The organism is Enterobacter sp. PL_is379, assembly GCF_055817355.1.
Window position 1 is genome coordinate 398,058 of record NZ_JBVPGT010000032.1, and the last position, 57,671, is coordinate 455,728.

51 protein-coding genes (2 of these 51 cut by a window edge) are annotated in these 57,671 nt (G+C 54.6%); 25 read left to right on the forward strand and 26 right to left on the reverse strand.

What is annotated here, in order from left to right:
- From murG to mutT, 10 genes are all read left to right on the forward strand, one after another.
- Nucleotides 1-710: the 3' portion of an undecaprenyldiphospho-muramoylpentapeptide beta-N-acetylglucosaminyltransferase gene (murG, locus tag AC0TOY_RS20730; protein ID WP_061715969.1), read on the forward strand. 355 nt of this gene lie to the left of the window's left edge; only the last 710 of its 1,065 coding nucleotides appear in the window; its start codon lies off the left edge, out of view; its stop codon occupies nt 708-710.
- Nucleotides 711-766: 56 nt separating this feature from the next.
- The gene (gene murC / locus AC0TOY_RS20735) at nt 767-2,242 is read left to right on the forward strand and encodes a UDP-N-acetylmuramate--L-alanine ligase (protein WP_248272736.1); all 1,476 of its coding nucleotides are present in this window, start codon (nt 767-769) and stop codon (nt 2,240-2,242) included.
- A complete protein-coding gene (locus AC0TOY_RS20740) occupies nt 2,235-3,155 on the forward strand; it encodes a D-alanine--D-alanine ligase (protein ID WP_061715968.1) in 921 nt (306 codons plus the stop codon). The genes murC and AC0TOY_RS20740 overlap by 8 nt, the downstream gene beginning before the upstream one ends.
- Nucleotide 3,156: 1 nt before the next feature.
- Complete coding sequence (gene ftsQ, locus AC0TOY_RS20745; RefSeq protein WP_024907461.1) at nt 3,157-3,999, forward strand: cell division protein FtsQ; 843 nt, start codon at nt 3,157-3,159, stop codon at nt 3,997-3,999.
- Nucleotides 3,996-5,252 carry a cell division protein FtsA gene (gene ftsA, locus AC0TOY_RS20750; RefSeq protein ID WP_023334508.1) on the forward strand — a complete coding sequence of 419 codons (1,257 nt, stop codon included), beginning with the start codon at nt 3,996-3,998 and terminating at the stop codon, nt 5,250-5,252. Before ftsQ ends, ftsA begins: the two co-directional genes overlap by 4 nt.
- Nucleotides 5,253-5,315: 63 nt before the next feature.
- Nucleotides 5,316-6,467: a cell division protein FtsZ gene (gene ftsZ, locus AC0TOY_RS20755; RefSeq protein WP_008501978.1), complete on the forward strand. Its 1,152-nt coding sequence runs from the start codon at nt 5,316-5,318 to the stop codon at nt 6,465-6,467.
- A gap of 101 nt (nt 6,468-6,568) precedes the next feature.
- Complete coding sequence (lpxC, locus tag AC0TOY_RS20760; protein ID WP_008501977.1) at nt 6,569-7,486, forward strand: UDP-3-O-acyl-N-acetylglucosamine deacetylase; 918 nt, start codon at nt 6,569-6,571, stop codon at nt 7,484-7,486.
- Between the two features lie 279 nt (nt 7,487-7,765).
- Nucleotides 7,766-8,269 (forward strand): secA translation cis-regulator SecM, encoded by a 504-nt coding sequence (gene secM, locus AC0TOY_RS20765; protein ID WP_073961640.1) that lies wholly within the window; start codon nt 7,766-7,768, stop codon nt 8,267-8,269.
- 58 nt (nt 8,270-8,327) lie between these two features.
- Entirely contained in the window at nt 8,328-11,033 is a 2,706-nt protein-coding gene (gene secA / locus AC0TOY_RS20770) for a preprotein translocase subunit SecA (RefSeq protein WP_473722482.1), read from the forward strand.
- A gap of 56 nt (nt 11,034-11,089) precedes the next feature.
- On the forward strand, nt 11,090-11,482 hold the full coding sequence (gene mutT, locus AC0TOY_RS20775) for an 8-oxo-dGTP diphosphatase MutT (protein ID WP_024907464.1): 393 nt from the start codon (nt 11,090-11,092) through the stop codon (nt 11,480-11,482).
- Nucleotides 11,483-11,516: 34 nt separating this feature from the next.
- On the opposite strand, the gene yacG is transcribed toward mutT, so the two are convergent.
- From yacG to coaE, 3 genes are read right to left on the reverse strand one after another with little or no spacing between them, the layout of a single operon-like run.
- A complete protein-coding gene (yacG, locus tag AC0TOY_RS20780) occupies nt 11,517-11,711 on the reverse strand; it encodes a DNA gyrase inhibitor YacG (protein WP_024907465.1) in 195 nt (64 codons plus the stop codon).
- A gap of 9 nt (nt 11,712-11,720) precedes the next feature.
- Nucleotides 11,721-12,464 (reverse strand): cell division protein ZapD, encoded by a 744-nt coding sequence (zapD, locus tag AC0TOY_RS20785; RefSeq protein ID WP_024907466.1) that lies wholly within the window; start codon nt 12,462-12,464, stop codon nt 11,721-11,723.
- On the reverse strand, nt 12,464-13,084 hold the full coding sequence (gene coaE, locus AC0TOY_RS20790; RefSeq protein ID WP_061715966.1) for a dephospho-CoA kinase: 621 nt from the start codon (nt 13,082-13,084) through the stop codon (nt 12,464-12,466). The genes zapD and coaE overlap by 1 nt, the downstream gene beginning before the upstream one ends.
- Nucleotides 13,085-13,312: 228 nt before the next feature.
- On the opposite strand from coaE, the gene AC0TOY_RS20795 reads away from it, so the two are divergent.
- A complete protein-coding gene (locus AC0TOY_RS20795) occupies nt 13,313-14,356 on the forward strand; it encodes a GMP reductase (protein WP_024907468.1) in 1,044 nt (347 codons plus the stop codon).
- A gap of 43 nt (nt 14,357-14,399) precedes the next feature.
- Here the strand turns inward: AC0TOY_RS20795 and hofC are convergent, their stop codons facing one another.
- The 4 genes from hofC to nadC form a co-directional block, all read right to left on the reverse strand.
- Nucleotides 14,400-15,584 carry a protein transport protein HofC gene (hofC, locus tag AC0TOY_RS20800; RefSeq protein ID WP_157188601.1) on the reverse strand — a complete coding sequence of 395 codons (1,185 nt, stop codon included), beginning with the start codon at nt 15,582-15,584 and terminating at the stop codon, nt 14,400-14,402.
- Nucleotides 15,574-16,956: a type II secretion system protein GspE gene (gene gspE / locus AC0TOY_RS20805; RefSeq protein WP_473722484.1), complete on the reverse strand. Its 1,383-nt coding sequence runs from the start codon at nt 16,954-16,956 to the stop codon at nt 15,574-15,576. The genes hofC and gspE overlap by 11 nt, the downstream gene beginning before the upstream one ends.
- Nucleotides 16,957-16,966: 10 nt before the next feature.
- On the reverse strand, nt 16,967-17,404 hold the full coding sequence (gene ppdD / locus AC0TOY_RS20810; RefSeq protein WP_024907471.1) for a prepilin peptidase-dependent pilin: 438 nt from the start codon (nt 17,402-17,404) through the stop codon (nt 16,967-16,969).
- A gap of 174 nt (nt 17,405-17,578) precedes the next feature.
- Nucleotides 17,579-18,472: a carboxylating nicotinate-nucleotide diphosphorylase gene (nadC, locus tag AC0TOY_RS20815; RefSeq protein WP_021240514.1), complete on the reverse strand. Its 894-nt coding sequence runs from the start codon at nt 18,470-18,472 to the stop codon at nt 17,579-17,581.
- Between the two features lie 87 nt (nt 18,473-18,559).
- Between nadC and ampD the strand changes: the two genes are divergently transcribed.
- A complete protein-coding gene (gene ampD, locus AC0TOY_RS20820; RefSeq protein ID WP_353143690.1) occupies nt 18,560-19,111 on the forward strand; it encodes a 1,6-anhydro-N-acetylmuramyl-L-alanine amidase AmpD in 552 nt (183 codons plus the stop codon).
- Between the two features lie 9 nt (nt 19,112-19,120).
- On the forward strand, nt 19,121-19,975 hold the full coding sequence (gene ampE, locus AC0TOY_RS20825; protein WP_473722485.1) for a beta-lactamase regulator AmpE: 855 nt from the start codon (nt 19,121-19,123) through the stop codon (nt 19,973-19,975).
- An 18-nt stretch (nt 19,976-19,993) separates the two neighbouring features.
- Here ampE and AC0TOY_RS20830 read toward each other — a convergent pair whose 3' ends face one another.
- The 3 genes from AC0TOY_RS20830 to aroP all read right to left on the reverse strand — a co-directional run bounded on the left by AC0TOY_RS20830 (nt 19,994) and on the right by aroP (nt 23,887).
- Entirely contained in the window at nt 19,994-20,944 is a 951-nt protein-coding gene (locus AC0TOY_RS20830; RefSeq protein ID WP_473722486.1) for a glycoside hydrolase family 43 protein, read from the reverse strand.
- A 10-nt stretch (nt 20,945-20,954) separates the two neighbouring features.
- Complete coding sequence (locus AC0TOY_RS20835) at nt 20,955-22,352, reverse strand: glycoside-pentoside-hexuronide (GPH):cation symporter (protein WP_148769776.1); 1,398 nt, start codon at nt 22,350-22,352, stop codon at nt 20,955-20,957.
- Between the two features lie 164 nt (nt 22,353-22,516).
- Nucleotides 22,517-23,887, reverse strand: coding sequence for an aromatic amino acid transporter AroP (gene aroP, locus AC0TOY_RS20840; protein WP_024907477.1), 1,371 nt, complete (start codon nt 23,885-23,887; stop codon nt 22,517-22,519).
- Nucleotides 23,888-24,424: 537 nt separating this feature from the next.
- On the opposite strand from aroP, the gene pdhR reads away from it, so the two are divergent.
- The 4 genes from pdhR to lpdA all read left to right on the forward strand — a co-directional run bounded on the left by pdhR (nt 24,425) and on the right by lpdA (nt 31,486).
- On the forward strand, nt 24,425-25,189 hold the full coding sequence (gene pdhR / locus AC0TOY_RS20845) for a pyruvate dehydrogenase complex transcriptional repressor PdhR (protein WP_014882565.1): 765 nt from the start codon (nt 24,425-24,427) through the stop codon (nt 25,187-25,189).
- A 123-nt stretch (nt 25,190-25,312) separates the two neighbouring features.
- Entirely contained in the window at nt 25,313-27,976 is a 2,664-nt protein-coding gene (gene aceE, locus AC0TOY_RS20850) for a pyruvate dehydrogenase (acetyl-transferring), homodimeric type (protein ID WP_024907478.1), read from the forward strand.
- 14 nt (nt 27,977-27,990) lie between these two features.
- Nucleotides 27,991-29,886, forward strand: a complete 1,896-nt coding sequence (aceF, locus tag AC0TOY_RS20855) for a pyruvate dehydrogenase complex dihydrolipoyllysine-residue acetyltransferase (RefSeq protein WP_473722487.1) — start codon at nt 27,991-27,993, stop codon at nt 29,884-29,886.
- A 175-nt stretch (nt 29,887-30,061) separates the two neighbouring features.
- Nucleotides 30,062-31,486: a dihydrolipoyl dehydrogenase gene (gene lpdA, locus AC0TOY_RS20860; protein ID WP_003856313.1), complete on the forward strand. Its 1,425-nt coding sequence runs from the start codon at nt 30,062-30,064 to the stop codon at nt 31,484-31,486.
- A 52-nt stretch (nt 31,487-31,538) separates the two neighbouring features.
- On the opposite strand, the gene AC0TOY_RS20865 is transcribed toward lpdA, so the two are convergent.
- Together AC0TOY_RS20865 and AC0TOY_RS20870 are read right to left on the reverse strand one after the other, a co-directional pair.
- Complete coding sequence (locus tag AC0TOY_RS20865; RefSeq protein ID WP_157189906.1) at nt 31,539-32,330, reverse strand: DUF2950 family protein; 792 nt, start codon at nt 32,328-32,330, stop codon at nt 31,539-31,541.
- Between the two features lie 10 nt (nt 32,331-32,340).
- Nucleotides 32,341-33,897, reverse strand: coding sequence for a DUF3300 domain-containing protein (locus AC0TOY_RS20870; RefSeq protein WP_473722489.1), 1,557 nt, complete (start codon nt 33,895-33,897; stop codon nt 32,341-32,343).
- A gap of 891 nt (nt 33,898-34,788) precedes the next feature.
- On the opposite strand from AC0TOY_RS20870, the gene acnB reads away from it, so the two are divergent.
- Together acnB and yacL are read left to right on the forward strand one after the other, a co-directional pair.
- Nucleotides 34,789-37,386, forward strand: a complete 2,598-nt coding sequence (gene acnB, locus AC0TOY_RS20875) for a bifunctional aconitate hydratase 2/2-methylisocitrate dehydratase (protein ID WP_032645211.1) — start codon at nt 34,789-34,791, stop codon at nt 37,384-37,386.
- A 190-nt stretch (nt 37,387-37,576) separates the two neighbouring features.
- The gene (gene yacL, locus AC0TOY_RS20880; protein WP_024907483.1) at nt 37,577-37,939 is read left to right on the forward strand and encodes a protein YacL; all 363 of its coding nucleotides are present in this window, start codon (nt 37,577-37,579) and stop codon (nt 37,937-37,939) included.
- 31 nt (nt 37,940-37,970) lie between these two features.
- On the opposite strand, the gene speD is transcribed toward yacL, so the two are convergent.
- From speD to AC0TOY_RS20895, 3 genes are all read right to left on the reverse strand, one after another.
- Complete coding sequence (speD, locus tag AC0TOY_RS20885; RefSeq protein ID WP_023334531.1) at nt 37,971-38,765, reverse strand: adenosylmethionine decarboxylase; 795 nt, start codon at nt 38,763-38,765, stop codon at nt 37,971-37,973.
- Complete coding sequence (gene speE, locus AC0TOY_RS20890; RefSeq protein WP_023310424.1) at nt 38,766-39,635, reverse strand: polyamine aminopropyltransferase; 870 nt, start codon at nt 39,633-39,635, stop codon at nt 38,766-38,768.
- Nucleotides 39,636-39,748: 113 nt separating this feature from the next.
- The gene (locus AC0TOY_RS20895; RefSeq protein WP_014882582.1) at nt 39,749-40,096 is read right to left on the reverse strand and encodes a YacC family pilotin-like protein; all 348 of its coding nucleotides are present in this window, start codon (nt 40,094-40,096) and stop codon (nt 39,749-39,751) included.
- A gap of 145 nt (nt 40,097-40,241) precedes the next feature.
- Between AC0TOY_RS20895 and cueO the strand changes: the two genes are divergently transcribed.
- Nucleotides 40,242-41,810, forward strand: coding sequence for a multicopper oxidase CueO (gene cueO, locus AC0TOY_RS20900; RefSeq protein WP_473722490.1), 1,569 nt, complete (start codon nt 40,242-40,244; stop codon nt 41,808-41,810).
- Between the two features lie 85 nt (nt 41,811-41,895).
- Here cueO and AC0TOY_RS20905 read toward each other — a convergent pair whose 3' ends face one another.
- A complete protein-coding gene (locus AC0TOY_RS20905) occupies nt 41,896-44,286 on the reverse strand; it encodes a glucose/quinate/shikimate family membrane-bound PQQ-dependent dehydrogenase (protein ID WP_148769982.1) in 2,391 nt (796 codons plus the stop codon).
- A 208-nt stretch (nt 44,287-44,494) separates the two neighbouring features.
- Here AC0TOY_RS20905 and hpt point away from each other — a divergent pair, with 208 nt between their 5' ends.
- The gene (gene hpt / locus AC0TOY_RS20910) at nt 44,495-45,031 is read left to right on the forward strand and encodes a hypoxanthine phosphoribosyltransferase (protein WP_008501948.1); all 537 of its coding nucleotides are present in this window, start codon (nt 44,495-44,497) and stop codon (nt 45,029-45,031) included.
- 61 nt (nt 45,032-45,092) lie between these two features.
- On the opposite strand, the gene can is transcribed toward hpt, so the two are convergent.
- Nucleotides 45,093-45,755 carry a carbonate dehydratase gene (gene can / locus AC0TOY_RS20915; RefSeq protein ID WP_008501947.1) on the reverse strand — a complete coding sequence of 221 codons (663 nt, stop codon included), beginning with the start codon at nt 45,753-45,755 and terminating at the stop codon, nt 45,093-45,095.
- Nucleotides 45,756-45,862: 107 nt separating this feature from the next.
- On the opposite strand from can, the gene AC0TOY_RS20920 reads away from it, so the two are divergent.
- The 4 genes from AC0TOY_RS20920 to AC0TOY_RS20935 all read left to right on the forward strand — a co-directional run bounded on the left by AC0TOY_RS20920 (nt 45,863) and on the right by AC0TOY_RS20935 (nt 49,414).
- Nucleotides 45,863-46,789: an ABC transporter ATP-binding protein gene (locus AC0TOY_RS20920; RefSeq protein WP_008501946.1), complete on the forward strand. Its 927-nt coding sequence runs from the start codon at nt 45,863-45,865 to the stop codon at nt 46,787-46,789.
- Nucleotides 46,786-47,556, forward strand: coding sequence for an ABC transporter permease (locus AC0TOY_RS20925; RefSeq protein ID WP_023334536.1), 771 nt, complete (start codon nt 46,786-46,788; stop codon nt 47,554-47,556). Before AC0TOY_RS20920 ends, AC0TOY_RS20925 begins: the two co-directional genes overlap by 4 nt.
- A 104-nt stretch (nt 47,557-47,660) precedes the next feature.
- Nucleotides 47,661-48,101, forward strand: coding sequence for a PTS sugar transporter subunit IIA (locus tag AC0TOY_RS20930; RefSeq protein ID WP_267215236.1), 441 nt, complete (start codon nt 47,661-47,663; stop codon nt 48,099-48,101).
- A 65-nt stretch (nt 48,102-48,166) separates the two neighbouring features.
- Nucleotides 48,167-49,414, forward strand: a complete 1,248-nt coding sequence (locus tag AC0TOY_RS20935; RefSeq protein ID WP_267215235.1) for a polysaccharide deacetylase family protein — start codon at nt 48,167-48,169, stop codon at nt 49,412-49,414.
- Nucleotide 49,415: 1 nt separating this feature from the next.
- On the opposite strand, the gene AC0TOY_RS20940 is transcribed toward AC0TOY_RS20935, so the two are convergent.
- The 9 genes from AC0TOY_RS20940 to panC form a co-directional block, all read right to left on the reverse strand.
- Nucleotides 49,416-50,516 (reverse strand): fimbrial protein, encoded by a 1,101-nt coding sequence (locus AC0TOY_RS20940; RefSeq protein WP_048990218.1) that lies wholly within the window; start codon nt 50,514-50,516, stop codon nt 49,416-49,418.
- Between the two features lie 23 nt (nt 50,517-50,539).
- Complete coding sequence (locus AC0TOY_RS20945) at nt 50,540-51,142, reverse strand: fimbrial-like protein (protein WP_073961633.1); 603 nt, start codon at nt 51,140-51,142, stop codon at nt 50,540-50,542.
- A 23-nt stretch (nt 51,143-51,165) separates the two neighbouring features.
- The gene (locus AC0TOY_RS20950) at nt 51,166-51,732 is read right to left on the reverse strand and encodes a fimbrial protein (protein WP_290094478.1); all 567 of its coding nucleotides are present in this window, start codon (nt 51,730-51,732) and stop codon (nt 51,166-51,168) included.
- A gap of 18 nt (nt 51,733-51,750) precedes the next feature.
- Nucleotides 51,751-52,314: a fimbrial protein gene (locus tag AC0TOY_RS20955; protein WP_231103404.1), complete on the reverse strand. Its 564-nt coding sequence runs from the start codon at nt 52,312-52,314 to the stop codon at nt 51,751-51,753.
- A gap of 27 nt (nt 52,315-52,341) precedes the next feature.
- The gene (locus tag AC0TOY_RS20960) at nt 52,342-54,945 is read right to left on the reverse strand and encodes an outer membrane usher protein (RefSeq protein ID WP_473722491.1); all 2,604 of its coding nucleotides are present in this window, start codon (nt 54,943-54,945) and stop codon (nt 52,342-52,344) included.
- Between the two features lie 54 nt (nt 54,946-54,999).
- The gene (locus tag AC0TOY_RS20965) at nt 55,000-55,686 is read right to left on the reverse strand and encodes a fimbrial chaperone (RefSeq protein WP_370884260.1); all 687 of its coding nucleotides are present in this window, start codon (nt 55,684-55,686) and stop codon (nt 55,000-55,002) included.
- Between the two features lie 100 nt (nt 55,687-55,786).
- Complete coding sequence (locus AC0TOY_RS20970) at nt 55,787-56,371, reverse strand: fimbrial protein (RefSeq protein ID WP_048990228.1); 585 nt, start codon at nt 56,369-56,371, stop codon at nt 55,787-55,789.
- Nucleotides 56,372-56,771: 400 nt separating this feature from the next.
- Nucleotides 56,772-57,152: an aspartate 1-decarboxylase gene (panD, locus tag AC0TOY_RS20975; protein ID WP_003856284.1), complete on the reverse strand. Its 381-nt coding sequence runs from the start codon at nt 57,150-57,152 to the stop codon at nt 56,772-56,774.
- A gap of 31 nt (nt 57,153-57,183) precedes the next feature.
- Nucleotides 57,184-57,671: the 3' portion of a pantoate--beta-alanine ligase gene (panC, locus tag AC0TOY_RS20980; protein WP_024907496.1), read on the reverse strand. Its footprint extends 364 nt past the window's final position; the window shows 488 of its 852 coding nt (coding positions 365-852); its start codon lies beyond the right edge, outside the window; its stop codon occupies nt 57,184-57,186.

Sequence of the window (57,671 nt, forward strand, 5' to 3'; positions counted from 1 at the left end):
CCGTTGTGCTGCATGAGCAGAACGGTATTGCCGGTCTGACCAACAAGTGGCTGGCGAAAATCGCCACCAAAGTTATGCAGGCGTTTCCCGGCGCGTTCCCGAAAGCGGACGTCGTAGGTAACCCGGTGCGTGTGGACGTGCTGGCGCTGCCGCTGCCGGACGCTCGTCTGACGGGCCGTGAAGGGCCGGTGCGTGTACTGGTCGTCGGCGGCTCTCAGGGCGCGCGCATCCTAAACCAGACGATGCCGCAGGTTGCCGCAAAGCTGGGGGATGCCGTGACGATCTGGCACCAGAGCGGAAAAGGCGCTCAGCAGACCGTTGAGCAGGCTTACTCAGACGAAGGTCAGCCGCAGCATAAAGTCACAGAGTTTATCGACGACATGGCGGCAGCGTATGCCTGGGCCGATGTCGTGGTCTGTCGTTCAGGCGCCCTGACGGTGAGCGAGATCGCCGCCGCCGGTCTGCCTGCCCTGTTTGTGCCGTTCCAGCACAAAGACCGACAGCAGTACTGGAATGCGTTGCCGCTTGAGAAAGCCGGTGCCGCGAAGATATTTGAGCAGCCACAATTTACCGCCGACGCGGTCGCCACCACCCTGGCGGGCTGGAACAGAGACGCACTGCTGGAGATGGCGCAACGCGCGCGCGCGGCCGCTATCCCTGATGCGACGGAACGGGTGGCAAAAGAAGTGAGCCTGGCAGCCCAGGCTTAACCCTCGCAGCGCGTGAAGCGCGGCACGAATTTTAAGTAGTCGATGGCGTTTAGAGAATGAATACACAACAACTGGCAAAACTGCGTTCAATCGTGCCCGAGATGCGTCGCGTCCGGCACATTCACTTTGTTGGCATCGGTGGTGCTGGCATGGGCGGTATTGCCGAAGTGTTAGCTAACGAAGGCTATCAGATCAGCGGGTCTGACCTGGCGCCAAACCCTGTTACGCAGCAGCTGGCGTCGCTTGGGGCGACTATCTATTTCAACCATCGTCCGGAAAACGTGCGCGATGCGAGCGTGGTGGTGGTCTCAAGCGCCATCTCCTCTGACAATCCGGAAATCGTTGCCGCGCATGAAGCGCGCATTCCGGTGATCCGCCGTGCAGAAATGCTGGCGGAACTGATGCGTTTCCGTCACGGCATCGCTATTGCCGGGACCCACGGTAAAACCACGACCACGGCGATGGTCTCCAGTATTTATGCGGAAGCGGGTCTCGATCCGACCTTCGTCAACGGCGGTCTGGTCAAAGCCGCAGGCGTACATGCGCGTCTGGGCCACAGCCGTTATCTGATTGCCGAAGCGGATGAGAGCGACGCGTCGTTCCTGCACTTGCAGCCAATGGTGGCGATTGTCACCAACATCGAAGCTGACCATATGGATACCTACCAGGGCGACTTCGAAAACCTAAAGCAGACCTTCATCAACTTCCTGCACAACCTGCCGTTCTATGGACGCGCGGTGATGTGCGTAGACGATCCGGTGATCCGCGAGCTGCTGCCGCGCGTGGGTCGTCAAATCACCACTTACGGCTTCAGCGAAGACGCTGACGTTCGCGTGGAAGAGTACAAACAGATTGGTGCGCAGGGGCATTTCACGCTGGCGCGTCAGGACAAAGAACTGCTGCACGTCACGCTGAATGCGCCAGGTCGTCATAACGCCCTCAATGCCGCAGCGGCAGTGGCCGTCGCGACGGAAGAAGGCATTGATGATGATGCGATTCTGCGCGCGCTGGAAAGCTTCCAGGGCACCGGCCGTCGCTTCGACTTCCTCGGTGAATTCCCTCTGGACGCCGTGAACGGTAAAGTCGGCACAGCGATGCTGGTGGACGACTACGGCCACCATCCGACCGAAGTGGACGCCACCATCAAAGCCGCACGTGCAGGCTGGCCTGACAAGAATCTGGTGATGATCTTCCAGCCGCACCGCTTCACGCGTACGCGCGATCTGTACGACGATTTCGCCAGCGTCCTTTCACAGGTAGATACACTGTTAATGCTGGATGTTTATTCAGCGGGCGAAACTCCGATTCCGGGCGCAGACAGTCGTTCTTTATGTCGCACCATCCGTGGACGCGGTAAAGTTGACCCTATTCTGGTTTCTGACCCTGCACAGGTGGCGGAAATTCTGGCTCCGGTCCTGACAGGTAACGATTTGATTCTGATTCAGGGCGCGGGAAATATCGGCAAAATCGCCCGTACCTTAGCTGAAATCAAACTGAAGCCGCAAACTCAGGAGGATGAGCATCATGGCTGATAAGATTGCTGTCCTGTCTGGCGGCACCTCCGCCGAGCGTGAGGTTTCCCTGAATTCCGGCGCGGCTGTGCTCGCGGGCCTGCGTGAAGGGGGCGTCAATGCGCACCTGGTCGACCCAAAAGAGGTCGACGTGACGCAATTAAAAGCCATGGGTTTCGATAAAGTCTTTATCGCTTTGCATGGTCGCGGCGGTGAAGATGGCACCCTGCAGGGGCTTCTGGATTTGATCGGCATGCCGTACACCGGCAGCGGCGTGATGGCCTCCGCTATCTCTATGGATAAACTGCGCAGCAAACTCCTGTGGCAGGGCGCTGGGTTACCCGTTGCGCCATGGGTTGCACTGACGCGTCGCGAATTTGAATTGGGCCTGCCGGATAGCGTTAATACACGCATTGCTGAACTGGGCTTACCGGTTATTGTAAAGCCCAGCCGGGAAGGCTCCAGTGTGGGAATGTCCAAAGTCGACAAAGCTGAAGATTTTTCGTCCGCTTTAGCACTGGCATTTCAACATGATGAAGAAGTTCTGATTGAAAAATGGCTCAGCGGGCCAGAATTTACCGTCGCGATGCTTGGCGAAGAAATTTTACCGTCAATCCGTATCCAACCGGCCGGAACCTTCTATGATTATGAGGCGAAGTATCTCTCTGATGAGACGCAATATTTCTGCCCTTGTGGTCTTGAAGCCGAGCGTGAAGCAGATTTACAGTCCCTGGTGCTTAAAGCCTGGCATGTTCTGGGTTGCCGCGGCTGGGGACGCATCGACGTGATGCAGGACAGTGATGGGCAATTTTATTTGCTGGAAGCCAATACCTCTCCGGGAATGACCAGTCACAGCCTTGTGCCGATGGCTGCACGTCAGGCGGGGATGAGTTTCTCGCAGTTAGTCGTACGCATTCTGGACCAGGCGGGCTGATATGTCTCAGGCTGCATTGAACACGCGCAACCGCGATGACGAGGACGAATACACCTCTTCACGCCGCAGTAATGGAACGCGTCTTGCAGGCATCATTTTCCTGCTCGGGGTGTTGTGCACTGTGTTTATCAGCGGCTGGATGGTCCTGGGCTGGATGGAAGATGCGCAGCGGTTGCCGCTCTCTAAGCTGGTGGTCACCGGCGAGCGCCACTACACGCGTAACGACGATATTCGTCAGTCAATACTGGCACTGGGCTCGCCTGGCACCTTTATGACGCAGGACGTCAATATTATCCAGAGCCAGATAGAACGTCTGCCATGGATAAAACAGGCAAGCGTAAGAAAGCAATGGCCTGATGAATTGAAGATTCATCTGGTTGAATATGTGCCCATTGCGCGTTGGAATGATCAGCACATGGTTGACGTAGACGGAAATTCCTTCAGCGTCCCGACCGATCGTGTCAACAAGCAAAATTTACCGATGTTGTATGGCCCTGAAGGCAGCGAAAACGAAGTGTTACAGGGTTTTCGCGAGATGGGTCAGGTGCTGGCGAAGGACAGGTTTACGTTAAAAGATGCTGCCATGACGGCGCGCCGTTCCTGGCAGCTGACGTTAACGAACGGCATTAAGCTCAACCTGGGACGCGGAGACACAATGAAGCGTCTGGCGCGTTTTGTCGAACTTTACCCGGTTTTACAGCAGCAGGCACAGACTGACGGCAAACGGATAAGCTACGTTGATTTGCGCTATGACTCAGGCGCAGCAGTCGGTTGGGTACCGGCTCCGGTCGAGGAACCTAATCAGCAACAGAATCAGGCACAGGTACAGGCAGAACAACAATGATCAAGGCGACGGACAGAAAACTGGTAGTTGGACTGGAGATTGGCACCGCGAAGGTTGCCGCTTTAGTAGGGGAAGTTCTGCCCGACGGTATGGTCAATATCATTGGCGTAGGCAGTTGCCCGTCCCGTGGTATGGATAAAGGTGGGGTAAACGATCTTGAATCGGTGGTGAAATGCGTTCAGCGCGCCATCGATCAGGCTGAATTGATGGCAGATTGCCAGATTTCTTCTGTCTATCTGGCCCTTTCTGGTAAGCACATTAGCTGCCAGAACGAAATTGGTATGGTGCCGATTTCTGAGGAAGAAGTGACGCAGGAAGACGTTGAAAACGTCGTGCACACGGCGAAGTCCGTGCGCGTCCGCGATGAGCATCGCGTGCTGCATGTCATCCCGCAGGAATATGCGATTGACTACCAGGAAGGGATCAAGAACCCGGTCGGTCTTTCTGGCGTACGTATGCAGGCAAAAGTGCACCTGATCACATGTCACAACGATATGGCGAAGAACATTGTAAAAGCCGTTGAACGTTGTGGCCTGAAAGTTGACCAACTTATTTTCGCGGGTCTGGCGGCAAGTTATTCCGTGCTGACCGAAGATGAACGTGAACTGGGTGTCTGTGTGGTCGATATTGGTGGTGGTACAATGGATATCGCCGTATATACCGGCGGTGCGTTGCGCCACACCAAAGTGATCCCGTACGCAGGGAACGTCGTGACCAGCGATATTGCTTACGCTTTTGGTACGCCGCCGAGCGATGCAGAAGCGATTAAAGTGCGCCACGGCTGTGCGCTGGGGTCTATTGTTGGCAAAGATGAGAGCGTTGAAGTGCCGAGCGTTGGTGGTCGTCCACCGCGTAGCCTGCAGCGCCAGACGTTGGCAGAGGTGATTGAGCCGCGCTATACCGAGCTGCTCAACCTGGTCAACGAAGAGATTTTACAGTTACAGGAACAGCTTCGTCAGCAGGGCGTTAAACATCATCTTGCGGCGGGGATTGTATTAACCGGCGGCGCAGCGCAAATTGAAGGTCTTGCGGCCTGTGCACAGCGCGTGTTCCATACGCAGGTGCGTATTGGTGCGCCGCTGAATATCACCGGTTTAACGGATTATGCTCAGGAGCCGTATTATTCAACGGCTGTGGGCCTGCTCCACTACGGGAAGGAATCTCATCTCAGTGGTGAAGCGGAAGTGGAAAAACGCGTCTCAGTGGGGTCGTGGGTCAAACGACTGAACAACTGGTTGCGAAAAGAGTTTTAATTTTTTTAAGAGACCGGAGAGAATTAGCGGTCTCGGGCGACAGGCACAACGGAGAGAGAAATTATGTTTGAACCTATGGAACTGACCAACGACGCGGTGATTAAAGTCATCGGCGTCGGTGGCGGCGGCGGTAACGCCGTAGAGCATATGGTGCGTGAACGCATTGAGGGTGTTGAGTTCTTCGCAGTTAACACCGATGCACAGGCACTGCGTAAAACGGCTGTAGGCCAGACTATCCAGATCGGCGGTGGTATCACCAAAGGGCTGGGAGCAGGGGCTAACCCGGAAGTGGGTCGCAATGCGGCTGAAGAAGATCGTGAAGCCCTGCGCGCTGCACTGGAAGGTGCGGACATGGTCTTCATCGCAGCAGGTATGGGTGGCGGTACCGGTACCGGCGCAGCACCTGTTGTGGCTGAAGTGGCAAAAGATTTAGGTATCCTGACCGTTGCTGTCGTGACCAAGCCTTTCAACTTTGAAGGCAAGAAGCGTATGGCTTTCGCGGAGCAGGGTATCACCGAGCTGTCCAAGCATGTGGACTCGCTGATCACCATCCCGAACGATAAGCTGTTGAAAGTTCTGGGTCGCGGTATCTCCCTGCTGGACGCATTCGGTGCAGCAAACGACGTGCTGAAAGGTGCGGTTCAGGGTATCGCTGAACTGATTACCCGTCCTGGCCTGATGAACGTTGACTTTGCAGACGTTCGCACCGTGATGTCCGAAATGGGCTACGCGATGATGGGCTCTGGCGTGGCGAGCGGCGAAGACCGTGCAGAAGAAGCGGCTGAAATGGCTATCTCTTCTCCACTGCTGGAAGATATCGATCTGTCTGGTGCGCGCGGCGTGCTGGTCAACATTACCGCTGGCTTTGACCTGCGTCTGGATGAGTTCGAAACCGTGGGTAACACTATCCGTGCGTTCGCCTCTGACAACGCTACCGTGGTAATCGGTACTTCCCTTGACCCTGAAATGAACGACGAGCTGCGTGTTACCGTTGTTGCGACCGGTATCGGTATGGACAAACGTCCTGAGATCACCTTAGTGACCAACAAGCAGACTCAGCAACCGGTAATGGATCGTTACCAGCAGCACGGTATGTCTCCTCTGACTCAGGAGCAGAAACCGGCCGCGAAAGTGGTGAATGACCCAACGCCGCAAACGGCGAAAGAGCCAGATTATCTGGATATCCCGGCGTTCCTGCGTAAGCAAGCTGACTAAGAATTGGCTGGAATTAGGGGATTTGCGCTCTTTGTGCTAAACTGGCCCACCGTTAGTGATATACACTCTCGGTTGGATAGTTAATTTGGCGAGATTATACGATGATCAAACAAAGGACACTTAAACGTATCGTTCAGGCGACTGGTGTCGGTTTACATACCGGCAAGAAAGTCACGCTGACGTTACGCCCTGCGCCGGCCAATACCGGGGTCATCTATCGTCGCACCGACTTGAATCCACCGGTAGATTTTCCGGCCGATGCCAAATCTGTGCGTGATACTATGCTCTGTACTTGTCTGGTGAACGAGCATGACGTGCGGATTTCTACCGTAGAGCACCTGAACGCCGCCCTGGCGGGTCTGGGTATCGACAACATTATTGTTGAAGTCGATGCGCCAGAAATCCCGATTATGGATGGCAGTGCTGCACCGTTCGTCTATCTGTTGCTGGATGCCGGCATCGAAGAACTGAACTGCGCGAAGAAATTTGTACGCATCAAAGAGACCGTTCGCGTCGAAGATGGCGACAAGTGGGCTGAATTCAAACCGTACAATGGTTTCTCGTTGGACTTTACCATCGACTTTAACCATCCGGCGATTGACTCCAGCACCCAACGCTATGCGATGAACTTCTCTGCTGATGCGTTTATGCGCCAGATCAGCCGAGCCCGTACATTTGGCTTCATGCGTGATATCGAATATCTGCAGTCCCGCGGCCTGTGCCTGGGCGGCAGCTTCGATTGTGCCATCGTTGTTGACGATTATCGCGTACTGAACGAAGACGGCCTGCGTTTCGAAGATGAATTCGTTCGTCACAAAATGCTGGATGCTATCGGCGACCTGTTCATGTGTGGTCACAACATCATTGGTGCATTTACCGCGTTCAAATCCGGTCATGCGCTGAACAACAAACTGTTGCAGGCCGTCCTGGCAAAACAGGAAGCCTGGGAATATGTGACCTTCGAAGACGAAGCTGAACTGCCGCTGGCTTTCAAAGCACCAAGCATGGTTCTGGCGTAACGGTTCAAACCGTTTCGTAAAAAAATCGACTGGTTAACCTGGTACTCTCTCCGACCAGGAAGACCAGTCGTTTTTATTTTTATCCTTCTTCGTTTGCCCCGGCGTTATCTCTCGTTTGTCTTACGCAGAAAATGTGTGCGTTAGCTGCATTCTTGACCGTTTTTCCCCGCGGCGGCACCTCATTCCTGCTGATGTACATTAGCTTTAGTGGTACTATCTGGGCGCTAAAAAGAATAACTGAACTCAGCCTCTGCAAGGCTGGCTTATTGGGTGGAGCAGGTGAGCGGAATACTGACGCGCTGGCGACAATTTGGCAGACGTTACTTCTGGCCGCATCTCTTATTAGGGATGGTCGCGGCGAGTTTCGGCTTGCCTGCGCTCAGCAACAGTGCCGAAGCGGCGACGCCCGCGAAAACCTCTACCACCAAACACGATCTCAACACGCGGGTTAACTTTACAAACCTCGCGTGGCTTGAAGCCAGCCGCCGCCCGAATTTCTCCGTTGATTACTGGCACCAGCACGCTATCCGCACGGTTATCCGTCATCTCTCCTTCGCGATGGCACCACAGGCCATGCCTGTTGCGGAAGAGACGCTTCCGGTGCAGGCACAGCATCTTGCGCTGCTGGACACGCTCAACGCGCTGCTCACGCAGGACAGCCAGCCGCCGGTTATGGTTCGCCAGACGACGCAGCTCGCGCTCGTTCCGCCTGTCTCATTCTCTGTTTCAACCTGGATTAGCCAGACTCACGGCATTCGTGCCGGGCCGCAACGCCTCAGCTAAATTAACTTTTTCAATACCTTAATTTATCTGCCCACGATGGGGCGTTTGAGAATTTATTATGCTAATCAAATTGTTAACTAAAGTTTTTGGTAGTCGTAACGATCGTACCCTGCGCCGTATGCGCAAAGCTGTTGCCGTCATCAACGGTATGGAACCGGCGATGGAGAAGCTCTCTGATGATGAGCTGAAAGCGAAAACGGCGGAATTCCGTGCGCGTCTGGAAAAAGGCGAAACCTTAGAAAGCCTGATCCCGGAAGCGTTTGCTGTTGTGCGTGAAGCGAGTAAGCGCGTATTCGGCATGCGTCACTTCGACGTTCAGCTGCTGGGCGGTATGGTGCTTAACGAGCGCTGCATCGCGGAAATGCGTACCGGTGAAGGTAAAACCCTGACCGCAACGCTGCCGGCTTACCTGAACGCGCTGACCGGTAAAGGCGTTCACGTGGTAACCGTCAACGACTATCTGGCGCAGCGTGACGCCGAAAACAACCGTCCACTGTTCGAATTCCTCGGTATGACCGTCGGCATCAACATGTCCGGCCTGCCTGCGCCAGCCAAGCGTGAAGCGTATAACGCGGACATCACCTACGGCACCAACAACGAATACGGCTTCGACTACCTGCGTGACAACATGGCGTTCAGCCCGGAAGAACGCGTACAGCGTAAACTGCACTATGCGCTGGTGGATGAGGTGGACTCCATCCTGATCGATGAAGCGCGTACTCCGCTTATCATCTCCGGCCCGGCTGAAGACAGCTCCGAGATGTACCGTAAGGTCGACAAAATCATTCCACACCTGCTGCGTCAGGAGAAAGAGGACTCGGATACCTTCCAGGGTGAAGGCCACTTCTCCGTTGATGAAAAAGCGCGCCAGGTGAACCTGACCGAACGTGGTCTGGTGAAAATTGAAGAGCTGCTGGTCGCTGAAGGCATTATGGAAGAGGGCGAGTCTCTGTACTCCCCGAGCAACATTATGCTGATGCACCACGTGACCGCCGCGCTGCGTGCCCACGCGCTGTTCACCCGCGACGTCGACTACATCGTAAAAGACGGCGAAGTGATCATCGTCGATGAGCACACCGGCCGTACCATGCAGGGACGTCGCTGGTCTGACGGTCTGCACCAGGCTGTGGAAGCCAAAGAAGGCGTGGATATTCAGAATGAAAACCAGACGCTGGCGTCTATCACCTTCCAGAACTACTTCCGTCTGTACGAGAAGCTGGCGGGGATGACCGGTACTGCCGATACCGAAGCGTTTGAATTCAGCTCTATCTACAAGCTGGATACCGTGGTCGTTCCAACCAACCGTCCGATGATCCGTAAGGATATGCCGGACCTGGTGTACATGACCGAAGCGGAAAAAATTCAGGCGATCATCGAAGATATTCGCGACCGTACTGCCAATGGCCAGCCGGTTCTGGTGGGGACCATCTCCATCGAGAAATCCGAAGTGGTTTCGCACGAGCTGACGAAAGCGGGTATCCAACACAACGTTCTTAACGCCAAATTCCACGCCAAAGAAGCGGACATCGTTGCGCAGGCGGGTTATCCGGCTGCCGTAACCATCGCCACCAACATGGCGGGTCGTGGTACCGACATTATGCTGGGCGGTAGCTGGCAGGCTGAAGTGGCGGAGCTGGAAAACCCAACGCCAGAACAGATTGCCCAGATCAAAGCCGACTGGCAGGTTCGTCATGACGCCGTTCTGGCGTCCGGCGGTCTGCACATCATCGGTACAGAACGTCATGAATCCCGTCGTATCGATAACCAGCTGCGTGGTCGTGCGGGTCGTCAGGGTGATGCCGGTTCATCCCGGTTCTACCTGTCTATGGAAGATGCGCTGATGCGTATTTTTGCCTCCGACCGCGTGTCCGGCATGATGCGTAAGCTGGGGATGAAACCTGGCGAAGCTATTGAGCACCCGTGGGTCACCAAAGCGATCGCTAACGCACAGCGCAAAGTGGAAAGCCGTAACTTCGATGTTCGTAAGCAGCTGCTGGAATATGATGACGTGGCTAACGATCAGCGCCGTGCGATCTACACCCAGCGTAACGAACTGCTGGACGTGTCCGATGTGAGCGAAACCATCAACAGCATTCGTGAAGATGTGTTCAAAGCCACCATCGACGCGCATATTCCACCGCAGTCTCTGGAAGAGATGTGGGATATTGAAGGCCTGCAGGAACGTCTGAAAAATGACTTTGACCTCGAACTGCCAATCAAAGAGTGGCTGGACAAAGAGCCTGAGCTGCACGAAGAGACCCTGCGTGAACGTATCTTTGAAACCGCGCTGGACGTTTACAAGCGTAAGGAAGAGGTTGTTGGCGCTGAAATGATGCGTCACTTCGAAAAAGGCGTGATGCTGCAGACTCTGGACTCCCTGTGGAAAGAGCACCTGGCGGCGATGGACTACCTGCGTCAGGGTATCCACCTGCGTGGCTATGCGCAGAAAGATCCGAAGCAGGAATACAAGCGTGAATCCTTCTCCATGTTTGCGTCTATGCTGGAGTCACTGAAGTACGAAGTGATCAGCACCCTGAGCAAGGTTCAGGTGCGTATGCCGGAAGAAGTGGAAGCGATGGAGCAGCAGCGTCGTGAAGAAGCCGAGCGTCTGGCACAAATGCAACAGCTGAGTCATCAGACCGACGACAGCGAAGCCGCAGCGGCGATCGCCGCGCAGACCGGCGATCGTAAAGTGGGTCGTAACGATCCGTGCCCGTGTGGTTCCGGTAAAAAGTACAAGGCGTGCCACGGCCGTCTGAGCTAAGTTCATAAAAAACAAAAAGGCGCAGACATCTGCGCCTTTTTTATGGAAGTAACAATATGAAAATACTGCAAATTGCCGTCGGGATTATTCGCAACCCGCAAAACCAAATCTTCATCACCCAGCGTGCTGCCGACGCCCATATGGCGAACAAGTGGGAGTTTCCGGGCGGTAAAATCGAGTCAGGTGAAACACCGGAAGAGGCGCTGGTTCGGGAACTTCAGGAAGAGGTGGGGATCACTCCGCTTGGCGCTACGCTGTTTGATAAGCTTGAGTACCAGTTTCCGGACAGGCACATCACGCTGTGGTTCTGGCTAGTGGAAAACTGGGAAGGTGAACCCTGGGGAAAAGAGGGGCAGCCGGGTAACTGGGTGGCGCTTCAGGCAAGTGATGCCGAAAAATTCCCGCCAGCTAATGAACCTGTGATCCTGCGGTTAGTCGCACAACCGTAGGCCTGCTGAGCGACGCGCCAGCAGGCTTTACAGATTACTGCTGGGTTTCACTCCAGTCGTCGCTGTCGGAGAGATCGCCTTTACTCGGAATGCGTTTCTCTTCCGCCGCCCATTCGCCCAGGTCAATAAGCTGGCAGCGTTTGCAGCAGAATGGGCGGAACGGACTCACTTCGCCCCAGACAACGGTTTTGCCACAGGTAGGGCAGTTTACGGTGGTGACATCAGACATCGGCACTCCTTAACAACAGGCCAGTTCAAAATCGAGACGTTCCGGCACGGTGCCATTTTCACTGTCCAGCGGCATAAAGCGAATCGCAAAGCGGCTCTTATGCCCGGAAATCTGTGGGTAAAGCTGTTCGCCAAGAGACAGATTGAGACGCAGAAGATCGGCATCATCACCGTTATCCTGGAAGAAACCATTCAGGCTGGTTTGCTTGCGGAACGGTGCAGAGTTACGAATCAGATCGAGGATCAGCGACAGCGTCTGGTGCATCGGCTCCAGGCTTGCCAGCCAGCTGTTCACCTGCGCGTCACGCTGCGCCTGTGGCATATGTAGCCACATATGCAGCGTCGGCAGGTCGAAGCTACAGCAGCCGCCAGGGATGCTCAGACGCTGGCGGACCAGGCCAATCAGGCGGTCTTCACGCAAAAACTGCCCGACGCGCGGCGCGGCCATCAGGATGCTGCTGCTGGTTTTAAGCTGCTGACGAAGGGAATCGATACGGCTTACATCCACCCCCGGAACCTCAGCCCATGCCTGTAATTTACGCTGCTGGCGCTCCAGTTCTTTGAGTAATTCTGTGCGGACATCGCCGCGTTCAATCACATCCAGCAGATCGCCTACGTTGCGGAAGAAGTGCAGCGCCGTAGCGTGATCGTTAACCGGCAGATGTTGTGAAAGCTGCTGAATGAGAAATTCGATGCGCAGCCAGGTGCGCATTTTTTCGTTGAGCGGATGCTCAAAAAGGATGTGTGTCGACATTATGGTTTTTCCTGTGCAACGGCCTGCGCGGCAAACGTCAGATACTGCGCGTGCAGACGGGCAACATCCGATGCAATGGCATCTGGTGCGCCGTTATTATCAATGACATCATCCGCCACGGCAAGGCGCTGAGCGCGCGTAGCCTGAGCGGCAAGAATGTGTTCAGCATGCTCCCGCGAGACGCGATCTCGCGTCATGGTTCTCTGGATTTGCGTTTCGGGAGAGACATCAATCACCAGCACCCGATCGGCTTTCTTCTGCAACTGATTTTCAACCAGTAGCGGAACCACCCATAAGACATAGGGCGAGCGGGCCGCAGCGATCTGACGCTGAGTTTCCAGGTGGATGATGGGGTGGAGAAGGCTATTAAGCCAGGCTTTTTCCGCGGAATCGGAAAAAATGCATTCGCGAAGCTGACGGCGATTCAGTGTGCCATCGGCATTGATGATGGCCTGACCAAAATGTTCTGCGATGGCCTTTAGCGCGGGTGTATTGGGCTCTACCACCTGGCGGGCAATGATATCGGCATCGATAATCGTGATACCCAAACGAGAGAAAGCGTCCGCAACGGTACTTTTACCACTACCGATGCCGCCAGTTAATGCGACGATATACCCCATTAAATCAAATCCTGGGAATTATTCATTTTTAAAATCAGTTGATTAAAATTCTTACGTGCGCCAGCCACTGTTTAGCCCCGTTTACCGGCTTTTTACCAGGTAAATTTATAGGATTGTAGCGTAAAAAAAGAGAATTTCGCAGTCTTGCGGAGCAGGTATTAGTGCGTATGATAACGTCACTGGAGTTGTGCTTTTAACATATTTGCCTCTAACCCCAGGAATCCGCACATGCGTATCGAAGAAGATCTGAAGTTAGGTTTCAAAGACGTTCTTATCCGCCCTAAACGCTCTACACTGAAAAGTCGCTCAGACGTTGAACTCGAACGTCAATTCACCTTTAAGCATTCCGGTCAGACCTGGTCTGGCGTGCCGATCATCGCTGCCAACATGGATACTGTGGGAACCTTTGAGATGGCCACCGCCCTGGCACAGTTCGACATTCTCACCGCCGTGCACAAACATTACAGCCCTGAAGAGTGGAATGCGTTTGTTGCGTCCGCGTCTGCTGATGTGGTGAAGCATGTGATGGTCTCTACCGGCACCTCCGATGCGGATTTCGAGAAGACCAAACAGATCCTGAAGGCTAACCCGGCACTCAACTTCGTTTGCATTGATGTGGCGAATGGTTACTCCGAGCACTTCGTGCAGTTCGTCAGCAAGGCGCGCGAGGCCTGGCCGACGAAAACCATCATCGCGGGCAACGTGGTGACCGGTGAAATGTGTGAAGAGCTGATCCTCTCCGGTGCAGATATCGTGAAAGTAGGTATTGGCCCGGGCTCCGTGTGCACGACACGCGTCAAAACCGGCGTCGGTTATCCGCAGCTCTCCGCCGTCATTGAATGTGCCGACGCGGCGCACGGGCTCGGCGGCCAGATCATCAGCGACGGCGGTTGCACCATGCCGGGTGATGTTGCGAAAGCCTTCGGTGGCGGTGCGGACTTCGTGATGCTCGGCGGTATGCTGGCAGGCCACGAAGAGAGCGGTGGTACCGTGGTTGAAGAGAACGGCGAGAAATTTATGCTGTTCTACGGCATGAGCTCTGAATCCGCGATGACCCGTCACGTCGGTGGCGTGGCAAAATACCGTGCGGCAGAAGGCAAAACCGTGAAGCTGCCTCTGCGCGGCCCGGTTGAATACACCGCGCGCGATATCCTCGGCGGCCTGCGCTCGGCCTGCACCTACGTTGGGGCATCCCGCCTGAAAGAGCTGACGAAACGTACAACGTTTATTCGCGTTCAGGAACAGGAAAACCGCGTATTCAATAGCCTGTAATGGTTTTCGCTGGCGCATGCCCATGCGCCAGCACTGTTTTGCGCTAACCCGCGCTCATCGCATCCCCCAGATGGAAAATCGGCAGGTACATTGCCACCACCAGCGTGCCGATAATGACCCCCGTCACAATCAGAAGCACTGGCTCGAGAAGTGCCGCCAGGCTATCTGCCCGTTGAAAGGTCTGTTCCGTGTGATGTCGGGCGAGGTTTGCCAGCATGATGTCCAGCGCACCTGACATTTCGCCGGTTCGTAAAAGCTGAATGCACAGCGGGGTAAAGATGGCCGCTTTCTGAAAGGATGACCAGACGGGGAGGCCTTTTTCAATGTCCTCTCGCACGCCGCGAAGTATTCCCTGCCAGTACCGGCTCTCAACAGTTTCCTCTGCACTCGCCAGGCCCTGTAAAAAGGGGATGCCCGCCTGTTGCGTGAGTGACAGCACGGTAAAGATATGTCCCAGTTTTTGACCTTTTGCCAGTGCGCCCAACACGGGAGTTAGCATCAGGATGCGCTGCCAGCGAGGGTTCTGCCGCAGAGTCCAGGCGGTGGCTAAGGGCGCGAGTAACGCGGCGAACAACGCAAGGGCATATGACCGCATAAATGCGGCCATCCCCATGACCATTTGCGTCAGCAGCGGAAGCGGAGTGTTAAACGTTTTGTAGATCGCGGCAAACTCGGGCAAGACCAGGATGACCATCGCCAGCACCACGAGTACGGCCAGGGTCAGGACGATCGCCGGGTAGCGCAGCGCCTTTTTCACTTTCGCACTGAGCTGCTGCTGCGCTTTTTGCTGCTGCGCGAGCTGGCGACAGCACTCCTCCAGCTTCCCTGTGAGTTCACCGGTTTTCACCATCGAGACATGCAGTGGGCTAAAAACGGCTGGCCACTTTTTTAGCGACTCAGAAAAGGGGGCTCCCTCACTAAGCTCATCGGCAATGCTTTGCAGCAGCGCCTGCCACGGTTTTAACGGATGTTGTTCTGCCAGCATCTGCAGGCTGTGGGACAATGTCAGCCCGGCCTGCAGAAGCGTTGCGAGCTGGCGAAACATCTCGTAGCAGTGGTGTGGCCGCCAGCGGTGTCGCTGAGCGCATCGGGTCAGCGTCAGAGGATGGAGGCCGCTGTGCATCAGCCTGGTGAAGGCGGCATTGCGGTCTGTGGCCCAGAGAGTCCCGCTTCGGGGTTCTCCTTCCTGGGTGAGCGCTCGCCAGCGCCAGAGCTGATTAGCAGCCATCCGGCATGCCCAGGATGCGCACCAGCTCTTCGATCGTGGTCATCCCCTGTTCGACGGCCATGCAGCCGTGCTCGAAAAGAGAAATCATTCCCGCCTGCCGGGCGCTCGCCTCTATCACTTCTGTTCCCGCCCCGCTGGCAATGGCCTGCCGCAGGGCATTGTCGATCGTGAGTACTTCAAAAATGGCCACACGGCCATAAAAACCGTGATAACAACGCTCACAGCCGATGGGCTGCCAGCGTGGAAGCGGTCTGGACCATACGGCGCGCGGTAATTCAGCATGCTCGCTGGCTTCCCGGCGACAGTGCGGGCACAGACGCCGGACCAGCCGCTGGGCAATCACCATCGACAGCGCGGAAGATATCATCCAGCGCGCCACGCCCATCTGCTCCAGGCGAGTCAGGGCTTCCGTCGTCGAGTTGGTGTGCAGCGTTGATAGCACCAGGTGCCCGGTCTGGGCAGCATTAATGGCAATCCCTGCCGTTTCACCGTCACGAATTTCGCCGACCATAATGATGTCTGGATCCTGGCGTAGCAGCGCCCGCAGCACGCTCTGGAATGTTAAACCCGCCCGGGGATTAATCTGCGTCTGGTTTAATCCCGCAAGGGGGATTTCAATGGGATCCTCCACGCTACAGATGTTGACGTCAGGGGTGTTACGCGCCTGCAGCGCGCTATACAGCGTCACGGTTTTGCCGCTGCCGGTAGGGCCGGTAACCAGAATTAGCCCCTGCGGCTGGTGGAGGGCCTCATTAAAACAGGCCAGTTGTTCAGCACTCATGCCAAGCGCTTTTGGCTCAAGGGCCTGCTGAACCTGATGCAGGAGACGCAGCACAATTTTTTCGCCGCCGCTGCAGGGAAGCGTCGCGATCCGAAACGAGACCGGCGCGTTCGCCAGCTCAATCGTAAACTGACCGTCCTGTGGCAAACGACGCTCTGCAATATCCAGGTTACCCAGCACTTTTAAACGCGCGCTGAACTGGCTTGCCAGCGAGGCGGAAAGCGGAGGCTGGGGGCAAAGAACCCCGTCGATGCGTAAACGGATCTGGCACGCGTGCTCCATCGGTTCGATATGAATATCAGAGGCGCGCTGGTTGATTGCCTGCTGCAGCGTGTGGTTGAGGATATCTACCGTTGAGTGCGTTAGCGAAACAACGGGCAGATGGGATTGTGACGTTAGCTGTCGCTGTTTTTCCATGCGCTCAGCGCTCCAGCACTCAATATCAATTCGTTTCTGGGTGGCGAAACGCAGCGCCTCCATCAGTTCAGCCGCGGGGTTGCCTACAACGGCGATGCTGACCATGTCACTGTCGCTGTTGAGCAGCAGAGCGTGATGGCGCAGGCAAAGCGCCACGAGTTGATCGGTATTCATTTTCCGCTCCTCAGTTATTGTCGAAGCGGAAAACGTCTTCGCAGGCCTGCTTCAGGGCGCTGTCAGCACTGATGCTGCAGTCACGCGTCCAGCCCGTCATACCGTTGCCGTCGCTCCACCGTGGCGTCATGGTTACCGTCAGCCCGTTAAGACTCTCCTGTCCTGTTAAGGTCACGACCCCTTTCGCTACGCTCATTCCTGAAACGTAGCGTGTCGTGGTGGGGGAAGGGATGCCGTTGCTGCCGGCATCGCAGCTTTCCACACCACCGTGATCCAGCGCGCAAAGCTCGATGGCGGTGCGGTAGGGAACGAAGGTTTGCAGCATATCGGTCAGCGCCGCCTTGCGCAGGTAATTCTGATAGGCGGGGACGCCGATGGCGCTCAGAATCGCAATAATGCCAATGACCACCATCAGCTCAATGAGTGTGAAGCCTTGTTGTCTGTCCATATCTGCTCCTTATGCAAAGTGGCGCTACTTTGTCAGCGGGAAAGAACAGAAACGAGGGGCAAAAAAGGGAACGGGAAGGGGGCTTCAGAGAATTTATTCAGTATTGCAGGGAAGAACAGCGGATCTGCGAGCGGGGCAGAAATTCCCCTCTCCGGGTGGAGAGGGGAGAATGCGTTATTTAAAGCGCATTGAGAGGTCGAGAGCGCGAACGTGTTTGGTTAGCGCACCGACGGAGATGTAATCCACGCCGGTTTCGGCGAATTCACGGATCGTTTCGAAAGTGACGTTCCCGGATACTTCGAGCTGGGCCCGGCCGTTGGTCAGTTTCACCGCCTCACGCATCTGCTCGGTTTCGAAGTTATCGAGCATGATGATATCGGCCCCAGCCTTAATCGCCTGCTCCAGCTCGTCCAGGTTTTCCACTTCCACTTCAACCGGCACATCAGGGTGCAGCCAGAAGGCCTTCTCCACCGCCTGACGCACGGAGCCTGAGGCAATAATGTGGTTCTCTTTAATCAGGAAAGCGTCGGACAGGCCCAGACGATGGTTTGCGCCGCCGCCGCAGAGCACCGCGTACTTCAGCGCCGTGCGCAGGCCCGGCAGCGTTTTGCGGGTATCCAGCAGCTGGGTTCGGGTGCCGGCCAGCAGGTCAACGTAGCGGCGCACTTCACTGGCAACGCCAGAGAGCGTTTGTACAAAATTGAGCGCGGTACGTTCGCCGGTCAGCAAGACGCGGGAGGGGCCGTCCAGCTCGAACAGCGGCTGATTTGGCGTGACGCTATCGCCATCTTCCACGTGCCATGTTACCTGCACATCATCGCCCGCCAGTTGGGTAAAGACCTCTTCAACCCAGCGCTTGCCGCAAAAAACACCCTCTTCGCGGGTGATAATGACCGCGTGGGAACGTGTCTCTTTTGGCAACAATTGTGCGGTAATATCTTTATCGGCATTGACGTCACCGCCCAGGTCTTCTTTCAAAGCATGGGCAACGCTTGCCGGAATATCCATATTAATACGTTCCAGAAGCGCTTCACGTCGGTGGTCGGGGTTGTAGCGGCGAGGCGGCATGATAAAACTCCAAATTGGTAACGAATCATAATATTGAAACATGCTACTCTGAACCGAGTAACAGCACCATACATAAGGAGTTCCAGCATGTTGTTAGAAAACGGATGGCTGGTGGATGCGCGGCATGTGCCTTCGCCGCACCACGACTGCCGCCCGGAGGATGAAAAGCCCACACTGCTGGTGGTTCATAATATTAGTCTCCCGCCGGGGGAATTTGGCGGCCCGTGGATCGATGCGTTATTCACGGGAACGATTGATCCCGATGTCCATCCTTTCTTCGCTGAGATTGCGCATCTGCGCGTGTCGGCTCACTGCCTGATTCGTCGCGATGGTGAAGTGGTTCAGTATGTTCCCTTTGATAAGCGCGCCTGGCATGCCGGCGTGTCGATGTATCACGGGCGCGAACGGTGCAACGATTTTTCTATCGGGATCGAACTGGAAGGCACGGATACCACGCCCTACACCGATTCACAGTATCAACAGTTAGCGGCTGTGACCCGCACGCTTATCGGACTCTATCCGGCCATCGCCGACAATATTACGGGACACAGTGATATTGCCCCGGCGAGAAAAACCGATCCCGGCCCGGCATTCGACTGGCCGCGGTTCCGCGCCATGCTCACCGCGTCGTCAGAATAAGGAGATACCATGACGTTGTTTACCATGCTGCTGGTCATCATCGCTGAACGCCTGTTCAAGCTCGGCGAGCACTGGCATCTGGATCACCGGCTGGAGGTGTTTTTCCGCCGGATTAAGCACTTTTCTCTGCTGCGTACGCTGCTGATGATGGCTGGGGTGATGTTCATTACGTTCCTGCTGCTGCGCGCGCTGCATGGACTGTTTTTCAACGTGCCGCTGCTGGTGGTGTGGATCCTGCTCGGCGTGCTGTGCATTGGTGCGGGCAAGGTGCGTTTGCACTATCACGCCTACCTGAAAGCCGCCTCCCGTGACGATGCCCATGCGCGCGGTGCCATGGCGAGCGAGCTGACGATGATCCACGGCGTGCCGCCGGACTGTGACGAGCGCGAGTTTCTGCGCGAACTGCAGAACGCGCTGCTGTGGATTAACTTCCGTTACTACCTGGCACCGCTGTTCTGGTTTGTGGTGGGCGGCCCGTGGGGACCGGTCTTGCTGATGGGGTATGCGTTCCTGCGCGCCTGGCAGACCTGGCTTGCCCGCTATCTGACGCCGCATGAACGTTTGCTGTCCGGCATCGATGCCATCCTGCACGTGCTCGACTGGCTCCCGGTGCGTCTGGTGGGCGTGGTGTACGCGTTAATTGGACACGGTGAGAAAGCGCTGCCCGCATGGTTTGCTTCGCTGGCTGACCGCCATACGTCGCAGTACCAAGTGTTAACGCGTCTGGCGCAGTTCTCGCTGGCGCGTGAGCCGCATACCGACAAGATTGAAACACCGAAAGCCGCTGTCTCCATGGCGAAGAAAACGTCGTTTGTGGTGGTGGTTATCGTGGCGCTGCTGACGATCTACGGCACGCTGGTGTAAGCCAGCGCGCCGCAAAGACTAAAGCGTATCCGCAGGCGGGATGCCGAAATCAGGCATCCCGTTTTCATTCCAGCGGACGCGCTTCAGGCGGGTATGACGGTTCGGATCGTACAGCGGATCGCCCTCAATTTCGGTGTAGTTCCGCGCGTGATACACCAGCACATCTTCCCCTTCCGGCGTTTGTGTAAAGCTGTTGTGGCCCGGGCCGAACTGGCGGTTTTCGTAGCTGGTCACGAATACGGGACGCGGGGATTTGTCCCAGTTTGCAGGGTTTTGCGGATCGGCATTCACGTCTATCCACAGCAGTCCCATGCAGTAGTTCTCGTCGGTGGCGCTGGCGGAATAGCTGATAAACAGCTTATCGCCGTGAACCAACACCGCCGGGCCTTCGTTAACCCAAAATCCGCGACACTCCCAGTCATACTCCGGTTTGCTGAGCATCACCGGCTCGCCTTTTAGCGTCCACGGGTTCGCCATTTCGCACAGATAAAGGTTGGAGTTCCCGGTGATATCCGGTGCCTTTTGCGCCCACAGATACCAGCGTTTCCCCTGATGCACAAAGGTGGTAGCGTCCAGAGCAAAGGTATCGAACGGGGTTTTGATTTGCCCTTTTTCCACCCACGTGCCGGTAAGCGGATCGCTCTCGGTACATTCAATGGCAAACATGCGGTGCTGGAACATCCCGAGTGCATCGAGCGCCTGCGTGTGCGTCGCGGCAAAATAGATGTACCACTTTCCGTCGATATGATGCAGTTCCGGCGCCCATATCAGCTGGCTCATGGGGCCAGCGTCGGGTTTACGCCAGACCACCACTTCTTCGGCATGACGTAAGCCTTCAAGCGACGCTGCGCGGCGGATCGCCAGCCTGTCGTACTGCGGCACGGAGGCGATAAAATAGTACTGCCCCTCATGGCGTAAAATGTACGGATCGGCGCGTTGTTCGATAAACGGGTTTGGCCACTGATGCATTTGGCTCTCCTTATTTTGTCTCTGCGGCTTTCAGTTCCTGATAGTCGTTCAGTTCACGGTAGTTGGTGCGGCGTTTTTCCAGGTCTTCCTGAATGCGTTTCATCGTTTCACGGTCCACCTTCAGCAGACGTACCACGCCCGCGGTAATTAAGTATCCAATGCCGGGAATGACGGTAAACAGCAGGACGATCCCGTTGATGGCGTCCGCGCTCTGCGCTTTTGCGCCCGCGTCATAGCCGTACCAGGAGAGCAGGAAGCCGACCATCGCCCCGGCAATCGCCAGCCCCAGCTTGAGGAAGAAGATGTTGCCGGAGAAGCTGATGCCGGTAATGCGCTTCCCGGTCTTCCACTCGCCGTAGTCGTCCACGTCGGCCATCAGCGACCAGTGCAGCGGAGACGGGATCTGGTGCAGGATGTTCAGCAGGAAGTAGAGCACCACAATGGTGACGGTGGCTTTCGGGTCGAAGAAGTAGAAGGCGCAGGAGAAAATCGCCAGCACGATGTTGGTCCAGAAGAAGACCTTCAGCTTACACCAGCGGTCGGTCAGCACTTTTGCCAGCACGCTGCCGAGCATCATGCCGACCACGCCCAGGCTGATAAACAGCGTAGCGAAGTGGGTGCTCTGGCCCATCACCCAGGTGACGTAATACATGGTGGCCGCCATACGGATAAAGCCCGGGCAGACGTTGCAGAGCGTCAGCAGCAGAATGCGTACCCACTGGTCGTTCTTCCACACGTCTTTCAAATCGTTTTTCAACTCGTCGTTGGTCTGTACCGCCGGGCGCACGCGCTCGCGCACGGTGGCGAAGCAGAACAGGAACATGCAGGTGCCAATCAGCGCCAGCACGGTCATCGCCATCTGGTAGCCTTTGGCTTTGTTATCCCCGCCAAACCAGTCGGCCATCGGCAGCAGCGTTAATGAGAGCAGCAGCGTGGCGATGCCGACCAGCACGAAGCGATACGACTGGCAGGCCACGCGTTCTTTTGGATCGTTGGTGATTACCCCTCCTAAGGAGCAGTAGGGGATGTTGATTGCCGTATAGGTCAAAGAGAGCAGGAAGTAGGTGACAAACGCATAGATAACTTTGCTGTTATAGCTCCACTCCGGCGTGGTGAACATCAGGATGCTGAACAGCGCGTAGGGGAAGGCGATCCACAGCAGCCATGGACGAAACCGGCCATATTTACTGCGGGTACGGTCGGCAATCGCGCCCATGATCGGGTCCGTTACGGCGTCAATTACGCGGACGGACAGCAGCAGCACGCCGACCAGCGCAGGCGCGAGGCCAAAAATATCCGTATAAAAATAATTAACAAACAACATGATGGCGCCAAAGATAATGTTGCATCCGGCGTCGCCCATCCCATAGCCGATCTTTTCTTTTACTGACAGTGTGTTGTTATCCATCGACAGCTCTCCGGTTTACGGTATGGAGAGAATTATTCGCTGGCAAAGGGATATATGCGTTGCAGTATCAGGGCGGTGATATGGATAAATGCGCTGTGGGCGTGAAAGTGTGAGGGAGGTAACAACGCGCGGCACCCGCAAAAGCAGGTACCGCGGAGAGAGGCTTAGTGTGCCTTCATGGCATTACGGCTTTTCTGACTGAAGAGATAGCCCACGCCCAGGATCGCAATCCAGACCGGAATCAGGTAGACGGAAATCGCCATACCCGGCGTGATCAGCATGATCACCAGCACGGCCGCCATAAACAGCAGGCAGATCCAGTTACCCAGCGGATAGAGCAGGGCAGGGAAGCGCGTGGTGACGCCCTGCTGCTGTTTCGCGCGGCGGAACTTGATGTGTGCCAGGCTGATCATCGCCCAGTTGATGACCAGGGCAGAGACCACCAGCGCCATCAGCAGGCCAAACGCCGATTCTGGTGCCATGTAGTTAATGAGCACGCACAGGGCGGTCACGATGGCGGAAACAATGATGGTATTCACCGGTACGCCGCGTTTATCAACGTTAAGCAGCATCTTCGGCGCGTTGCCCTGCTGGGCGAGGCCGAACAGCATACGGCTGTTGCAGTATACGCAGCTGTTGTATACGGAGAGCGCTGCGGTCAGCACCACGATGTTCAGGGCGTTGGCGACAAAGGTGTCGCCCAGCTCGTGGAAGATCAGCACAAACGGGCTGGTGTCAGCGGTGACGCGCGTCCATGGCAGCAGGGAGAGCAGCACGGCCAGCGAGCCCACATAGAAGATCAGAATGCGGTAGATAACCTGGTTAGTGGCTTTTGGAATGCTCTGCTCCGGGTTGTCGGCTTCAGCGGCGGTTATACCCACCAGCTCCAGACCGCCAAAGGAGAACATAATGATGGCCATCATCATCACCAGACCGGTCATGCCGTGAGGCAGGAAGCCACCCTGTTCCCAGAGGTTGCGCACGGTGGCCTGCGGTCCGCCGTTGCCGCTGAACAGCAGCCAGCCGCCAAAGATAATCATCGCCACCACGGCAATGACTTTGATGATGGCGAACCAGAACTCCATCTCACCGAACACTTTAACGTTGGTCAGGTTAATGGCGTTGATAATGACGAAGAAGGCCGCAGCAGAAGCCCAGGTTGGGATTTCGGGATACCAGAACTGAATGTATTTCCCGACGGCGGTAAGCTCAGCCATGGCAACCAGAACGTACAGCACCCAGTAGTTCCAGCCTGAGGCGAAACCGGCAAAGCTGCCCCAGTATTTATAGGCAAAGTGGCTGAAGGAGCCTGCGACCGGCTCTTCAACGACCATTTCGCCCAGCTGGCGCATGATCAGAAAAGCAATGAAACCCGCAATCGCGTAACCCAAAATAATACCCGGACCGGCAGACTGGATAACGGATGCGCTGCCCAGAAACAGGCCGGTACCTATCGCACCGCCCAGTGCGATGAGCTGAATATGGCGGTTTTTAAGCCCGCGCTTTAGCTGATCGCCGTGCTGTTGAGCTTCCATTTGAAACCTCGTGTGTGGTTGTTATGTTCACGCTGTGCGTGTGTAATTATGAAAATCCATATTCTGTATTTATTTCTTTACGGTTAACGAGACCGAAAAAAGCGGAGATGACTTCCGTAAGCGCAAGAATAGTGGTAAGCGACTGCGAATGCACCTGCTTTATGAAGGGATGATGACGACTTGAATAAAAAGAAAGCATTTGTAAATCGGCTCGCTCGTTGTTCCTAACCCAACCTATAGAATAGAAATGCGCCGTAAGTGGGCGAATTTTCATTATTTGCCTTGTTGAATCGCTTCAGATTGCAAAAACCCTCGTTTCATTATGGTTAAAACTCCCTCTTTAGGAGTAATCAACTCATTTGTGCAAAGTTACATTTCTGAAACGTTATTTCTGTAAGGTTGTTAAAATGTGCAGGGTTTACTGATTTCAATCAAAACCAATATGGACAGAAGGTGAATACTTTGTTACTTTAGCGATACGAAATAGAAATTGGTAAGACCAATTGACTCCGGGCAAAAAGGCGTAAGACAGGGAATATGGCCTACAGCAAAATTCGCCAACCAAAACTATCTGATGTGATTGAGCAGCAGCTGGAGTTTTTAATCCTCGAAGGGACTCTGCGCCCGGGTGAGAAACTTCCACCAGAACGCGAGCTGGCAAAACAGTTCGACGTTTCACGTCCCTCTCTGCGTGAGGCGATTCAACGTCTCGAAGCAAAGGGCTTGCTGCTTCGTCGCCAGGGCGGCGGAACCTTTGTGCAAAACAGCCTGTGGCAGAGCTTCAGCGATCCGCTGGTAGAACTTCTCTCTGACCACCCAGAATCCCAGTTTGACCTGCTTGAGACCCGTCACGCGCTTGAAGGGATTGCGGCCTATTACGCCGCCCTTCGCAGCACTGATGAAGATCGCGTGCGTATCCGCGAACTGCATCAGGCCATTGAACGGGCACAGCAGTCCGGCGATTTAGACGCCGAGTCCAGCGCCGTCGTCCAGTATCAAATCGCCGTCACCGAAGCGGCACACAATGTGGTGCTCCTCCATCTGCTACGCTGCATGGAGCCGATGCTGGCCCAGAACGTTCGTCAGAATTTTGAATTGTTGTATGCCCGTCGGGAGATGCTCCCACTGGTAAGCAACCATCGCACCCGAATATTCGAGGCGATAATGGCCGGGGAACCGGAGCAGGCGCGTGAAGCGTCGCACCGCCATCTGGCTTTCATTGAGGAAATCTTGCTGGACCGCAGCCGTGAACAATCGCGACGCGAACGTTCATTACGCCGCATACAGCAACGAAAGGATTAAGCGCCAGGTACTTTTAGAGCGCGGCAACTAAACGCAGAACCTGTCTTATTGTGTTCTTGCCCAAGAGCACAATGGGACAGGTTCCAGACAAATCAACGTATTAGATAGATAAGGAATACCCCCATGTCAGAACGTCTCCAAAATGACGTGGATCCGATCGAAACTCGCGACTGGCTACAGGCGATCGAATCGGTCATCCGTGAAGAAGGTGTTGAGCGCGCTCAGTATCTGATTGATCAGCTGCTTTCTGAAGCCCGCAAAGGCGGTGTGAAGGTTGCTTCAGGTGCAGGGGCTAGCAACTACGTAAACACGATTGCCGTCGAAGACGAACCGGAATACCCGGGCAATCTGGATCTGGAACGTCGTATCCGTTCTGCAATCCGCTGGAACGCCATCATGACCGTTCTGCGCGCCTCCAAGAAAGACCTGGAGCTGGGTGGCCACATGGCGTCCTTCCAGTCTTCTGCGACCGTTTACGAAGTGTGCTTCAACCACTTCTTCCGTGCAGCGAACGAGAAAGACGGCGGCGACCTGGTGTACTTCCAGGGCCACATCTCTCCGGGCATCTATGCACGTGCCTTCCTGGAAGGTCGTCTGACTGAAGAGCAGATGAACAACTTCCGTCAGGAAGTTCACGGTAAAGGTCTGTCTTCTTACCCGCACCCTAAACTGATGCCTGAATTCTGGCAGTTCCCGACCGTATCTATGGGCCTGGGCCCAATCGGTGCGATCTACCAGGCTAAATTCCTGAAGTATCTGGAACACCGTGGTCTGAAAGACACCTCTGAGCAGACCGTTTACGCCTTCCTGGGCGACGGCGAAATGGATGAGCCAGAATCTAAAGGTGCGATCACCATCGCTACCCGTGAGAAGCTGGACAACCTGTGCTTCATCATCAACTGTAACCTGCAGCGTCTGGATGGTCCGGTAACCGGCAACGGCAAGATCATCAACGAACTGGAAGGCATCTTCGCGGGTGCTGGCTGGAACGTGATCAAAGTTATGTGGGGCGGTCGTTGGGATGAGCTGCTGCGTAAAGACACCAGCGGTAAACTGATCCAGCTGATGAACGAAACCGTTGACGGTGACTACCAGACCTTCAAATCCAAAGACGGTGCCTACGTTCGTGAGCACTTCTTCGGCAAATACCCTGAAACCGCAGCCCTGGTTGCAGACTGGACTGATGAGCAGATCTGGGCTCTGAACCGCGGTGGTCACGATCCGAAGAAAGTCTACGCTGCACTGAAAAAAGCGCGTGAAACCAAAGGTAAAGCGACTGTAATCCTGGCCCATACCATCAAAGGTTACGGCATGGGTGATACCGCAGAAGGTAAAAACATCGCTCACCAGGTTAAGAAAATGAACATGGACGGCGTGCGTTATATCCGCGACCGTTTCAACGTTCCAGTGACCGATGAGCAGGTAGAAAACCTGTCTTACATCACCTTCCCGGAAGGGTCTGAAGAGCACAAGTACCTGCACGAACGTCGTCAGGCGCTGAAAGGCTACCTGCCAGCTCGTCAGCCAAACTTCACCGAGAAGCTGGAACTGCCAGCGCTGGAAGACTTCTCTCAGCTGCTGGAAGAGCAGAACAAAGAGATCTCTACCACTATCGCTTTCGTTCGTGCCCTGAACGTGATGCTGAAGAACAAGTCGATCAAAGATCGTCTGGTTCCAATCATCGCCGACGAAGCGCGTACTTTCGGTATGGAAGGTCTGTTCCGTCAGATCGGTATCTACAGCCCGAACGGCCAGCAGTACACCCCGCAGGACCGTGAGCAGGTTGCATACTACAAAGAAGACGAGAAAGGTCAGATCCTGCAGGAAGGTATCAACGAGCTGGGCGCAGGCGCATCCTGGCTGGCAGCTGCGACTTCTTACAGCACCAACAACCTGCCGATGATCCCGTTCTACATTTACTACTCTATGTTCGGGTTCCAGCGTATCGGTGACCTGTGCTGGCAGGCAGGCGACCAGCAGGCTCGCGGCTTCCTGGTAGGTGGTACTTCCGGTCGTACGACCCTGAACGGTGAAGGTCTGCAGCACGAAGATGGCCACAGCCACATTCAGTCTCTGACTATCCCTAACTGTATCTCTTACGACCCGTCTTACGCGTACGAAGTGGCAGTCATCATGCATGACGGTCTGCAGCGCATGTACGGTGAAGCGCAGGAGAACATTTACTACTACATCACCACCCTGAACGAAAACTACCACATGCCGGCAATGCCAGCAGGTGCCGAGGAAGGTATCCGTAAAGGTATCTACAAACTCGAAACCATTGAAGGTAGCAAAGGTAAAGTTCAGCTGCTGGGCTCCGGTTCTATCCTGCGTCACGTACGTGAAGCAGCGCAGATCCTGGCGAAAGACTACGGTGTCGGTTCCGATGTGTACTCTGTTACCTCCTTCACTGAGCTGGCGCGTGATGGCCAGGATTGTGAGCGCTGGAACATGCTGCACCCAATGGAAACCCCACGCGTTCCGTACATCGCTCAGGTGATGAACGACGCGCCAGCGGTGGCGTCTACTGACTATATGAAACTGTTCGCTGAGCAGGTTCGTACTTACGTTCCAGCTGATGATTATCGCGTTCTGGGTACTGACGGCTTCGGTCGTTCTGACAGCCGCGAAAACCTGCGTCACCACTTCGAAGTTGATGCTTCTTACGTGGTTGTAGCAGCACTGGGCGAACTGGCTAAACGTGGCGAAATCGATAAGAAAGTGGTTGCAGACGCAATCACCAAATTCAACATCGATGCAGAAAAAGTTAACCCGCGTCTGGCGTAAGAGGTAAAAGAATAATGGCTATCGAAATCAATGTACCGGACATCGGGGCTGATGAAGTTGAAATCACCGAGATCCTGGTCAAAGTTGGCGACAAAGTTGAAGCTGAACAGTCGCTGATCACCGTAGAAGGCGACAAAGCCTCTATGGAAGTCCCGTCTCCTCAGGCTGGCATCGTTAAAGAGATCAAAGTCTCTGTTGGCGATAAAACCGAGACTGGCAAACTGATCATGATTTTCGATTCCGCCGACGGTGCAGCAGCAGCTGCACCTGCGCAGGAAGAGAAGAAAGCCGCTCCGGCCGCCGCTGCTCCAGCCGCTGCCGCGAGCGCGAAAGAAGTGAACGTGCCTGACATCGGCGGTGACGAAGTTGAAGTCACTGAAATCCTGGTGAAAGTGGGCGACACCGTTGCGGCCGAGCAGTCACTGATCACCGTAGAAGGCGACAAAGCCTCTATGGAAGTGCCAGCGCCGTTCGCCGGTACCGTTAAAGAGATCAAGATCAACACCGGTGACAAAGTGTCTACCGGCTCCCTGATTATGGTCTTCGAAGTGGCAGGTGCAGAAGGCGCTGCCGCGCCTGCACAGGCCGCTGCTCCGGCTCCAGCCGCAGCACCAGCCGCTGCTGGCGGCGCGAAAGACGTTAACGTACCGGACATTGGCGGTGACGAAGTTGAAGTCACCGAAGTGATGGTGAAAGTGGGCGACAAAGTTGCCGCTGAACAGTCACTGATCACCGTTGAAGGCGATAAGGCTTCTATGGAAGTCCCTGCGCCGTTCGCGGGTACGGTTAAAGAGATCAAAATCAACACCGGCGACAAAGTGTCTACCGGCTCTCTGATCATGGTCTTCGAAGTGGAAGGCGCTGCGCCTGCCGCAGCTCCGGCTGCCGCGGCTGCTCCAGCACCTGCTGCTGCGCCGGCTCAGGCTGCTAAACCAGCCGCTGCCCCTGCTGCTAAAGCAGAAAAATCTGAGTTCGCTGAAAACGACGCTTATGTCCACGCTACCCCGCTGATTCGTCGCCTGGCGCGCGAATTCGGTGTGAACCTGGCGAAAGTGAAAGGGACCGGCCGTAAGGGTCGTATCCTGCGCGAAGACGTTCAGACCTATGTGAAAGACGCGGTGAAACGCGCCGAAGCTGCACCAGCTGCAGCCGCTGGCGGCGGTATCCCGGGCATGCTGCCATGGCCGAAAGTGGACTTCAGCAAGTTCGGCGAAATCGAAGAAGTGGAGCTGGGCCGTATCCAGAAAATCTCTGGTGCGAACCTGAGCCGTAACTGGGTGATGATCCCGCACGTTACGCACTTCGATAAGACCGATATCACCGATCTGGAAGCGTTCCGTAAACAGCAGAACGCCGAAGCCGAGAAGCGCAAACTGGACGTGAAATTCACCCCAGTGGTCTTCATCATGAAAGCGGTTGCTGCGGCTCTGGAACAGATGCCACGCTTCAACAGCTCCCTGTCCGAAGACGGTCAGAAGCTGACGCTGAAGAAATACATCAACATCGGTGTTGCGGTTGATACGCCAAATGGTCTGGTTGTTCCGGTCTTCAAAGACGTGAACAAGAAGAGCATTACCGAGCTGTCCCGTGAACTGACCGTGATCTCCAAGAAAGCGCGTGATGGTAAGCTGACTGCCGGCGAAATGCAGGGCGGCTGCTTCACTATCTCCAGCATCGGCGGCCTGGGTACTACCCACTTCGCGCCGATTGTGAACGCGCCGGAAGTGGCTATCCTCGGTGTGTCCAAGTCCGCGATGGAGCCGGTGTGGAATGGCAAAGAGTTCGTACCGCGTCTGATGATGCCAATCTCTCTGTCCTTCGACCACCGCGTAATCGACGGTGCTGATGGTGCGCGTTTCATCACCATCATCAACAACATGCTGAGCGACATTCGCCGCCTGGTGATGTAATCGAAAAGCCGGCCAGTCGGCCGGCTTTTTTCTGATAATCTCATGGGGTTTGTGAGGTTATTGGCGAAAGCGACAATTCGTGAGCCGTTTGTTGTTTCAAAATTGTTAACAATTTTGTAAACTGCGGGCGGATAGAACGACCCGGTGGACGACGGGTATAAATTAAGAGGTCATGATGAGCACAGAAATCAAAACTCAGGTCGTAGTACTTGGGGCAGGCCCGGCAGGTTACTCCGCAGCATTCCGCGCCGCGGATTTAGGTCTGGAAACCGTCATCGTAGAGCGTTACAGCACCCTCGGCGGTGTTTGTCTGAACGTCGGCTGTATCCCTTCTAAAGCGCTGCTGCACGTAGCGAAAGTTATCGAAGAAGCCAAAGCGCTGGCTGAACACGGTATCGTCTTCGGCGAGCCGAAAACCGATATCGACAAAATTCGTACCTGGAAAGAGAAAGTTATCACTCAGCTGACCGGCGGTCTGGCGGGTATGGCCAAAGGCCGTAAAGTGAAAGTGGTAAACGGTCTGGGTAAATTCACCGGTGCGAACACCCTGGAAGTGGAAGGCGAAAACGGCAAAACCGTGATCAACTTCGACAACGCGATCATCGCGGCAGGCTCTCGCCCAATCGAACTGCCATTCATTCCGCATGAAGATCCACGCGTGTGGGATTCCACCGATGCGCTGGAGCTGAAAACCGTTCCTAAGCGTCTGCTGGTTATGGGCGGCGGTATCATCGGTCTGGAAATGGGTACCGTGTACCATGCGCTGGGTTCAGAGATCGACGTGGTTGAAATGTTCGACCAGGTTATCCCGGCTGCCGACAAAGACATCGTTAAGGTCTTCACCAAACGCATCAGCAAGAAATTTAACCTGATGCTGGAAACCAAAGTGACTGCCGTTGAAGCGAAAGAAGACGGTATTTACGTTTCCATGGAAGGCAAAAAAGCCCCATCCGAACCACAGCGTTACGACGCCGTGCTGGTGGCTATCGGCCGTGTGCCGAACGGTAAAAACCTCGACGCGGGCAAAGCTGGCGTGGAAGTGGACGACCGTGGCTTCATCCGCGTTGACAAACAGCTGCGCACCAACGTGCCGCACATCTTTGCTATCGGCGATATCGTCGGTCAGCCAATGCTGGCGCACAAAGGTGTTCACGAAGGTCACGTTGCCGCTGAAGTTATCGCCGGCATGAAGCACTACTTCGATCCGAAAGTCATCCCATCTATCGCGTACACCGAGCCAGAAGTGGCATGGGTGGGTCTGACTGAGAAAGAAGCGAAAGAGAAAGGCATCAGCTACGAAACCGCCACCTTCCCGTGGGCTGCTTCTGGCCGTGCTATCGCGTCCGACTGCGCAGACGGTATGACCAAACTGATCTTCGACAAAGAGACTCACCGTGTAATCGGTGGTGCGATTGTCGGTACCAACGGCGGCGAGCTGCTGGGTGAAATCGGTCTGGCTATCGAAATGGGCTGTGACGCTGAAGACATCGCGCTGACCATCCACGCTCACCCGACTCTGCACGAGTCCGTGGGCCTGGCGGCAGAAGTGTTTGAAGGTAGCATCACCGACCTGCCGAACGCGAAAGCGAAGAAGAAATAAGTTTCTTCAGATGAAAAAAGCGGCCTCAGGCCGCTTTTTTTATGCGCTGCGTTCAGGGGGCCACAGGCTGCCAGGTTTTATCAGGACTATAGGCGGTTAACGCCCGAGCTTTCTGCTCAGAATCGCTGCCGAGATCGGACTGATACACCTTATCATCCTGATTTATCACAAAGCTCATGACGCCCGTCTGACCATAGCTGACTGGCCAGGCCACCATCGCGAAACCGTTATTATCCGGCAGGATGCGGAAACGATAGCCGTGATAACCGGTACCCGGCTCTTTTGGGCTAAATGCCGGTCCGAGCGGACTGGGCGCTTCGCCGGGAGAGGCGGGCCAGTACAAACCGTCTTTTTTCCCTTTCGAGCTGACAATCTTCTGCGCGAATTTCTGGTTCATCGCAAAGTAGCTTTGCTGCGCATCAACATAGGCATGTAAGGCTTCAATGGCGGCAAGTTCGTTACGCCCGATTTCGCGGGTCAGGATCTCTTCGGCCCCTTCTTTGATATCGAATTGCCAACCGGCAGAGGTTTTGATCACCGGGATAGGAAGCTGCCAGCTGTTGTCACCGACAACCAGATGCGCCGTATCCCCTTCGACAACCGTGTTATGACGGACTTTCCAGTCGCGAAGGAAACGATCGACGGCATCCGGGTCAACGCCTTCAGGGGGCAGAAAATCGCGCCAGTTCTCTCCAAGCAGATTGCTCATCGCGCTCTCATTATGCTCACTAATGGCTTTGGTCAGCGCATCGGTTGCCTGATCGGGGGTGCTAAAGGATTGCTGCGCCATCACCGAAGCCGAAAGCATGAACAACACCATGCCACTGAGTAGTTTACTTTTCATGTCGGTTCCCTTAGCGATGTCGAATTTCACGGCGTTCAGCGCGTCCACCAGACGCCTGACGTGGCTGCTGCTGGCGAGCCGCAAGCTGTCTGCTTTGCGCACCGCGCTGCTGCTGCGCCTGCCAGTTCGCGGAGCGGCTGTCGTTGCCGCTCAGCGCATTGGCCCGGGGCTGGCTGTTTCGCTGCTGGAGAGCGCGTTGCTGCGCCGGCTGCGAACCCCGTTTCTCTTGTCTCTGCGCGGTGGTCTGGCGATTTTCTCGCTGCTGCGTGGTGGTTCGCTTCGTCGTCTGCGGTTTGGTGTCGTAGCCACGGTAGTTATTGCGCTGGGAAATCTGCTTCAGCTGTTCACTTGAGGCCTGACGCTGCACATCTTTCGTTCCGGGACGCGCCGTTTGGGGGAAAGTTTTGCCCGTGGATTTCTCCATCTGGCTCAGGGCAGCCTGACGCTGGCTATCGCGGTTAACCGGTTTTTGCTGCGTTGAACTGAGCCCGGTAGCCGTGCTGGTGGAGTGGAAACGGGTGTTGAGCTGGTTAGTCGGATAGGGCACACCTTCCCGATAGGCCGGGTTATGCTGCCAGGTACGGTTGGCGTCCGTCAGACGCTGCCCGCTGATTTTATTGAAGTTCTCAACGTTGATATTGATGTTGTTATCACCGTTGCGGTTATAGCCGCCGTGATTATCCCAGTCATCATGGTGATGATCCCAGTCATCGTCATCATCCCAGTCGATGTTGCTGAAGATGGCATAGGTTGTGGCGACGCCCAGGCTGAAGCCTAAGCCGTTGACGAAGCTGTTGCCAAACTGCTCCCCGGGTGTAGGCGGGAGATAGGTAGGTGGATAGGCGGTGTTTGGCCAGGTCCCGTAAACCGTATTGGGGTTATAGGTGGGGACGTAAACAACCTGCGGATCGGCAGATTCAATTTTGATTACCGTTGGGGCCGGCGCGGGCGTTGCTGCTGTGGTTGTCGTTGTCTCGGTGGTGCTGGTTTTCGCTGGTGCCGGTTTTGTCACGGTGGTGACCGTCTGCTGAGGCGTGGATTGCAAAGCGCCGGTCTTTTGCGCCAGCGCGCGCAGGCGTTGAACGGAATCCATTACGTCCTTCGGCTGCGCGAGAAACGCATCGCCCAGATTTTGTACCCACGGCGGGTTTTCACCCATCAGGGACATGAGCTGAGGAAACGCGACCAGCGATTTTACGCTGGGATCCCAGGGCTGGCTGGCAACGGCCTGAATGGCGGCGTCCCCTTCCATTTTAGGGTTGTCTTTTGACCACTGCGCCGCCTGGATCACGTTGGCCGGGTAAGTCGAGGCCATCAGGATTTGCGACAGCAGGGCATCCGGGTAGAGCGCGATGGGGGCAACCCACTGATCGATTTGCGCGGCAGTATAGGTTGGTGCGGCGACAGGGGCGGGCGTTGCTGCTACCGGTGCCGCTGGTTGTTGTGCGACGGGGGCCGGCGCAACGGGTTCCGTTGCACGACTTTTGACAAACATGACGCCTGAGGCGGCAAGCAGCCCGGCACTGCACAGAAGGACGAGCAGATGTGGCTTAAAGGGCAACTTCATAAAATGACTCCAACGAGACAAGCGCTGTGCCGTGAGGCGTTACGGTTGGCGTGAGTATTATTCACCCGTCTTTTACTGTTTTGACTTTTATTGGGAAGCGTCCGGTACGTCCGGATAAAGATTGTGAGCATTTATTACACAATTATATGCGATGCGGGAAAAACCGAAGGGAATTCAGAAGGCCGCTCTTACGAGCGGCCAGCAGCTAGTTGCCGAGGTTGACGACAAACAGCACCGTGATGTCGGATATGTTCCAGCCACCGTGCAGCGCGGTTAGCAGTAAACCGGTCACAACGATCAGCGCAGTGATTCGCATCTCCATTGCGTGCGTTCCTGTAAAGGCTACGCGGGTTCATTCTTCACCGGGAAAGGCAGAACCAGGCAAGTTGGGATTGCCGCGTAGGTTACGGAACTGCTCCCGGGCCCGGTGACTGGTTGCTACACCAGCGAAGCAGGCCGAGAGGAAGAGTAATCGACTCAGTAGTCATTCTGAAGGCGAAAAATGAAGTGAAACGAATTTTCATTCGAAACAGGAAGGCGCTACGCAAAATTGACATAATGGCTTGCAAGCCAGCGGGGCGTGATGCAAAATTCATTGCGTTGGGGTTGCCGCAAATCTGCCAACACGGTGTGCTACCATCGCAAGGCAACAAATAAACCGCTATCAGGCGGTTTTTTTGTACCCAAAATTCGTCTTGTCTCCCCGCTACACCATGCTTAACGATTCAGCAAATTTTTTAATGTTGCTTTTTTGTAAACGGATTAACACTGTGCAGAAATCCTGCTATGCTGCCCGACGCGGTATCGGGCATTTACCCTACAAACTGCTGTCTCACAGGAGCGTGAAGAGAACGCCCGCCGCATATGACAATGAGAGCGAGGAGAACCGTCGTGCTAGAAGAATACCGTAAGCACGTAGCAGAACGTGCCGCCGAGGGAATTGTACCCAAACCTTTAGATGCAACCCAAATGGCCGCGCTCGTCGAGCTGCTGAAGAACCCGCCTAAGGGCGAAGAAGAATTCCTGTTAGATCTGCTGATCAACCGCGTACCGCCTGGCGTAGATGAAGCTGCCTACGTAAAAGCCGGATTCCTTGCTGCTATCGCCAAAGGCGAAGCCACCTCCCCACTGGTTACTCCTGAAAAAGCCATTGAACTGCTCGGCACCATGCAGGGTGGTTACAACATTCATCCGCTGATTGACGCGCTGGATAACGACAAGCTGGCACCGATTGCCGCTAAAGCGCTCTCTTCCACGCTGCTGATGTTCGATAACTTCTACGATGTAGAAGAAAAAGCCAAAGCAGGCAACGTCTATGCGAAGCAGGTGATGCAGTCCTGGGCGGATGCCGAATGGTTCCTGAACCGTCCTGCGCTGGCTGAAAAAATCACCGTTACCGTCTTCAAAGTGACCGGTGAAACCAACACCGATGACCTCTCTCCGGCACCGGACGCGTGGTCTCGCCCGGATATTCCTCTGCACGCCCTGGCAATGCTGAAAAACGCCCGTGAAGGCATTGAGCCGGATCAGCCTGGCAGCGTTGGCCCGATCAAACAGATCGAAGCCCTGCAGAAAAAAGGGTTCCCGCTGGCCTATGTGGGTGACGTTGTAGGTACCGGTTCTTCCCGTAAGTCCGCCACCAACTCCGTGCTGTGGTTCATGGGTGATGACATCCCTCATGTGCCAAACAAGCGCGGTGGCGGCCTGTGCCTCGGCGGTAAAATTGCACCGATCTTCTTCAACACCATGGAAGATGCGGGCGCCCTGCCGATCGAAGTGGATGTTTCTAACCTGAATATGGGCGACGTGATTGACGTTTACCCGTACAAAGGTGAAGTGCGTAACCACGAAACTAACGAGCTGTTGGCGAGCTTTGAGCTGAAAACCGACGTGCTGATCGACGAAGTGCGTGCCGGTGGCCGTATTCCGCTGATCATCGGCCGTGGCCTGACCACCAAAGCGCGTGAAGCGCTGGGTCTGCCGCACAGTGACGTATTCCGTCACGCGAAAGACGTGGCGGAAAGCAATCGCGGTTACTCTCTGGCGCAGAAAATGGTCGGTCGCGCCTGCGGCGTCGCCGGTGTTCGTCCTGGCGCATACTGTGAGCCGAAGATGACCTCCGTAGGCTCTCAGGACACCACTGGCCCAATGACCCGTGACGAACTGAAGGACCTGGCGTGCCTGGGCTTCTCTTCTGACCTGGTGATGCAGTCCTTCTGCCACACGGCGGCGTATCCGAAGCCGGTTGACGTGACCACGCACCACACGCTGCCAGACTTCATCATGAACCGCGGCGGCGTTTCCCTGCGTCCGGGCGACGGCGTAATTCACTCCTGGCTGAACCGCATGCTGCTGCCGGATACCGTGGGTACCGGCGGTGACTCCCATACCCGTTTCCCAATCGGTATCTCTTTCCCGGCGGGCTCCGGTCTGGTGGCGTTTGCTGCGGCGACGGGCGTGATGCCGCTGGATATGCCGGAATCGGTGCTGGTGCGCTTCAAAGGTAAAATGCAGCCGGGTATCACCCTGCGCGACCTGGTTCACGCGATCCCGCTGTATGCGATTAAACAGGGTCTGCTGACCGTTGAGAAGAAAGGGAAGAAAAACATCTTCTCTGGCCGTATCCTGGAAATCGAAGGTCTGCCGGATCTGAAGGTTGAGCAGGCGTTCGAGCTGACCGATGCCTCCGCTGAGCGTTCAGCTGCGGGCTGTACCATCAAGCTGAACAAAGAGCCGATTATTGAGTATCTTAACTCTAACATCGTGCTGCTGAAGTGGATGATTGCAGAAGGCTACGGCGACCGTCGTACGCTGGAGCGTCGTATCCAGGGCATGGAGAAATGGCTGGCCGATCCGCAGCTGCTGGAAGCTGATGCTGACGCAGAGTACGCGGCGGTGATCGACATCGATCTGGCGGATATCAAAGAGCCAATCCTGTGTGCACCGAACGATCCGGACGACGCGCGTCCGCTGTCCGAAGTTCAGGGCGAGAAGATCGACGAAGTGTTCATCGGATCCTGCATGACCAACATCGGTCACTTCCGTGCGGCCGGTAAGCTTCTGGATACCCACAAAGGCCAGCTGCCAACCCGTCTGTGGGTGGCGCCGCCAACCCGTATGGATGCGGCTCAGCTGACCGAAGAGGGCTACTACAGCGTGTTTGGTAAGAGCGGTGCGCGTATCGAAATTCCTGGCTGCTCCCTGTGCATGGGCAACCAGGCGCGCGTAGCCGACGGTGCGACGGTGGTTTCCACCTCTACCCGTAACTTCCCGAACCGTTTAGGTACCGGTGCGAACGTCTTCCTGGCCTCTGCGGAGCTGGCGGCGGTTGCGGCGCTGATTGGCAAACTGCCAACCCCGGAAGAGTACCAGACCTTTGTGGCTCAGGTGGATAAGACCGCGGTGGATACCTATCGCTATCTGAACTTCGACCAGCTCTCTCAGTACACCGAGAAGGCTGACGGGGTTATCTTCCAGACGGCGGTATAAACAGCAAAACCGTCTCCACGAGACGGTTTTTAGTGTTTGCACCCTCTCCCGTGGGAGAGGGACGGGGTGAGGGCATCAGGCCGCAGGGTCTTGCTCTCACCTTTTTATTTTCATTCCTCCCACCTCTCACGCTTTTTTTCTTCCTCGCTGCTGCGATAATTACCTTAATGGCTTTGCAGAGGAAAACACTATGGATTACGAATTTCTGCGCGACATCACCGGAGTGGTGAAAGTGCGTATGTCGATGGGCCACGAAGCCGTTGGACACTGGTTTAACGAAGAGGTGAAAGAAAATCTCGCACTTCTTGATGAGGTTGAACAGGCGGCAAATACGGTGAAAGGCAGTGAACGCTCCTGGCAGCGCGCCGGTCATGAATACACGCTGTGGATGGACGGTGAAGAGGTCATGGTGCGCGCCAACCAGCTCGAGTTTTCAGGTGACGAGATGGAGGAGGGGATGAGCTACTATGATGAAGAGAGCCTGTCGATGTGCGGCGTAGAAGACTTCCTTCAGGTGGTGCATGCCTACCGCGAGTTTATGAAACAGCGGTAACTTTCCGAAGCGTCCCTGCTCCGGGCAACACTTACACGGCCGGAATATTACGGCCGTAGTAGATCTCGCGCATTTCTTTCCAGAGCAGGTCGGTAATCGCCTTACGCTCTTCTTCGCTCAAATCTTCCGGCTTCGTGTGGAACATATAGTGCTTAAGGTCGAATTCCTTAAGTAACATCTTGGTATGGAAGATGTTTTCCTGGTACACGTTCACGTCCATCATGTCATACAGCGATTTCATGTCGTCGGACATGAAGTTCTGAATAGAGTTGATCTCGTGGTCGATGAAGTGCTTCATGCCGTTGATATCACGAGTAAAACCGCGCACGCGGTAATCAATCGTGACGATATCCGATTCCAGCTGATGGATGAGATAGTTCAGCGCGTTCAGCGGGGAAATCACGCCGCAGGTCGACACTTCAATATCGGCGCGGAACGTACACAGCCCACCTTCCGGGTGACTCTCCGGGTAGGTATGGACGCAGATATGGCTTTTATCCAGGTGGGCAACAACCACTTCCGGCAGCGGGCCCGGATGTTCCGTTTTGTCGATAAGCTTAGGATCGACCGGCTCTTCGCTGACCAGGATGGTCACGCTGGCGCCCTGGGGTTCATAATCCTGTCGGGCGATGTTCAGGATGTTGGCGCCGATAATGGAACAGGTTTCTGACAGGATCTCGGTCAGACGGTTGGCGTTGTAGAGTTCGTCGATATAGGCGATGTAACCATCGCGTTCTTCCGCTGTTTTGGCATAGCAGATATCGTAAATACAAAAACTCAGGCTTTTCGTCAGGTTGTTAAAGCCATGCAGTTTAAGCTTTTTCAATTAGCTCACCCCCTTAGTGGATAATGCGTCTTGCAGGTACTGCGGCAGAGCAAACGCTGCGGTATGAATAGCCGGATTGTAGTATCGGCACTGAAGACCGGCCTGATGGAAGCGGGCCTGAATAATTTCGGTGGAAAGATGACGTAATACATCGTTATCCGTCGCCCAGGCAAAGGTCATGATCCCGCCGTAGTACGTCGGAATAGCGGCCTGATAGAAGCTGACATCATCGAAATAGGTGCTGAGCTTACGATGGCTATCCAGCGCTTCATCCTGCTGCAGGAAGCATACGCCATTTTGGGCGACGAAGATCCCGCCCGGGTTCAGGCAGCGCTTGCAGCCCTCGTAGAAGGAGGAGGTAAACAGCGACGCGCCGGGGCCGATAGGGTCGGTGCAGTCGGAGATGATCACGTCAAAGGTCTGCGAGGTCTGGTTAACGAAGTTAACGCCGTCGTCAATCACCAGGCTAAAGCGCGGATCGTCATAGCTGCCGGCATTGTGGTTGGGCAGGTACTGGCGGCAGAAAGAGACGACGCCCGCATCGATTTCCACCATGGTGATGGTTTCAATGGAACGATGGCGGGACACTTCACGCAGCATTGCGCCGTCGCCACCGCCGATAATCAGGACATGCTTCGCGTGACCGTGCGCCAGCAGCGGGACGTGGGTCATCATCTCATGATAGATAAACTCATCTCGCTCGGTAGTTTGCACGACGCCGTCCAGCGCCATCACGCGGCCAAAGGCAGCATTCTCGAAGATGATCAGATCCTGGTGATCGGTTTTCTCATGATAGAGCACGTTATCAACGGCAAAGTACTGACCAAACTGATCATGCAAGGTTTCATGCCACAACGTGTGGTCGGCCATAGCGAACTCCTCCTGTGTAAACATCCGTTACGCTCACAAAAATGAGCGAAACATGATAGCTAACTCTAACCGCGGTTGCACGGTCAGAGGTTCAACAGGGGGCTTCGGGAAGGTTATTTGACGTAGGCGAGCAGGCTGAGTGAGTCGCGAGCCAGCGCTTTGCATTTTTTGGCAGTGGGAATACCAATACCGCTTAGGTCGCGGTAGCTATCTTCACCGAGCGCCTTCATGTCGAAGCTGTCGTAGTTGCTGAGATCCCACTGGTTCTGCTGGGCAAAAAAGACCAGCGCGCGGCGAATTTGCCCGTTGGGTAAATTCTGGTAGCCACAATCATTTTTCAGGAATACAAAAACCGCCGTTAAATCGGCCATATCTTCCGCTTCATTTTCACTTAGCGCATAGCTGTTCGCACACATTGCCATCAGGCTACCGAACAAAATTGTCCTGAAAAACGTCTTCATTGCTTCTACCACTTCTTCACGGAAAATTAACGTTAGCATACTTGATGCCAGTGCGACGATCTTTATTATTGCCGCTTGACTTGACCTTCCGGTAAGGGGAGGGTTTATGCTCAAAAGATCGCCTGCTGGAAATAAGGAAATGAACATGCAACGTCGTGATTTTTTAAAATATTCCGTGGCGCTGGGTGCTGCCAGCGCATTGCCTCTCTGGAGCCGCGCGGTTTTCGCGGCTGACAGGCCTGCCTTACCTATCCCTGACTTGCTGACCGCGGATGCCCGTAGCCGTATCAAGCTTGTTGTTCAGTCCGGCAACACGCTGTTCGGTGCGCACAACGCGACGACCTGGGGCTATAACGGCAATCTGCTCGGCCCGGCGCTACAGCTGCGCAAAGGGAAAGCGGTGACGGTGGATATCCACAACACGCTTGCCGAAGAGACGACGCTGCACTGGCACGGGCTGGAAGTGCCGGGCGAGGTAGACGGCGGGCCGCAGGGCGTCATCAAAGCGGGCGGCACGCGCAGCGTCACCTTTACGCCCGACCAGCGCGCGGCAACCTGCTGGTTCCATCCGCATCAGCATGGCAAAACGGGCCATCAGGTGGCGATGGGGCTGGCGGGGCTGGTGCTGATTGAAGACGACGAAAGCCGCCTGCTGCGCCTGCCGAAACAGTGGGGCATCGACGACGTGCCGGTGATTGTTCAGGACAAGAAATTCACCGCGGACGGGCAAATTGACTACCAGCTGGACGTGATGAGCGCGGCGGTAGGCTGGTTTGGCGACACGCTGTTGACCAACGGCGCCATTTATCCTCAGCATGCCGCGCCGAAAGGCTGGCTGCGCCTGCGTCTGCTGAACGGCTGTAACGCGCGTTCACTCAACTTCGCCACCAGCGATAAGCGTCCGCTGTACGTAGTGGCAAGCGACGGCGGCCTGCTGCCGGAGCCGGCAAAAGTAAGCGAACTGCCGATGCTGATGGGCGAGCGCTTCGAGGTGCTGGTGGACATCAGCGACGGCAAGGCGTTTGATCTTGTGACCCTGCCGGTTAGCCAGATGGGGATGGCGGTCGCACCGTTTGACAAGCCGCATCCGGTGCTGCGTATTCAGCCGTTACTGGTGACCGCTTCCGGCACGCTGCCTGATACGTTAACCACTCTGCCGGCACTTCCGTCGCTTGATGGGCTTACGCAGCGTAAGCTGCAGCTCTCCATGAACCCGATGCTCGATATGATGGGCATGCAGGCGCTGATGGCGAAATATGGCGATAAGGCGATGGCGGGGATGCATCACGGGCAGATGATGGGTCATATGAATATGGACCACGGCAAAATGGGCGGCATGGGGAACATGGATCACGGCGACCATGGCTTTGATTTCCACAACGCCAATATGATTAACGGCAAAGCGTTCGACATGAACACGCCGATGTTTGCTGCGACAAAAGGGCAGTTTGAGCGCTGGGTGATTTCAGGTGAAGGGGACATGATGCTGCATCCGTTCCATATTCACGGCACGCAGTTCCGCATTCTTTCTGAGAACGGCAAAGCGCCGGACGCGCATCGCGCGGGCTGGAAAGATACGGTGAGAGTGGAAGGCGGCGTCAGCGAGGTGCTGGTGAAGTTTGACCACGACGCGCCGAAGGAGTTTGCCTATATGGCGCACTGCCATCTGCTGGAGCATGAAGATACGGGGATGATGCTGGGCTTTACCGTATAAAAAAGCCGGGTGGCGGCTTCGCCTTACCCGGCTTACATAGCGTACCCGTATGCCCGGTAGGCGTAAGCGCCACCGGGCTTTTCAGTTACTTGTTTTCGTCAGGCAACGCATACGCGACAATATAGTCGCCCATCTTCGTGCCAAACGAACCGTGACCGCCCGCGGAGATGACAACGTACTGCTTGCCATTCACTTCATAGGTCATCGGGGTAGCCTGTCCACCTGCCGGCAGACGGCCTTGCCACAGTTTTTCACCGTTGGTCATGTTGTACGCGCGCAGGTAGTTATCTGCGGTTGCCGCGATGAACAGCACGTTACCGGCGGTGGAAATTGGGCCACCCAGCATCGGCATACCCATATTAAACGGCACCGGAACCGGCATCGGGAACGGCATGCTGTCCTGCGGGGTACCAATACGTTTTTTCCACACGATCTGGTTGGTTTTCAGATCCAGGCCGGAGATGTAACCCCAGGCAGGCTGTTTACACGGCAGGCCAAACGGTGACAGGAACGGGTTCAGCGTTACGCCGAACGGTACGCCATACTGCGGCTGAATACCGGCTTCGGTACCGCTGCCTTTCGCGTCTTTCGGCTGCTCCATTGGGTTGCCCGGACCGCGTGGGATCAGACGGGAAACGAACGGCAGCGCCATTGGGTTGGCAATCGCGACCTGACGGTTCGGGTCAACGGAGATCCCACCCCACTCGAACATCCCCAGGTTACCCGGGAAGACCAGCGTGCCCTGCTCAGAAGGCGGCGTGAAGATGCCTTCATAGCGCAGCTGATGGAACATCACGCGGCACACCAGCTGGTCAAACATCGTGGCACCCCACATGTCTGCCCCGCTGAGGTCTTTCTTCGGTCGGAAGCTCAGATCGGAGAACGGCTGGGTTTTGCTGACGTAATCGCCTTTCGCCGCACCCTGCGGAACCGGTTTTTCCGGTGCCGGCACAACCAGCTTGCCGTTGCTGCGATCCAGAACGAAGATGTTGCCGGTCTTGGCCGGGGCGTAAATCACCGGAACGGTTTTGCCGTCAACGGTAATGTCCGCCAGCGTCGGCTGGGACGGCATATCCATATCCCACAGATCGTGGTGTACGGTCTGATAGCTCCACGCCAGCTTACCGGTGGTCGCGTTCAGCGCCACGATAGCGCTGGCATAACGTTCCTGCTCCGGCGTGCGGTTACCGCCCCAGATATCTGGCGTAGTAACGCCCATCGGCAGGTAGACCAGGTCCAGCTTCGCGTCATACGCAGCCGGGGCCCAGGAGTTTGGCGAGTTAAAGGTAAAGGTGTGCTCGTCCGACGGGATCGCATTCGGATCTTTCGCGCCCGGGTCGAAGGCCCACAGCAGTTTACCGGTATTCACGTCGAAACCGCGGATAACGCCGGAGGTTTCGCGCGTGGAGAAGTTATCCGTTACCGAACCGGCAATCACGATGGTTTTATCGGTGATGATCGGCGGCGAGGTTGGCTCATACAGACCCGGCGTGGTGTCCGGCATGTTGGTCTGCAGATTCAGGATACCTTTGTTGGCAAAGGTTTCGCACAGCTTGCCCGTTTCGGCATTGATGGCGAACAGACGGCCATCGTTCACCGGCAGCATGATGCGGCGAGGACAGTCGGCAACCACTTCCGGGCTCGCGTTATCGGCGCGCGCTTCGTGGTATGAGACGCCACGGCAGGTGACGTGCTGGAAGGACGGGTTGGAGTTCAGCTGCGGATCGAAGTGCCATTTCTCTTTACCAGTGGCCGCGTCGAGCGCGAACAGACGCTGGTGCGCCGTACACAGATAAAGCATATCGCCGACTTTAATTGGCGTCACTTCGTTGGTCAGCTCGCCCGGATCGTTCGGCATCTTCAGGTCGCCGGTACGGAATACCCAGGCTTCTTTCAGGTTCTTAACGTTGTCCGCGTTGATCTGCTTCAGCGGAGAGTAGCGTTGACCTTCCTGATTACGACCATAGGCAGGCCAGTCGCCGTCCGCTACCTGCGAGATAGCCGCCGCAGGCGTCGATTCTGCGTTCAGCGTACCGTTGATCTCCTGCGGGTCGTTAAAGCCGGCCCATGTCAGGATGCCGCCGGTAATCAGCAGGGCAACAACCAGGCCCGCCACAGCACCGCTGGAAGGCACAATCAGGCGACGCCAGACGAACGGCAGGATCAGCCAGATACCGAAGAAGACCAGGATGTCGCTGCGCGGCGTCAGCGCCCAGAAGTCAAAGCCGACTTCCCAGACGCCCCAGATCATGGTGGCAAGAAGGAGTGCGGCATACAGCCACAGTGCAGATTGTTTTCTACGCCAGAGCAGGACGGTTACGCCAAGCATAACCAGGCCCGCAATCGGGTAGTACCAGGAGCCGCCGATCGCGACCAGCCAGACGCCACCGATTAACAGATACAGCGCGCAGAAGGCCGCGAACGCCGCTGTTAATGTCACCAGTAGACGCGGCTGTTTAGAGTTTGTTTCAGCCATAGAAAGTGTACTCGTCAGTTTTTGTTAATAATTTGCTAGCAACTAATTATAGGTATTAACAAGTGTGATCGGAATCACAATATTTGCTTTTTATAACTCATACGCCAGGGTTATCCATTTGCTGATATAATGGCTGGCTTGCGTATCAGTGCTGGATATTAACTCATCCGTATTGAGAGATTTTCATCAAAATCATTTGGTTAGTAATATGAAACATACTGTTGAAGTGATGATCCCGGAAGCCGAGATCAAAGCGCGTATCGCCGAACTGGGTCGTCAAATCACCGAACATTACAAGGACAGCGGCAGTGAAATGGTGCTGGTCGGTCTGTTGCGCGGCTCTTTCATGTTCATGGCGGACCTGTGCCGTGAAGTGCATGTGCCCCATGAGGTGGATTTTATGACCGCCTCCAGCTACGGCAGCGGCATGTCCACCACCCGTGATGTGAAAATCCTGAAAGATCTGGATGAAGATATTCGTGGTAAAGATGTGTTGATCGTTGAGGACATCATCGACTCCGGCAACACGCTGTCAAAAGTGCGCGAGATCCTGAGCCTGCGTGAGCCAAAATCGCTGGCGATTTGCACCCTGCTGGATAAGCCTGACCGCCGTGAAGTGCAGGTGCCGGTAGAGTTTGTCGGTTTTTCTATCCCGGACGAGTTCGTCGTCGGTTACGGCATTGACTACGCGCAGCGTTATCGCCATCTGCCGTATGTTGGAAAAGTGGTATTGCTGGACGAGTAATTGCGGGCTGATGCCCTCACCCCGGCCCTCTCCCACAGGGAGAGGGAGAAAATCCCCGGCTTTATTTATGGTTCACATGCTTAAGCTGAAGGTTGGCAATTCCCGAACGGTAACGCTGCTCCAGCGTTTCCCGGTTGGTGGCGGTCACTTCCAGATTGCGCAGCAGACCGTCGTGAATGCCGTACGCCCAGCCGTGGATCGAGACCTTCTGCCCGCGTTTCCACGCCGATTGCATGATCGTTGAGTGGCCCAGGTTATATACCTGCTCCATCACGTTGAGTTCGCACAGGGTATCCATGCGACGCTCCTGCGGCATTTCGCCCAGCAGTGAGCTATGTTTGAACCAGATATCGCGGATGTGCAGCAGCCAGTTATCAATGAGCCCCAGTTCCGTGTTTTCAACCGCCGCCTGCACGCCGCCGCAGCCGTAGTGGCCGCAAATGATGATGTGCTCGACTTGCAGAACGTCTACGGCATACTGAACAACAGAAAGACAGTTGAGATCGGTGTGAATCACCAGGTTGGCAACGTTGCGGTGAACAAACAGTTCGCCGGGCTCGAGGCCGGTCAGGCGCTCCGCCGGTACGCGGCTGTCGGAGCATCCAATCCAGAGAAAGCGTGGGTTTTGCGCCTGCGCGAGTTTTCCAAAAAATCCGGGGTCTTCCTCCACCAGCATTTTTGACCATAGTGCATTGTTGCTGATGAGTGTATCTATGTTGTTCATGGAGGTTAGCGACCTGTAACCGAGTAATTGCGTTGCGCTACTATAGGGTAACCCGACTTTTAATGAAACCACACAACGTGTGTCAGAACGGAAGGTAAGTTAATTTCATGGCAATTGCACTGGAGCTTGAGCAGCTTAAAAAAACCTATCCGGGCGGCGTTCAGGCGCTGCGCGGAATAGATCTAAAAGTAGAGGCCGGTGATTTTTATGCGCTTCTGGGGCCGAACGGGGCGGGGAAATCGACCACCATTGGGATTATCAGCTCGCTGGTCAATAAAACATCCGGCCGGGTGAGCGTCTTTGGTTACGACCTGCAAAAAGATGTGGTGAACGCCAAGCGCCAGCTGGGTCTGGTGCCGCAGGAGTTCAACTTCAACCCGTTTGAGACGGTGCAGCAGATCGTCGTTAACCAGGCGGGTTATTACGGCGTCGAGCGTAAAGAGGCCCTGGAGCGGAGCGAAAAGTACCTTAAGCAGCTCGATCTGTGGGAAAAGCGTAACGAACGCGCGCGGATGTTGTCCGGCGGGATGAAGCGCCGCCTGATGATTGCCCGCGCGCTGATGCACGAGCCAAAGCTGCTGATCCTTGATGAGCCGACGGCGGGTGTCGATATTGAACTGCGTCGTTCCATGTGGGGCTTCCTGAAAGATCTCAACGACAAGGGAACCACCATTATTCTGACCACCCACTACCTTGAAGAGGCTGAAATGCTGTGCCGCAACATCGGCATCATTCAGCACGGCGAGCTGGTGGAAAACACCTCGATGAAAAACCTGCTCTCCAAGCTGAAATCAGAAACCTTCATTCTCGATCTGGCGGCAAAAAGTCCACTGCCGAAGCTGGAAGGGTATCAGTATCGTCTTGTCGATACCTCGACGCTGGAAGTGGAAGTGCTGCGCGAGCAGGGCATCAACAGCGTGTTCTCACAGCTGAGCGCGCAGGGGATTCAGGTCTTAAGCATGCGTAACAAAGCGAACCGACTGGAAGAGCTGTTTGTCTCTCTGGTGCAGGATAAACAAGGAGACAAGGCATGACGCATCTTTACTGGGTCGCGCTGAAAAGCATCTGGGCGAAAGAGATTAACCGCTTCATGCGCATCTGGGTGCAAACCCTGGTGCCGCCGGTCATCACGATGACGCTCTATTTCATCATCTTCGGTAACCTGATTGGTTCCCGGATTGGTGAGATGCACGGCTTTACCTATATGCAGTTTATTGTGCCGGGTCTGATTATGATGGCGGTGATCACCAACGCCTATGCCAACGTGGCGTCGTCATTCTTCAGCGCCAAGTTCCAGCGCAACATCGAAGAGCTGCTGGTGGCGCCGGTACCGACGCACGTCATTATCGCCGGCTATGTCGGCGGCGGCGTGGCGCGCGGGCTGTGCGTGGGGATCCTGGTCACGGCGATTTCGCTGTTCTTCGTGCCGTTCCAGGTGCACTCCTGGCTGTTCGTCGCGCTGACGCTGCTCCTGACGGCGATCCTGTTCTCGCTGGCCGGTCTGCTGAACGCCGTGTTCGCCAAAACGTTTGACGACATCAGCCTGATCCCGACCTTCGTGCTGACGCCGCTGACCTATCTTGGCGGGGTGTTCTACTCCCTGACGCTGCTGCCACCGTTCTGGCAGGCGCTGTCGCACCTGAATCCGATTGTCTACATGATCAGCGGCTTCCGTTTTGGCTTCCTCGGTATCACTGACGTGCCGCTGTTTACCACGGTGGCGGTGCTGGTGGTGTTCATCATCGCCTTCTACCTGCTGTGCTGGTATCTGATCCAGCGCGGGCGCGGTCTGCGCAGCTAATCTTTTGCCCGGCGACATTCTGTTTGCCGGGCACTTTCTTTGACAGTTATCACCGAAAGCTAACCTTCACTCAGCTAAACTACTTGCCTGCTAAGGAGAGAGTTATGCTGGGATGGGTTATCACCTGCCACGATGAACGGGCGCAGGACATGCTGGACAAGCTTGAAGCCAGATTTGGCCCGCTGGCGCAATGCCGGGCGGTAAATTACTGGCGCGGGTTGAGCACCAATATGCTGAGCCGCATGATGTGCGATGCCCTGCATGAAACGGACACCGGTGATGGCGTCATTTTTTTGACCGATAAATCGGGCGCGGCGCCTTACCGCGCAGCCGCTTTGCTGAGCCATAAGCATGATTGCTGTGAGGTGATCTCGGGCATCAGCCTTCCATTACTTGAAGCGATGTATCCGCAGCGTGAAACGTTAACCAGCGCCGGGTTCCGGAACGCTATCGTCGAGCAGGGTGCGCCGGACGTCAGCAGCTTGTGGCATCAGCAGCAAAAAAATCCTCCTTTCGTCCTGCTCCATGATCTGTATAAGAATTAAACGTTGGTATTGATGTCGCTTTTGCTACAATGGCATAAGTATTTCCGCTTCGAATAAGACCCCTCATGTTCACGCGTATTGTTTTTCTGTTGTTGATGTTCGTGTCCGGCACTTCTTCTGCCAGTTTATTAAGTCAGCAAAGACTGCCTGCTCAATATATGCAAACCACCGAAGATGCGGCGATTTGGGCGCAGGTCGGCAACAGCGTTATTAACGTCGGCAACGTGCGGGCAGGGCAGATCCTTGCGGTGGTGCCTGCGGCGGCGGACTACTATGAATTTCGCTTCGGATTTGGCACGGGATTTATCGACAAGGGACACCTGGAGCCGGTGCAGGGTAAACAGCGCGTCGAGGATGGGCTGGGAGATCTGAATAAACCGCTGAGCAATCAAAACCTGATAACGTGGAAAGACACACCCGTTTATAACGCCCCGAACAACGGTAGCGCACCCTTCGGCACCCTGAGCAGCAATCTGCGCTATCCGATCCTGAACAAGCTTAAAGATCGACTAAATCAGACCTGGTTCCAGATCCGCATCGGCAACCGCCTGGCGTGGATCAGCAGCCTGGACGCGCAGGAAGATAATGGTATTCCGGTCATTACCTATCACCATATTTTGCGCGACGAGGAGAACACCCGTTTCCGCCATACCTCCACGACCACCAGCGTGCGGGCCTTCAGCAACCAGATGACCTGGCTGCGCGATCAGGGCTACACCACACTGACGATGTACCAGCTGGAAGGGTATGTGCGTAACAAAATGAATCTGCCGGCGAAATCGGTGGTGATTACCTTCGACGACGGCCTGAAGTCCGTTAACCGCTATGCTTACCCGATCCTCAAAGCGTATGGCTTTAAGGCGACGGAGTTTATTATCTCGTCGCGCATCAAGCGCCATCCGCAAAAATGGGCGCCGAAATCCCTGCAGTTTATGAGCGTGTCGGAGCTGGAGCAGATGCATGACGTGTTCGACTATCAGTCCCACACGCACTTCCTGCACCGCGTCGACGACAACCATCAGCCCATTTTACTGAGCCGCAGCTATCACAATATTTTGTTTGATTTTAAGCGCTCGCGCAGGGACCTGGCGCAGTTTAACCCGCACGTGCTTTACCTCTCGTATCCGTTCGGCGGCTACGACGATAAGGCGATTAAAGCCGCGAATGACGCCGGGTTTCATCTGGCGGTGACGACGGTACGCGGGAAGGTCAAGCCGGGGGATAATCCGTTCTTACTGAAGCGCCTGTATATCTTAAGAACGGATTCGCTGGAGACGATGTCGCGGCTGATCAGCAATCAGCCGCAGGGGTAGTTTACAGATAATTAATCGTAAAGGTAGCGAGGGCAACAAAGTTACCAGGTCTAAGCTCTGCTCCGTCTTTTCTTAACGATGCCTGGAAAGGAAGATCGTTACTGGCACTAGAGCCGACTTCGGGTAACGGCACGTAAATATAGTTTGGGTCATTGATAAAGGGTTCGCCATGACCGCTTGGGTTTGCAGAAAATTTCTGAGCAATAGATACGCCAATCCCGGCAGCGACATCTGGACCTGACAATGTATTTATCAAGATCTGTCCAGGGGTAGTACCTGTGACTTTGGAAGATGAAACCCGATAATTTATTGCGACTACATTATTACAGCCCCTGAGCTGTAAATTAAAAGTCTGAGATGGGTAGTACCCGTCTCTCATTGTTGAAAACATGATTTCACCGAAATCGACATTATTTGTACCGTTGTTAACGACGGCCGTTTGGCACGTTGACGCGGCAATAGGGATACTGAACGTTGCGGGAGTGACATCAAACCACCAGGGTTGGTTATCCGAGTCTGTATGGCCACCAATTGACATGCCGCCGATTCTTTTCGCTTCCTTAGGTGTAATCATGGTTATGCCCGTAGGGTTACCGAGATACTCGCTGGTTTGAATCAGCTTAATTTGTGCTTTCCAGTCGTGACTTGCCGCGCCAGCGTGCACGGGCAAATCTTGCCATTGGCCATTCATTGTGGCCTGAAAATAGGAACCCGGGTTATTATCAGAGTAGATCCTGACCGCGTAGTAAATACCCGTAACATTGGTTGGCCACATATCACCGTCTACACCACCAATGGCATCATAGACGATGTTAGACATCTGATCGCCATCATTACCACTGTCACAGTCAGACCATAGTGCAGGGGTGAGGCTGGCATTGTAAGGGCCGCCTATTTCATACCCACCACTGGGGAATTGTCCCTGGGGTACAGGACTAAAGTAGACTGGTGAACCGGCTATTGTATTCACGATAGTGGATGAGCCTCCCTCGCCACGCGCGCCAAAGTGACATTCGGCCCTCGCATAGCCCTGTACCAACAGCAAGGCTATAACAGCGATTTTTATCAGGATTGCTTTTGCTGAAAATCCATTTAATTTCATATAGATAACTTTGCCTGTTCCATTTAATTATATGTCGCATTCACGACGACTCGGCTGGCCACTGTCCCTGCGGTTACCGGACCGGTATTTTGCAAACGGGCATAGAAATCATATTCTGTTGCCCACTCTGATTTGGCAGTTAGCGCGACGCTGGAACTGCCATCAGAATTCAGCACGTTGGTATTGAGCTCTTTTGAAAAGATAACAATACCGGTGTTGCCAGCGCCGCCTTCGGCAGGGCTGGTTTCGTTGATGAATACCTGCCGGCTTCCGGCAGGAAACTGCTTGCTCTGAGGTTGAAAGCTGAAGTTAAGGGTATTCACACTGGTTCCGGCACCCAGACAGCTGTCAATTTTTACCGTGAATGCCGTGCCGGAATCCGCATCTGTTGGCTGCAGACGTGAACTTCCATCTGTGTTGTAAAACCAGCTTTTGCCCACCGTTGGCAGATGGACTTGTCCATCCTCGGGAATCGACACCTGACAGGTGGTTTCAATGATATTGGCACTGAGCGTAATGTCCATGCCTGTCTCTTCAGACAGACATGGGGCAGACCAGCTTACGCTCATGAGTCCTGCTATCACCAGGAGACTTCCCAGGACATGATTGTTCGTTATTTTGGTCATCGCGGTACTGCCCCTGTACTTAATTACTGATAGGTCACGAGAAAAGTAACGGGTGCGCTGGCTTCACCTGGCGTTACCTGGCTGATAGTTTTGCCCTTGGCCAGGACGATTCGAGCCGTCATATCAACATTCGTCGTTGAACTGCTGATTGTAACCGTCTGAGGCATCCTTCTGGCGTTATCACAGATCATCAACGTGCCGTTATCTACACTACCTTTCCAGACTTCAAAGCCAGTGGAGTGACCGGCAGCGAAAGAATCGCCATCCGCATTTCCGCCGGAACATCCTCCCCCTGTACCTGGCGTCGCGGTTATGGTTGCCGATTTCACACCAGCGCAACCGCTGAAGGCAATTTTAAACGGCTCGCTGCGGGTCTGGGCAACAAGGTCTGACTTGAAGACATCGCCAAAGGCCAGGGTGCTGATCGGCTGACCGCCAGCATTCTGGATTTGTGCCGAACAGGTACCGGCTTCAATGGTAGAGGTAAACGTCGCCTGCACGTTTGTGGTGCCGGTGATTGCACTTGCTGCAACGCTAAACAGACCGGTGGAAACGGCCAGCGCAATCAGAGTGGAAGATTTTTTGTTCATTGTCGCGTTTCCTTCCGCTTATTGATATTCAAAGTTAAATGTGGCAATTGCACTGAAGCTGCCGGTTGTTGCCTCGCCTGCTTTTGTTTCAACCAGACGCGCTATCAGGGGAACTTCCTGGCCGCTGATCTCTCCTCCTGTCCATACCAGACGTTCTGCATCTACTGTTGAGTTGATGGTAAACGGTGCTGTTGGTGCAGAGACGCGAGCAATAGAAACCCCCATGTTGGCAGCAGGTGTTACAGACGCTGTGTTTGCAATCGCTGTAACCATATTGGCGGACTGGCTGCCCGCAATGGTGGTTTTCAATCCTGCAAGGCTGGATGGACATTCAATGATTTTCAGCTTGAATGTGGTGCTCGCTGTATCTGCTCCGCTGCTAATATCAGCCAGCGACGTTTTACCTGCGGCACCAATCGGAATGGTGTTTTTTTGACCATCACCCGTTCCGCCTTCAATGGCCATATCGCAGGTCGTTTCACGCAGCGTGGCGGTGAAGGTCACGTCCAGACTGGTGCTGCCAGCCATGGCTTGCGCGCTTAAGGCCAGCAGAACTACTGCGCAAAGGCTTGTTTTCTTCATTAAAAATAACTCCATGTTATAAAACGATTACATCTGACAGGACTGGTTATCCAGCATGGTTGTCAGACCCACTTTCCGGGTAGATGAGGTGGTGTTATAGGTCACAGTACAGGTGCTGTTTGCCTCGCTTCCCCAGACAACACGTAACGTGCCGCGATCGTCGATACCACGCACATATGCTTGGCCTGCCTGGCCAACGGAACCGACGGACTGGCCTTTATCGTTCTGGACATCTGCCCCCAGCGGAATAAAACCGTTGTCAGAACGATGCAGGTCCAGCAGCATTGAGCGTCCCTGGTCGGTTTCGAAATCCACGCGAACAATGGCGCCGCTGCGCGGCACGGCAACTGTGCTGGTGTTTTTGACTTCCACGTCTGATTCCAGTCTGGCAATATCAATCCCGACGGTGTTCTCACGGTAAGCCGACAGATAAGGCATGATTGCGTAACCTGAACTTCCAATAACGCCGTCCCCTACCGTCAGCTGGGCCCCTTTCGCCCCAGGCGCGCTTACCAGCGCCAGTGTATCGGTGTCGCCAATGCTGCCTGGAGCCAATGTAATGCCGCCTGAGTGCACCAGCATTCCTCCGCTGTAGCTCAGAGAGTACTGCTGGCTGCTGTCATCAGAGGCAGAGGCAGATAAGCTCAAGGGACCATATGGGCTGCTGTAACTGCCATAGCCGCCTATTTGGTTGAGATCGCCGCTGTCGGCATGGCTGGTACTGGTATTGACGCTGTAGCTGAAACGGTAATCGTCGGAGTTGCCATTTGCGCTGGTGTTAAACGCCGAACTGTCTTTGAAATCTGAGTTCACGCTCATGTTCACGCTGGAGAAACCGCCTGGATGTTTGCCGTGACCAAACAGGTTTTCCAGAGGGATACTGAGGTTCACGTAGACGCTGTCATCTTTTGCGCCATATGCATCGTAGCTGCGCTGTAATGAGACGCTATAACTACCCAGCCAGAATGAGCTGTTGTAACCCATCGAATACTGAGATGTTGAGCTGGAATCAGTCCAGTAATCCTGCCAGCTGCCGCTGATATATAACGAGCCGTAGTTCTCCTTGCCGGATGACAAAGGTTGGCTGATGTTGACCTGCACCTGGTTTTTCATACGCTGGAAGCTGTTGTACACATCTTCGTTCGTATGGTCGGGGTTACGTGATTTATCGCGATATTTCACGTCATCCGCCAGTGATGCCGCGTCATTCAGCGTCAGATAGTTCTGCGTTGAGAAGCGATAGGCCGCCACGTTAAACGAGGTGTTGGTATCGGTAAGCAGTTTGCTCCAGGAGACGCGATAACTCTGGCCGCTCAGGTTATCGAGACCGTCGATATTAGCATCAGAATGGGTGACATCCAGTGCAAAGGCTCCGATCGGGGTGTTCATGGCGATCCCGATCAATCCAGATAAGTAACCCGTGTCCATATACTGGAAGCCAGTGTAGCCGGTAAAGGTGTTGTTTATCCCGTAATAGCCTGTGGCATAACCCAGACGCGGCTTATCGCGAAGACTGTCATCGTTAAGTTCGCCGACGCCGATATCCCAGCGGCTATAGCCCGGGCGAAGCATTTGACTTACGGAAGAGTAGGGCACGGAAAATGTGCGAGTACTTCCGTCCGATTCTTCGATGGTAACAACCAAATCACTCCCGTAACCGGTTGTGCTGAGATCGTTGAGTTCAAAAGCTCCCGGTGGAACGGTTGATTCGAATATCTTGTTCCCGCTTTGTGTCACGGTCACTTTGGCGTTACTTTTTGCGACGCCACGGATGGTCGGGGCGTAGGTGGAGATCCCCCCTGGCAGCATGCGATCGTCGTTATACATTCTCACGCCACGCAGGCTGAAGGAGTTAAAGGTATCGCCGCGGGTAAAAGAGTCACCTAACAATAACTGGGCGCGTAACGGCGTAATATCACGTTGCAGGTAAATATCCTGGCTGGAGTAATCCGAACCATCATCCTGGCTCCAGTTGAGCGTACCGCGTGAGCGCAAACGCCACGGGCCCATGTTGAGGCCATATTTGAGGCCGGCATACGCGGTATCACGTGCACCGTCGGTGCTGTCTGAATGCCACGCGTTGAGATCGTAAGAGAGCATTCCGGCGGTAATACCATCTTCCCACAGAGACGGGTCAACATAACCATTCGGGCGACGTTCAACAAAAACCTGCGGTACGACCAGGCTTAATTCCTGCGTCGCGGCATTGAAGTCCCAGGAAGCCCCTGTTAAGGCCTCACTAATATTGATACAGACTTCTTTACCCTCTTCGAAATCCAGGTCACCTAACACATTTTTGAGCGCGTCGGCTTTAATACCGATCTGCATCAATAACTTAGGTGTAAAACAAGGCGTTGCTCGCGGGGTTCCGTTTTCTTTAAACGTGAAGTCAGTGAGTATTTTTTTTTGCCCGTTCAAAACGAGTTGTGTTTTAAATGTTCCTGGAATAACGGGATTCCCGCGAGAAAAGCGGCTAACGTCAATATTGGCTCCTGTATTAAACAGGAACTGATCGTTGAATTCGACCTCTTCACTACCAGAAGATGGCGCAGGCGTTTTGTCAGCGGCAAAAGATGCTGACTGGAACGCTGTGCATATGGCAATACAAAGAAATGAGCGGCGAAATAACATTGCTATTACTAATCCGTTAGCTGCTAATAATAAAGAACAAATAATTATTTTTAATCAATTGACGATTGCGTCGCGCTTATCTGCACCGCCAAAATCATTGATTGACGTAAAGGTGATTTTACTAATCTTTGCCGAAACCGCGGTTTTCAGGTCATAAGACTGGCTGGCAAATGGCGCAACAACGTGAGGTTCTAATTCAATTTTCTTACCGCCCACGGTCGTTTCAATTTTGGCAATAGATACATAGAATGGTGAATCATTGCGCGCGATTAAAGCATTAGACTGCTGAGACCATTGCAACTGGGCAGCTGCCGTTGTCGGGTCGCCTTTCAGACCATCTGGGCGGAAAAACATCTTGATACGCGTACGGAAAGCCAACTGCAGCATGTTCTGACTATCCGCCTCTTTCGCTTTGGGCGGCACTTCCAGTACGTTAAACCAGTACATGGTCTCTCTGTCTTTTGCCATTGCCTGTCCTAGCCATGTAATACGGACGGTCTGCCCCTTTGCGGGATCAACACGTGAAACAGGAGGAGTGACGATAAACGGCAGCTTTAACTCTTGTGGGTTAGTAGTATCGCGACCATCATCAAGCCAGGACTGAACTAATAGTGGTTTATTACCACGGTTTTCCATATTTACGGTCACATCTTTGGCCGATTCAGGGTAAATGACTCGCGTGCCAGAGATAACAATATCGGCAAATGCTGAATGTGAAACTGAAAAAACAGCACTTAACATCAGTGCGGTAAGACAGGTTTTAATCGGGCGCATAATTTTAATCCTTTAAAATAAAAATGCGCCCACCTCATCCGTGAGCGCATATATCAGAGATAAACTCTTATTCGTAGCTCATGGTGAAGGTTACGTTGCTGCTCACCTTACCAGACGTGATGTCGTTAGTACCTTTAACCCATGCAGCGCCTGGAACGTATGCAACACGGTAAGCCAGAGTGCCTTCGCCAGCAGTCAGCGTCGCAACCTGGGTATTGTTCGCAGGCTGGCCAATCATGATACGATCGGTGTTTGCGCTGGTGTTGTTAAACAGAGCCAGACCAACGTTGTCAGCATGACCCGCAACAGTTGGGTCTGCTTTCAGGGTGCCGTTAGACAGATCAGCGAACTGCTGAGAGGTAAAGATTGCGGATGCAGAGGTTAGTGTATCCGGGCACTGGCTCATATGCAGTTCGAACTCTTTGGAACCGATGCCAGCATCAACAGTGGTTTTTTCGAGGTCAGCTTTTTTAACAACAGGCAGAGTTATGGTCACGTTGTTTGCATCAACACCGTTATTCGTAGTGATAACGCAAGTGGTATCAGAAACAGCACCGTCAAAAGTGATCAGGCCAACATCGGCAGCCATTGCGGAAACAGAACCCATTGCCATAACAGCTACAGATGCAGCCAACACAGTTTTCTTAAACATATTTACAATATCCATTTATTAAATAAAGTTATTCAAGATAATTATGGTTTTCTCCCATAAAGCGAAATGAATATAATATTGTTTTCTGAGGGTTGGTATTTAAAAGAACTTTAGAGTGAATTTAGGTTAATTAAATTGAGCTGTTTTTTATTGAAAATCAAGGAGGTGAGTGATGAGGGGTGGTGAATATTGTGGAAAGGAATGACCAAAAAGCAGAAAAATTAGAACGTAATAGTAGGAATACTAACAAAAATGAATGTTTGTATATAATGAATCTTATATTTCTTCATGTTTATTTAGTCTTATTATTGCTGGGGGTGATGTATCTGTTTCATTATAAACGCGATAACAGCGAAATAAAGAGCAGGACTGTCCTGAATATAACAGTCCTGTGAATAGGTCAGGCAACCTGAACCGGAATCGCCTTTGCGGTGCGCTTCATTTCATTGTCGCCTTCGAAGTAGGCCACTTTAGGCTGCCAGCGCCGGGCTTCTTCGTCAGACATCATCACGAAGCTGGCGATAATCACAATGTCGCCCACGTCTGCACAGTGCGCGGCTGCGCCGTTAACGGAGATGATTTTAGAACCGCGCTCGGCGGCAATCGCGTAGGTAGAGAAGCGTTTACCGTTATTCACGTTCCAGATATCGATCGCTTCGTTTTCAAGGATGCCCGCAGCATCGAGGAAATCCTGGTCAATGGCGCAGGAGCCTTCATAGTGCAGGTCGGCCTGGGTGACTTTCACACGGTGAAGCTTACCTTGCAGCATTTTGCGAATCATTACGTTTACCTTTAATTATCAAGGGCGAGAACTACGCCAGCTCAACCACTTTATTATCAATCAGACGAGCCTGGCCAAGCCATGCCGCTACCAGGATCACCGCACGTTTGCTGGTTTCCGTAAATTCCAGCAGCGTATCAGCATCACGAATTTGTACGTCGTCAGCGCGAAGACCTTTATCGTTCAGCGCCTGTTCGGCGAGGGCGACGATCTCTTCGACGGTCAACTCTTTTGCCAGAACCTGCTCCGCCATGGTGTTCATGACCTTGCTTAAGCCCGGCGCGATTTTACGCTGTTCAGCGGTCAGGTAGCCATTTCGCGAACTGAGCGCCAGACCGTCTTTGGCACGTACAATCGGTACGCCGACAATCTCAATATCGTAACCCATATCCGCGACCATTTTGCGGATCAGCGCCAGCTGCTGGAAATCTTTCTCACCGAAGCAGGCAACGTCCGGCTGTACCAGGTTGAACAGCTTGCTGACGATGGTGGAAACGCCGCGGAAATGGCCCGGGCGGC

Excerpts from the sequence above, each read along its gene's own strand:
- murC (WP_248272736.1), top strand. The coding sequence starts at position 767 with ATGAATACACAACAACTGGCAAAACTGCGTTCAATCGTGCCCGAGATG.
- AC0TOY_RS20740 (WP_061715968.1), top strand. The coding sequence starts at position 2,235 with ATGGCTGATAAGATTGCTGTCCTGTCTGGCGGCACCTCCGCCGAGCGT.
- ftsQ (WP_024907461.1), top strand. The coding sequence starts at position 3,157 with ATGTCTCAGGCTGCATTGAACACGCGCAACCGCGATGACGAGGACGAA.
- ftsA (WP_023334508.1), top strand. The coding sequence starts at position 3,996 with ATGATCAAGGCGACGGACAGAAAACTGGTAGTTGGACTGGAGATTGGC.
- ftsZ (WP_008501978.1), top strand. The coding sequence starts at position 5,316 with ATGTTTGAACCTATGGAACTGACCAACGACGCGGTGATTAAAGTCATC.
- lpxC (WP_008501977.1), top strand. The coding sequence starts at position 6,569 with ATGATCAAACAAAGGACACTTAAACGTATCGTTCAGGCGACTGGTGTC.
- secA (WP_473722482.1), top strand. The coding sequence starts at position 8,328 with ATGCTAATCAAATTGTTAACTAAAGTTTTTGGTAGTCGTAACGATCGT.
- mutT (WP_024907464.1), top strand. The coding sequence starts at position 11,090 with ATGAAAATACTGCAAATTGCCGTCGGGATTATTCGCAACCCGCAAAAC.
- yacG (WP_024907465.1), bottom strand. The coding sequence starts at position 11,711 with ATGTCTGATGTCACCACCGTAAACTGCCCTACCTGTGGCAAAACCGTT.
- zapD (WP_024907466.1), bottom strand. The coding sequence starts at position 12,464 with ATGTCGACACACATCCTTTTTGAGCATCCGCTCAACGAAAAAATGCGC.
- coaE (WP_061715966.1), bottom strand. The coding sequence starts at position 13,084 with ATGGGGTATATCGTCGCATTAACTGGCGGCATCGGTAGTGGTAAAAGT.
- AC0TOY_RS20795 (WP_024907468.1), top strand. The coding sequence starts at position 13,313 with ATGCGTATCGAAGAAGATCTGAAGTTAGGTTTCAAAGACGTTCTTATC.
- hofC (WP_157188601.1), bottom strand. The coding sequence starts at position 15,584 with ATGGCTGCTAATCAGCTCTGGCGCTGGCGAGCGCTCACCCAGGAAGGA.
- gspE (WP_473722484.1), bottom strand. The coding sequence starts at position 16,956 with ATGAATACCGATCAACTCGTGGCGCTTTGCCTGCGCCATCACGCTCTG.
- ppdD (WP_024907471.1), bottom strand. The coding sequence starts at position 17,404 with ATGGACAGACAACAAGGCTTCACACTCATTGAGCTGATGGTGGTCATT.
- nadC (WP_021240514.1), bottom strand. The coding sequence starts at position 18,472 with ATGCCGCCTCGCCGCTACAACCCCGACCACCGACGTGAAGCGCTTCTG.
- ampD (WP_353143690.1), top strand. The coding sequence starts at position 18,560 with ATGTTGTTAGAAAACGGATGGCTGGTGGATGCGCGGCATGTGCCTTCG.
- ampE (WP_473722485.1), top strand. The coding sequence starts at position 19,121 with ATGACGTTGTTTACCATGCTGCTGGTCATCATCGCTGAACGCCTGTTC.
- AC0TOY_RS20830 (WP_473722486.1), bottom strand. The coding sequence starts at position 20,944 with ATGCATCAGTGGCCAAACCCGTTTATCGAACAACGCGCCGATCCGTAC.
- AC0TOY_RS20835 (WP_148769776.1), bottom strand. The coding sequence starts at position 22,352 with ATGGATAACAACACACTGTCAGTAAAAGAAAAGATCGGCTATGGGATG.
- aroP (WP_024907477.1), bottom strand. The coding sequence starts at position 23,887 with ATGGAAGCTCAACAGCACGGCGATCAGCTAAAGCGCGGGCTTAAAAAC.
- pdhR (WP_014882565.1), top strand. The coding sequence starts at position 24,425 with ATGGCCTACAGCAAAATTCGCCAACCAAAACTATCTGATGTGATTGAG.
- aceE (WP_024907478.1), top strand. The coding sequence starts at position 25,313 with ATGTCAGAACGTCTCCAAAATGACGTGGATCCGATCGAAACTCGCGAC.
- aceF (WP_473722487.1), top strand. The coding sequence starts at position 27,991 with ATGGCTATCGAAATCAATGTACCGGACATCGGGGCTGATGAAGTTGAA.
- lpdA (WP_003856313.1), top strand. The coding sequence starts at position 30,062 with ATGAGCACAGAAATCAAAACTCAGGTCGTAGTACTTGGGGCAGGCCCG.
- AC0TOY_RS20865 (WP_157189906.1), bottom strand. The coding sequence starts at position 32,330 with ATGAAAAGTAAACTACTCAGTGGCATGGTGTTGTTCATGCTTTCGGCT.
- AC0TOY_RS20870 (WP_473722489.1), bottom strand. The coding sequence starts at position 33,897 with ATGAAGTTGCCCTTTAAGCCACATCTGCTCGTCCTTCTGTGCAGTGCC.
- yacL (WP_024907483.1), top strand. The coding sequence starts at position 37,577 with ATGGATTACGAATTTCTGCGCGACATCACCGGAGTGGTGAAAGTGCGT.
- speE (WP_023310424.1), bottom strand. The coding sequence starts at position 39,635 with ATGGCCGACCACACGTTGTGGCATGAAACCTTGCATGATCAGTTTGGT.
- AC0TOY_RS20895 (WP_014882582.1), bottom strand. The coding sequence starts at position 40,096 with ATGAAGACGTTTTTCAGGACAATTTTGTTCGGTAGCCTGATGGCAATG.
- cueO (WP_473722490.1), top strand. The coding sequence starts at position 40,242 with ATGCAACGTCGTGATTTTTTAAAATATTCCGTGGCGCTGGGTGCTGCC.
- AC0TOY_RS20905 (WP_148769982.1), bottom strand. The coding sequence starts at position 44,286 with ATGGCTGAAACAAACTCTAAACAGCCGCGTCTACTGGTGACATTAACA.
- hpt (WP_008501948.1), top strand. The coding sequence starts at position 44,495 with ATGAAACATACTGTTGAAGTGATGATCCCGGAAGCCGAGATCAAAGCG.
- can (WP_008501947.1), bottom strand. The coding sequence starts at position 45,755 with ATGAACAACATAGATACACTCATCAGCAACAATGCACTATGGTCAAAA.
- AC0TOY_RS20920 (WP_008501946.1), top strand. The coding sequence starts at position 45,863 with ATGGCAATTGCACTGGAGCTTGAGCAGCTTAAAAAAACCTATCCGGGC.
- AC0TOY_RS20925 (WP_023334536.1), top strand. The coding sequence starts at position 46,786 with ATGACGCATCTTTACTGGGTCGCGCTGAAAAGCATCTGGGCGAAAGAG.
- AC0TOY_RS20930 (WP_267215236.1), top strand. The coding sequence starts at position 47,661 with ATGCTGGGATGGGTTATCACCTGCCACGATGAACGGGCGCAGGACATG.
- AC0TOY_RS20935 (WP_267215235.1), top strand. The coding sequence starts at position 48,167 with ATGTTCACGCGTATTGTTTTTCTGTTGTTGATGTTCGTGTCCGGCACT.
- AC0TOY_RS20940 (WP_048990218.1), bottom strand. The coding sequence starts at position 50,516 with ATGAAATTAAATGGATTTTCAGCAAAAGCAATCCTGATAAAAATCGCT.
- AC0TOY_RS20945 (WP_073961633.1), bottom strand. The coding sequence starts at position 51,142 with ATGACCAAAATAACGAACAATCATGTCCTGGGAAGTCTCCTGGTGATA.
- AC0TOY_RS20950 (WP_290094478.1), bottom strand. The coding sequence starts at position 51,732 with ATGAACAAAAAATCTTCCACTCTGATTGCGCTGGCCGTTTCCACCGGT.
- AC0TOY_RS20955 (WP_231103404.1), bottom strand. The coding sequence starts at position 52,314 with ATGAAGAAAACAAGCCTTTGCGCAGTAGTTCTGCTGGCCTTAAGCGCG.
- AC0TOY_RS20960 (WP_473722491.1), bottom strand. The coding sequence starts at position 54,945 with ATGTTATTTCGCCGCTCATTTCTTTGTATTGCCATATGCACAGCGTTC.
- AC0TOY_RS20965 (WP_370884260.1), bottom strand. The coding sequence starts at position 55,686 with ATGTTAAGTGCTGTTTTTTCAGTTTCACATTCAGCATTTGCCGATATT.
- AC0TOY_RS20970 (WP_048990228.1), bottom strand. The coding sequence starts at position 56,371 with ATGTTTAAGAAAACTGTGTTGGCTGCATCTGTAGCTGTTATGGCAATG.
- panD (WP_003856284.1), bottom strand. The coding sequence starts at position 57,152 with ATGATTCGCAAAATGCTGCAAGGTAAGCTTCACCGTGTGAAAGTCACC.